Source organism: Paenibacillus sp. FSL E2-0177 (genome assembly GCF_037992975.1).
GTDB lineage: Bacteria > Bacillota > Bacilli > Paenibacillales > Paenibacillaceae > Paenibacillus_AQ > Paenibacillus_AQ odorifer.
In genome coordinates this window covers 5,478,790-5,536,460 of sequence record NZ_CP150307.1, presented here as the reverse complement: position 1 = coordinate 5,536,460, position 57,671 = coordinate 5,478,790, and the positions used below count along the sequence as shown (strand labels likewise).

Below are 57,671 nucleotides of genomic sequence, written 5' to 3'. Positions count from 1 at the left end.
TATTGGTGGGTTTGTTGAACTTTCTATTGCTATGTTTTCTAGTGCGCTCAATGGGGAATTTGGAACTTCTGAATTAGTATCAACGCTTATTTTAATTGCAATCATGTTTTTGACTCCAGCTTTTATACTGGCCAGTGTGACAGCGAAAGCTAAATATACCCTTTCTAAGCTTAACACTTCTTATATAGAGCTGATTCGAAATAAGAATATCCGGCATATTGGCAGTATATCTGAACGAATAGGCCAAAGTGAAAGTGATGTACGGAGAGATGTCCAGTATCTGAAGGATAAAGGACTGCTTGATATTGATGTCGCATTATCCGAAGGGCGCCAGACGCCAGAACCATCAGCAGCTAATCAAGGTTACCCTGAAAGTACTTCGGGCTTTGGAGGAACGGGGAGAACCCAAGCATCGGGGCAGCAGATACCTGCGCAGCCTCAGTCTCCGCCGCAACTGCCTAAGTCTATCCGTTGTCCGGGGTGCGGAGCCCAGAATACTGTGCTCCCAAGCCAATCTAAAAGCTGTGATTACTGTGGAACGAAGATCCCGTACAATTAATGCCGTCAACCAACAGATTAGCTGCATCGCATATAGGATTACATAAATAAGGGGATTAAAGACAAAATGAGTGGATTGGATATACGCAGACAGCCGCCGACATCGGGAAAACCTGTGTACAAGCATGAATATGAGCGGACGGCGTTTGATTATACGACTATTGTGTTTGCGTATGTATTTGCTCCGGTTGGCTTTATATTGGCTGCCATTCGGTTATTATCTACACATTCCAAGAGACAGCGCAAAGCAAGCAATATTAACCTGTTTTATCATGCGTGTATGGGTGCCTTTGTAGAATTGGCGATCTATTTCATTATTAGCAAGCTACTCGGTCAAATCGATTATGTCGCACTCTTGATCAGGCTGGTGATTATCTACGCATTGTTTAGGATTCCCGCCATCAAATTGTCGGTTAGGGCCGTAGGATGGAGAGAGGGATTCACCTATCTTTGCAATGACTATATCGCATTGGTTCTTGTGGACGGCATAAGGCATATCGGCAGCCTATCCGATATTCGCGGATTCAGTGAAGAGAATGTCCGCGAGGTTTTGGAATATTTAAAAGATCAGGGAGTGCTTTCTCCAGATATTGTTTATTATGAAGGACGTGTAGACAATCCATTTGTAAAATTGCCGCCGAAGCTTATTTATTCCAAACGGGCACAAGCACTGGTGCGTGCGCCTGAGAATAATCTTCGCTACCGTAACAAGCGAGACCGGACAGTGTTTGATCGAATCATCATGGCGATTGCCTATTTGTTTGCTCCGCTTGGGTTTGTACTTGCGATGCTTCGTTTTGTAAGCACTCATTATAAGAATGAGCGGAAATCATTTAACTACAAATTGCTCTATCATGTATGTATGGGAGCTTTTATGGAACTTGCTGTCCTCTTCGCCGTGGGGACCTACAAAGGGGATTTTAAGTGGTACACTTTATTGATCATTCTGGTGGTCCTCTACGTGATCTTTATAATTCCGGCGGACAGCTTTGCAGGGAGGGCTACCTTTGCAACAGAAAACTTTGATTTTCTGTGCAAGAAGTATCTCATGCTGATCGTAGTGGATGATGTTAGGCATATTGGTAATTTAGCTGATATCACGAGACAAAGTGAAGATGATGTACGTAGAGACCTACGGTATTTGGTGAGATGGGGGTTACTTGCTTCTGATCTTGTCTATTATGAAGGACGTGTTAAGCTCTTAGATAAACAACCGCCCAATCTTGTACATCCTGACCGGGCACAGCCCTCCGCGGCATCAGAGAACCAGCCATCATCTGGGCGGCAGTCATTGCCGGAGAATAGGCCTAAGCCACCTGTCCAACTGCCGAAATCCATCGTTTGTCCGAGTTGCGGTGCTAAGAGTAGAGTACTTCCAGGGCAGGATAAAATCTGTGACTATTGCGGGACGACGATTCCATACAGTTAGTGTACATACGATTGCCTTCTGCCCCCGGGAATCCGGGGGTTTTACTACACCTAACTACCCGGCCTTGGAGCATCCAGATAAAGTTATTGCATTTTACAAGCCTTTTCCGATATAATGTCCACTAAGAAAACACAAAAGTCTTTGAGGTGAGGACGTTCGTGAGAGAACGCTATTATTTGGTCCGGGAGGACATATTGCCTGATGCTGTACTTAAGACTATGCAGGTTAAACAATTGCTTGAGGCCGGGGATGCGAAGACCGTAAATGAAGGTGTAGAGCAGGTGGGATTAAGCCGAAGCGCTTTTTATAAATACAAGGATGGAATTCACTTGATCCATCAGCTCGAACGAGAGCGGATCGTTACGATTTCCATGGATTTGGAGCACGAATCTGGAATGCTTTCCAAGGTACTAGGCTCTGTAGCGGGACATGGGGCTAATGTGTTGACGATTCACCAGAGTATTCCGCTGCAAGGGCGGGCAAATGTGGTGATCTCCGTAGAAATTTCACACTTAAATGAGGAACTCGGAGAGATGCTGGATAGTCTGAAAGAGATTCCAGGAGTGAAGCGTGCTTTAATCGTTGGACAGGGATAGGAACTATATTCGTAAACTTTTAGGAGGAGACAGATGAAGCCGGTTAAAGTGGGGTTGCTGGGCCTGGGAACAGTAGGCACAGGTGTAGTTCGTATCGTGGAAGGGAATCAAGAGGATTTAAGCAGCCAGGTAGGCTCTTCAATTGTCATTGAACGTATAGCTGTGAATAATTCTAATAAACCACGCGAAATCGAGGTTGATCCTGCTAAAATAACGACAGATCCATGGGATGTGATTCGTGATCCTGAAATTGATGTCATCGTTGAAGTTATGGGGGGAATCGCGGGAACCAAAGAATATATTCTTGAAGCTTTGGAACGCGGTAAACATGTCGTAACTGCGAACAAGGATTTGATGGCGCTGCACGGCTCGGAGATTCTTGCTAAGGCGCAGGAGAAGCAATGTGATGTCTTTTATGAGGCTAGCGTAGCAGGAGGCATTCCGATTATCCGCACACTTATCGAGGGCTTTTCCTCAGATAAGATTATGAAGATTATAGGTATCGTGAATGGAACGACTAATTACATACTAACCAAAATGAGCCAAGAAGGCGCATCCTATAATGATGTGTTAAAAGAAGCGCAGGATCTGGGATACGCAGAGTCTGATCCAACCTCGGATGTGGAAGGCCTGGACGCTGCCCGCAAAATGGCGATTCTCGGAACCTTAGGTTTCCGTACTAACGTGGAGCTGCATGATGTAAGTGTGAGTGGGATTTCTCAGGTGAGTAAGGCGGATATCGCCTTTGCGAAACGTCTCGGATATGAAATTAAGCTGTTAGGCATCGCTGAACGTCAGGATGAAGAATTCAGCATCAGTGTTCAGCCAACCTTGATTCGGGCTAGTCATCCCTTGGCTTCTGTCAATGGCGTGTTCAACGCAGTTTACGTATACGGGGAAGCAGTGGGAGAGACCATGTTCTACGGTGCGGGTGCGGGCGCAATGCCAACTGCAACCTCAGTGGTAGCTGATTTGGTAGCTGTCATTAAGAACCTTAAACTAGGTGTGAATGGATTGAAGCAAAAAGTACCTTACAAGCAGAAAAAGCTTAAGAGTGATGAAGCTATTTTTTATAAAAATTTTTTGCTTCTGCATGTTGATGATAAAGCAGGGGTATTGGCTAAGATTACTCAAGTGTTTGCCGAATATGATGTAAGTTTGGATTCAGTAGTTCAGCAAGCCAATCCCAATAATCCTGATGCGGAGATCATTATTGTCACTCATAACGCTAGTAAAGCAAGCATGAACAAAGTGCTGCGCCATTTCGAGGAGCTGAAAGTCATCCGCCGGATTAAGAGCCATTATCGTGTGGAAGGTTAACCAAGCCACTGAACTAATACTTTCATATTTCAAAACATAGTAAGGAGATTGTACCTGTTATGAGTATTTACGGAAGAGCTAGGGTTAAAGTGCCTGCTAGTACTGCCAATCTTGGTCCGGGCTTCGATACTCTGGGTATGGCTTTGCCGCTATATGCCTGGATTGAGATGGAGGAAGCAGAGGAGACTGTTTTTCATCTATATGGTGATGAGATGAATGGAGTGGCTCAGGATAAGAGTAATTTACTCTATAAGGTCGCTCAAATGGTATTTGCAGAGGCAGGCGTTACGGTGCCTGAATTATCGATATCCATGTACTCGGAGATTCCGCTTACGCGTGGACTCGGCAGCAGTGCCTCAGCTATTATTGGCGGAATGGCCGCAGCGAACACAATGATTGGCTCTCCGCTGGATAATGCTAAGCTGTTTGATATGGCTACCCAGCTTGAGAAACATCCCGATAATGTGGGTGCCTCCTTGTTTGGCGGCATTATTACTGCCGTGTGGGATGGTGAACATGCGGATTATGTTCGGCTAGAACCACCACAAAATCTTGAGGTGCTGGTGGTTATTCCTGAATTCGAACTGGAAACCACAAAAGCGCGGGGATTGCTTCCAACAGAAATCTCAGTTAGTGATGCTGTGTACAACATTAGCAGAACCTCTCTATTGACGGCTTCGCTGGCATCAGGCCGGCTTGACCTGCTTAGCAGAGCGATGCAGGATCGCCTGCATCAGCCGTATCGTGCACCGCTTATACCGGGCATGGAGAAGCTGCTCGCAGAAGCTCCTGAACACGGTGCTTTAGGGATCGCACTTAGCGGTGCTGGACCGACTCTGCTATGTTTAGTGGATCGCCAAGAGACCCGTAAGAGTGAGCTTGAGGCCTTCTTGAAGAATACGATGCAGGAACATGGCATTTCCGCTCGGACCTGCTGGTTAACACCTTGTGCTTCTGGAGTTACTACAGAGCTGCTCGAAATAAACGAGATGCAAAACGTATCATTTTTGGATATGATAAAAGGAGTACGGTCATGAAACCAATAGCGGTATTGCCGCAGGGCTCGGTATCCCACGAAGCGCTGCTGCATTTGTTTAACGGTGAACCTGTAAAGCTTGTGCATCACAAGTTAATTTCCGATGTATTTCTCTCTACGGCGAATGGTACCACCGATTACAGCGTGATTCCGATTGAAAATACCATTGAAGGCTCAGTTAGTCTTCACATCGATTGGCTCATCAATGAAGTGGATCTGCCAATGCAGACGGAATGGATTTTTCCATCGATACAGAATCTTATCGGTAACCCAAGGGAATTCACAGATACAGACGGCAACAAGGATTTCACCAAGATGGTAAAAATCCTTTCGCACCCCGTAGCAATGGCGCAATGCATGCAATTTGTTCGTAAGCATGCCCCTTGGGCTGAACTGGAGTCGGTCGGAAGTACCTCTGAAGCTGTGGAAATCGTCAAAAACAATCCCGGCAAGGGCTGGGCTGCTATCGGTACCGCTCTTGGCGCCGCTACTCATGGGCTGGAGATTGTAGATCGGCAAATTACAGATCACAACAACAACTACACACGGTTTGTCCTGGTTGGTCCACAGAAGATAGATCTTCCGCGGAGCAGCACAGGAGTAAAGACGAGTGTTCTAGTAACGCTGCCAGAGGATTTTCCAGGTGCCTTGCATCAGGTGCTTGCTGCTTTTTCCTGGCGGAAACTGAATTTATCGCGTATTGAATCACGACCAACGAAGAAGAAGCTGGGTACTTATTATTTTTATATTGATGTGCTGGAACCGATAGAATCTGTTCTGCTGCCAGGGGCTATTGAAGAAATTAGTGCTTTAGGCTGTCAGGTAAGGATTCTGGGCTCGTATCCCACATACACCTATGAGGAAGAGAAAGCGGAGGTGCAGTAAATTCATGGCTGAGCAATGGATCTATTTGGATGGACAACACGTAACGAAGGAAAATGCAAAGGTATCCGTTTTTGATCACGGTTTTTTGTATGGAGACGGCATTTTTGAAGGTATCCGTATCTATAACGGCAATATATTTAAATGTAAAGAGCATTTGGACAGACTGTATGATTCGGCAAAATCGATCATGCTGGACATTCCGCTAACGTATGATGAGATGCTGGAAGCTATGGCTGAAACGATTCGTCTTAACGACATGCGGAATGGCTATATTCGACTGATCGTGTCCCGGGGACCAGGGAACTTAGGTCTTGATCCGCGTCGTTGTCCAAAAGCTAGTGTAATTATTATCGTTGAGCAACTGGCTATTTACCCAGAACAAGCGTATTTGAACGGACTTCGTGCAGTTTCTGTGTCCCAACGCCGTAATATTCCGGATGCACTCAATCCAAAGATCAAATCGCTTAATTACCTAAACAATATCCTAGTAAAAATCCAATCCAACTTGGCAGAAGCCGACGAAGCCATCATGATGAACGCTCAAGGTTATGTTACTGAGGGATCGGGCGATAACATTTTCATCATCAAAAATGGTGTAGTTTTCACTCCTCCATGTTACTTGGGAGCCCTTGAAGGAATTACCCGTCTGGCGATCATTGAGCTCTGTGAGAAATTAGGTATTAAACTGAAAGAAGAACCGTTCACAATGCATGATGTTTATATAGCGGACGAGGTGTTCTTCACTGGCACAGCTGCTGAGGTTATTGCAGCACGTGAAATTGACGGCCGGATCATTGGTGAAGGACAAGCGGGTCCAATCACTTTGAAGCTGCTCGAAGAGTTCCGTAATGTGGTTGATAAAGATGGCTATAAGGTTTGGGAATAAAGACTAATCATACAACGTAAATAGCATTGAATACGCATCAGAAGTCCTTTTATGCATACATGCAGAAGAAAACGGGAGTCTCCGGTTAATCTTTTCATGGATCATGAAAGGATTTTTTTTATTTCGGGGATGTCATTCGCCCATGGGCTGCATAAGATGTAGTAACGAAGGAGGCGGCTGTACCGCATATAACTTTGTAAGAGAGCAATGTTCCATGAAAAGGGTGTTTGCTTTCGAAGTCAGTTTTGCTGTGTAGCTGTAAAGAAAGCAATACTCCACAAAACTTTTAGGAGGTTAATGCTACGTGAAAATACACATTGTCAAACAAGGCGATAGTTTGTATGCCTTATCGCAAAAGTACGGAGTGCCGTTACAAAAAATTATTGAAGCAAACCCGCAGATCAGTAATCCGAATGTGTTAGCGGTTGGAGACAAAGTAAAAATACCTACGGCCCCTGTATCCGTACCGGAGAACAGTGAAGTTTACTACAAGCACACCGTTAAACAAGGAGATACCTTGTGGAAATTATCTAAAGCCTGGGGAATTCCTTTAAAGGATATGGTTGAGGCCAATCCCCAACTAAAGAATCCAAATGTACTTATGCTAGGGGAAGTAGTTAATATTCCTAAAAAAGTATCCAATACCTCACCGACACAGCCTGGGTATACACCGTCTAACGCGTCAGAGAAAACGCAGGTGGGTGGCAAGGAATATACAGGTCCTAAAGAACAGCCTGCTGCTGAGGTAGTGCCTGCACCTAAACCAGAAACTAAACCAGAAGTAAAACCAGAAGTAAAACCAGAGACCAAGCCAGAAGCTAAACCTGCACCTAAACCAGTGACAAATATCTCACCTGAATCCAATTCTGCACCACACCCATCGCTAAACATCGCCCCTATTAATACACAAAATATTGCACCCAATCCTGCGCCTAATATGCAAATGGAAGTTGCACCAGTGCAAGAAATTGAAATGCAGAGTTTATTTGTTCAGATTACGGTTCCAAATCAAGAACCGATTGCTCAACAAGAAGCACCTAAAGCTGAGAAGAAAGCAGACAATGATTGCTCATGGGATAATTCCAACGGATACCCGGGCCTGGGAGGAAATCCTTATCTCTATGATTCATATCAAAATAGCCCTAATATGAACATGAACTGGGCACCAAGTTATGTTCAGCCAATGGCTTATGCACCAGAATGTATTTCACCATGTTATTTTTCGGGCAATATGTATTCTAATATGAGTCCAGAACAATGGAATCCCAATGCCGCGCCAAACATAAGCCCAGAACAATGGAATCCAAATGCCGCACCAAACATAAGCCCAGAGCAATGGAATCCCAATGCAGCGCCTAACGTGAGCCCAGAACAATGGAATCCCAATGCCGCGCCAAACATAAGCCCAGAGCAATGGAATCCCAATGCTGCCCCTAATATGAGTCCAGGACAGTGGAATCCGATGGAGGCTAATGTTGCTGGCATGAATGTTGGCGGGGATTTCTCCCCGTATGCTGTTCCTCAATATGGAGGACAGACGCCGAACCTTCCTTGGCCAACTTGTGGGTGCGGAGGCGTGCATATTCAACCAGTGCAAACTTATTCATATGACATGCCTGTATATAACACCTATCCTGAATATGGGAATCCAAACGCTTTTTCCGCATATGGAGCAGGAATGCCTAATCAGGGAATGGTACCTACTTCTACGCTTGGAGCATTTGGTGGACCGGATAACTCTAATATTCCATCTAATCCGCAGTATCCAGGGATAGGTAATTATTCGCAGCATAATCGGGTGCCGGAAATTCAAGAACCTGAAGCGTTCGTGCAGGAATCTCCCGAAACGGCTAGAACAGAGACTGATGAGTCAACTTCTAACGCTTCTCTCAAGAATAAGGGGAATGTAGCAAAGGAAACAGCAACAGGCAAAAAAGCAAAGACCTCAGGTCAACCTAGTAGCAAGAAAAGCAAAACTGCTACGAAATCTCAAGGTTCAGCAGCGAGTACTAAAAAACGTAGAAATCCTTGGATTTCAAACTAATAAATTTATATATTAAGCCGTTGTTTGACTTACGTGTAGATTCTGTATCCTTAGAATCTACACGTTTTTTTATAGGTAAATAGGGATAAAAGATGTTAAATAAAGTGGGGCAAAAGCACTTATTTATAAAATATAAATTTTTAAGTGTTGTTTTTATATAGGGATATATGGTACATTATAAATCCAGTCGCAAAGAGGAACTATAAAGCTTTCGGTTGGTGAATGTTAATCTGAATTAGATTGCAAAGAACTTTGAAAAAAAAGTTGCAATAAATCATAAAGCATGATATATTATAAGAGTTGCTGCTGAGACATTAAACGGCGCCAACGAGAACTTGATCTTTGAAAACTGAACAACGAGTGAGTGGGAAATCACGTAAGTGAAATCCAAAATTAGAGAATTAATTTTCTCGTCAGATGTTTCAAAATGAGCATATCGCTCTTTTCAATACTAATTGGAGAGTTTGATCCTGGCTCAGGACGAACGCTGGCGGCGTGCCTAATACATGCAAGTCGAGCGGAGTCATTTTGAAAGCTTGCTTTCAAAATGACTTAGCGGCGGACGGGTGAGTAACACGTAGGCAACCTGCCCTTCAGACTGGGATAACTACCGGAAACGGTAGCTAATACCGGATAATTTCTTTTTTCTCCTGAGAGAAGAATGAAAGACGGAGCAATCTGTCACTGAGGGATGGGCCTGCGGCGCATTAGCTAGTTGGTGGGGTAACGGCCCACCAAGGCGACGATGCGTAGCCGACCTGAGAGGGTGAACGGCCACACTGGGACTGAGACACGGCCCAGACTCCTACGGGAGGCAGCAGTAGGGAATCTTCCGCAATGGGCGAAAGCCTGACGGAGCAACGCCGCGTGAGTGATGAAGGTTTTCGGATCGTAAAGCTCTGTTGCCAGGGAAGAACGTCCGGTAGAGTAACTGCTACCGGAGTGACGGTACCTGAGAAGAAAGCCCCGGCTAACTACGTGCCAGCAGCCGCGGTAATACGTAGGGGGCAAGCGTTGTCCGGAATTATTGGGCGTAAAGCGCGCGCAGGCGGCTATTTAAGTCTGGTGTTTAAACCTTGGGCTCAACCTGAGGTCGCACTGGAAACTGGGTGGCTTGAGTACAGAAGAGGAAAGTGGAATTCCACGTGTAGCGGTGAAATGCGTAGATATGTGGAGGAACACCAGTGGCGAAGGCGACTTTCTGGGCTGTAACTGACGCTGAGGCGCGAAAGCGTGGGGAGCAAACAGGATTAGATACCCTGGTAGTCCACGCCGTAAACGATGAGTGCTAGGTGTTAGGGGTTTCGATACCCTTGGTGCCGAAGTTAACACAGTAAGCACTCCGCCTGGGGAGTACGGTCGCAAGACTGAAACTCAAAGGAATTGACGGGGACCCGCACAAGCAGTGGAGTATGTGGTTTAATTCGAAGCAACGCGAAGAACCTTACCAGGTCTTGACATCCCTCTGAATCCACTAGAGATAGTGGCGGCCTTCGGGACAGAGGAGACAGGTGGTGCATGGTTGTCGTCAGCTCGTGTCGTGAGATGTTGGGTTAAGTCCCGCAACGAGCGCAACCCTTAACTTTAGTTGCCAGCAGGTAATGCTGGGCACTCTAGAGTGACTGCCGGTGACAAACCGGAGGAAGGTGGGGATGACGTCAAATCATCATGCCCCTTATGACCTGGGCTACACACGTACTACAATGGCCGGTACAACGGGAAGCGAAGCCGCGAGGTGGAGCCAATCCCATCAAAGCCGGTCTCAGTTCGGATTGCAGGCTGCAACTCGCCTGCATGAAGTCGGAATTGCTAGTAATCGCGGATCAGCATGCCGCGGTGAATACGTTCCCGGGTCTTGTACACACCGCCCGTCACACCACGAGAGTTTACAACACCCGAAGTCGGTGGGGTAACCCGCAAGGGAGCCAGCCGCCGAAGGTGGGGTAGATGATTGGGGTGAAGTCGTAACAAGGTAGCCGTATCGGAAGGTGCGGCTGGATCACCTCCTTTCTATGGAGAATCGTTCTCTGCAATGAGAACATTCAAATCGGAAGTTTAACTTCCACAATCTCAGGTTTAGGCCTGTTACTCACTCGTTGCTCAGTTTTGAGAGTTTAAGCTCTCAAGTAAGACTTGATCCTTGAAAACTGGATACCGAAACGAATTTGCGTTTTAGAACATCTTTTAGCAACTTGTGCAAACAAGTAAATGTTATTAGTGAGATTTTTCTTCGGAAGAATCAAGGTTAAGCTAATAAGAGCACACGGAGGATGCCTAGGCGCCAGGAGCCGACGAAGGACGTGGCGAACAACGAAACTGCCTCGGGGAGCTGTAAGCAAGCTTTGATCCGGGGGTGTCCGAATGGGGAAACCCAGCTGTGGTAATTCGCAGTTACTCATTTCTGAATACATAGGAAATGTAGAGGCAGACCAGGGGAACTGAAACATCTAAGTACCCTGAGGAAGAGAAAACAATAGTGATTCCGTCAGTAGCGGCGAGCGAACGCGGAACAGCCTAAACCTAAGAGCTTGCTCTTAGGGGTTGTGGGACGTCTCACATGGAGTTACAAAGGAATATGGTAGGTGAAGAGGTCTGGAAAGGCCCGCGATAGAGGTAAAAGCCCTGTAGCCTAAACTGTATTCTCTCCGAGACGGATCCCGAGTAGTGCGGGGCACGTGAAACCCCGTATGAATCCAGCAGGACCATCTGCTAAGGCTAAATACTACCTGGCGACCGATAGTGAAACAGTACCGTGAGGGAAAGGTGAAAAGCACCCCGGAAGGGGAGTGAAATAGAACCTGAAACCGTGTGCTTACAAAAAGTCAGAGCCCTATTAATGGGTGATGGCGTGCCTTTTGTAGAATGAACCGGCGAGTTACGTTTAACATGCAAGGTTAAGCCGAGAAGGTGGAGCCGCAGCGAAAGCGAGTCTGAATAGGGCGAATTAGTATGTGGACGTAGACCCGAAACCGTGTGATCTACCCCTGTCCAGGGTGAAGGTGCGGTAACACGCACTGGAGGCCCGAACCCACGTACGTTGAAAAGTGCGGGGATGAGGTGGGGGTAGCGGAGAAATTCCAATCGAACTCGGAGATAGCTGGTTCTCCCCGAAATAGCTTTAGGGCTAGCCTCGGTATAAGAGTAGTGGAGGTAGAGCACTGATTGGGTGCGGGGTCCGCAAGGATTACCAAGCTCAGTCAAACTCCGAATGCCATATACTTATTGCCGGGAGTCAGACAGTGAGTGCTAAGATCCATTGTCAAAAGGGAAACAGCCCAGACCATCAGCTAAGGTCCCCAAGTGTGTGTTAAGTGGGAAAGGATGTGGAGTTGCACAGACAACCAGGATGTTGGCTTAGAAGCAGCCACCATTGAAAGAGTGCGTAATAGCTCACTGGTCGAGTGACTCTGCGCCGAAAATGTAACGGGGCTAAACACACCACCGAAGCTATGGCTAGATACGTATGTATCTGGGGTAGGGGAGCGTTGTGTAGGGGTTGAAGGTGTACTGAAAAGAGCGCTGGACACTACACAAGTGAGAATGCCGGTATGAGTAACGAAAAGATCAGTGAGAATCTGATCCGCCGAAAGCCCAAGGTTTCCTGAGGAAGGCTCGTCCGCTCAGGGTAAGTCGGGACCTAAGGCGAGGCCGAAAGGCGTAGTCGAAGGACAACAGTTTGAAATTACTGTACCACCGTAATCCGCTATGAGCGATGGGGTGACGCAGGAGGGTAGTGACGCGGACTGATGGATGTCCGTCTAAGCAGTGAGGCTGATGTGTAGGCAAATCCGCACATCGATAAGGCTGGGCTGTGATGGGGAGCGAAAATTATAGTAGCGAAGGTCATGATCTCACACTGCCAAGAAAAGCCTCTAGCCAGGAGAAGGTGCCCGTACCGCAAACCGACACAGGTAGGCGAGAAGAGAATTCTAAGGCGCGCGGAAGAACTCTCGTTAAGGAACTCGGCAAAATGACCCCGTAACTTCGGGAGAAGGGGTGCCCCGGTAGTGTGAATAGCACGAGGGGGCCGCAGTGAAAAGGCCCAAGCGACTGTTTAGCAAAAACACAGGTCTGTGCGAAGCCGCAAGGCGAAGTATACGGGCTGACGCCTGCCCGGTGCTGGAAGGTTAAGGGGAGTGGTTAGGGGTAACCCGAAGCTATGAACCGAAGCCCCAGTAAACGGCGGCCGTAACTATAACGGTCCTAAGGTAGCGAAATTCCTTGTCAGGTAAATTCTGACCCGCACGAATGGCGTAACGACTTGGGCGCTGTCTCAACGAGAGATCCGGTGAAATTTTAATACCTGTGAAGATGCAGGTTACCCGCGACAAGACGGAAAGACCCCATGGAGCTTTACTGCAGCTTGATATTGAATTTGGGTACGATCTGTACAGGATAGGTGGGAGCCGTAGAAATCGGAGCGCAAGCTTCGGTGGAGGCGCCGTTGGGATACCACCCTGATCGTATCTAGGTTCTAACCTAGTACCCTTACCGGGTACGGGGACCGTGTCAGGCGGGCAGTTTGACTGGGGCGGTCGCCTCCTAAAGAGTAACGGAGGCGTTCCAAGGTTCCCTCAGAATGGTTGGAAATCATTCGCAGAGTGCAAAGGCATAAGGGAGCTTGACTGCGAGACCTACAAGTCGAGCAGGGACGAAAGTCGGACTTAGTGATCCGGTGGTACCGCATGGAAGGGCCATCGCTCAACGGATAAAAGCTACCCTGGGGATAACAGGCTTATCTCCCCCAAGAGTCCACATCGACGGGGAGGTTTGGCACCTCGATGTCGGCTCATCGCATCCTGGGGCTGAAGTAGGTCCCAAGGGTTGGGCTGTTCGCCCATTAAAGCGGTACGCGAGCTGGGTTCAGAACGTCGTGAGACAGTTCGGTCCCTATCTGTCGTGGGCGCAGGAAATTTGAGAGGAGCTGTCCTTAGTACGAGAGGACCGGGATGGACGTACCGCTGGTGCACCAGTTGTTCCGCCAGGAGCATGGCTGGGTAGCTACGTACGGACGGGATAAGCGCTGAAAGCATCTAAGCGTGAAGCCCCCCTCAAGATGAGATTTCCCAATTAGTAAGACCCCTTGAAGACGACGAGGTAGATAGGTTGGAGGTGGAAGTGCAGCAATGCATGGAGCTGACCAATACTAATCGGTCGAGGGCTTATCCTAAAAATACCCCAAAAAGTGAAGAAGAAGCTGCGAAGCTAATTCCGAATACTTTCCGGGGGCCCCGTAAGAAGGGCAAACGCAAATTCGTTTCGGATTCAGTTTTCAGGAATCAAGCTCAGATTTATATAGTCCAAGTGACTGTGTGATGATGAATTTGTTTTCAGCATTTGGCGATGCTGAGACCTGAATAATGCATTTGTACCGCAAATGCCCGTTTGGTGGCGATAGCGGAGGGGTTCCACGCGTACCCATCCCGAACACGACCGTTAAGCCCTCCAGCGCCGATGGTACTTGGACCGAAGGGTCCTGGGAGAGTAGGACGTTGCCAAGCACGCAAGACTACTGTTGAGTAATCGACAGTGGTCTTTTTGTTGTACGATGTTTAGCAGTTTATTATAAGGATAGGCAATCACTGTGAAGTGGTTTTTGAATGAAAATTAGTTCATGGAGGCAAATGATCATGATTATATGGATAAATGGTGCTTTATCATTTTAGTTTGCGTGACTCCCGAGAGACCTTGCTTAAGAGATTAAGCGTTAGAGGTGAAGGAAAAGACCCTTGGGCTGCTCAGCAGATCGACAGGTGGATCAGAGGGCTTGATCACGAGGTATTTAAGCAGCATCTAGACACGAATGATAGAACTATAGGTGAAATCGTTGAGATAATAGCTCAAAAGCTTCATATCAATCTATTACCTAGTGAAGATTAAAAAGAAAAATAATTAGTTTAGGTATTGCCATACTTAATAATACATGATATAATCTTTTTTGTTGTCAAAACAATTTGTTTTAAAAACGGCCCGTTGGTCAAGGGGTTAAGACACCTCCCTTTCACGGAGGTAACATGGGTTCGAATCCCATACGGGTCACCATTTCTTCTTGAAACAGCATTAGACTTCTAGAAAAAATGGTTGCATTACAGATTTGATTATGTTATGATAATTAAGTTGCTTCTTTACATGGAGGCTTAGCTCAGCTGGGAGAGCATCTGCCTTACAAGCAGAGGGTCGGGGGTTCGATCCCCTCAGCCTCCACCATAACACATCCCCAAAAGTGAAGTTAATGCTTCACTAAGGATTCCGGATACTTTCCGAGGAATCCAAGGGAATTAATACTTTTTTACTGACGCGGGGTGGAGCAGCCCGGTAGCTCGTCGGGCTCATAACCCGAAGGTCGCAGGTTCAAATCCTGCCCCCGCAACCAATTTTCATTAAGCAATTATTCTTCTGGAACCGTGGTGTAGTTGGCCTAACATGCCTGCCTGTCACGCAGGAGACCGCGGGTTCGAATCCCGTCGGTTCCGCCATTTTCTTGCTTTATGAGCCATTAGCTCAGTTGGTAGAGCACCTGACTTTTAATCAGGGTGTCGAAGGTTCGAGTCCTTCATGGCTCACTTCTTTAGTGAGTCGGACATCAATACATACCGTGTGCGGACGTGGCTCAGCGGTAGAGCATCGCCTTGCCAAGGCGAGGGTCGCGGGTTCGATTCCCGTCGTCCGCTCCATATAAATTTTGCGCCCTTAGCTCAGCTGGATAGAGCGTTTGACTACGAATCAAAAGGCCGGGAGTTCGAATCTCTCAGGGCGCGCCATATTTTAACTTAATACTTTGCCGGTGTGGCGGAATGGCAGACGCGCTCGACTCAAAATCGAGAGGGAAACCGTGGAGGTTCGAGTCCTCTCACCGGTACCAACTAAATCAACTCAAAGTTCATTAGATACTATATCTGATGAACTTTTTTGTTTGTTTTTTTACAATTCCGTTCATGCCTGTGCCGGAAAACTTTTGATACATCCTTCAAGTGTGAATAAGAAATTGTACTTAGTTGTACTGAGGAAGATTAATGTAAGCGGATATGTGAATGAGATAGAGGCATTCCTGAGGAAGCTCCACTTCGAAAGCTATAAGCAATCATGATACTAAACAGCGATTGACAAAATAGAGGAACTACCTAATACTAATTGATAATCATTATCATTTATTGTGAAATATAATTAATTCAAATAGATTGTGGAGCAGATCGGAGTGTATTGCAAAGATGAAGCTGGAAGATCATATTTTCGCATGGAATTATGCCGCTGTTAAAGTACTTGATATTCGACATGCTGTGATGAAGCCTGGGGACAAGCTGCAAGGCTATGTATTACCAGCATGTGGATTTATCTACTGTGTGCGGGGTACGGCCAGCTTGAATCTCAACGGCATAGATTACGACGCAGACCGTCACTTTATTGTGCATGGTGGCAAGGGCATGAGACTAAGTATAGAGACAGGGAGGTTGTTTGAATACTATTTATTATTCTATAGAGCCTCCTTGCCAGGAAGAAAGGATTTAGCAAGACTTTTAGAACGCAGCAATCCATTTCGGATGCAGTATAGCTTCGAGTCTTTGGAGCCTTTACCACTGCACTATCAACTAATGGCAATGGAACAACTTTGGGCACAAGGAAGCCAATTGGAAAGAATTCAAGTTAAAGGCTTGTTCTATCAGTTTATACATGAATTATTAAAGCAGTTTACAAAGGATGGAATTAACCTCAGGCAACCGGATGTCATTGGGCAGGTTGTCCGTTATATTGAGGAGCATTATCGTCATAATTTATCACTAGAATCTATAGCGGAGCAATTTAATTATAGCCCTCGTCATTTATCAACCCGCTTTAAAGGGGAGACAGGGTTTAGCTTGATTGAATATTTGATACGATTCCGGCTTAAACATGCAGAAGAGCTATTACGATGTACCGATGCTCCACTTCGCGATATTGCAGAAGAAGTTGGATATAACGATGTATATTACTTCAGTCGCATGTTCAGTAAATACAATGGTCAATCTCCCATCCGGTTCCGCAAGGAAAGCAGGCAGGTGAGCTCATCGGACAATCGTCCATTTACCACCGCCAAATTCTCCATTGGCGAGCACATATCCTCCCGATATAATGTTATTGAGTATGATAATCATTATCATTACTATTATCAAAATGAAATAACCGGAGGGTCTTCACTTATGAGATTAACAAAGACGTCAAGTTTTATTGTAGCAATGCTGCTTAGCTTTACCTTGCTTTTAAGTGCATGTGGATCTGCAAGTGTTGGTTCTAATGCCACAAATTCTAATGGATCCAAAGCTTCTGAAGTTACATCATCACCAGCAAATAATTCAACTGCAGCTGACAATGCCAATAAGGAGGCTCAGACAAGAACTATCTCTACAATAAAGGGAGATATTGTTGTTCCAGCTAATCCAAAGAGGGTTGTCGTGTTATACCTTCAAGGGGATCTTGTGGCCCTCGGCATTAAGCCAGTAGGGACTTCGAGTGTCTTTGAAGGAGCGGCCTTTGCAGAAGAGCTGGGGGGGATTGAAGATCTAGGTTCATGGTATGAGCCTAATCCAGAGGCTATTATGGCAGTAAAGCCGGACTTGATCATAGCTGCTTCTGAAGAAACTTATGAAATCCTTAAGGATATTGCACCGACCGTTCCAATTCCTTATGAAAAAATGGCGACGGATGAACGTGTAATGAAGATTGGCGAGGTATTTGGCAAGGAGCAGGAGGCACAAGCTCTATTAGATAATTTCCACGAGAAGTTGGAGAAGAGCAAGCAGCAGCTTGATGAACTTGGAATTTTGGATAAGACAGTAACCATTATCGAAGGCGGCAAAAAAGAGATGGCGGTGATCGATAGCAAGCTTTATGGAAGGGGCTCTCAGATCATTTATGAATATTTAGGGCTAAAAGCACCAGAGATTCTTCAGAAAAAGATTGATGGCAGAGAGAAGGCTACTGGAGGGTTTGTTTCCTTAGAGGTGTTACCTGAGTATATAGGAGACTTCGTGTTCCGCTCTGTATGGGATGGGGCTGATGATTTGTCGGACAATCCAATTTGGAACAGCATTCCAGCAATTAAAGAAGGTAGATTGATCGAAATTGGGTTTGATTTTTCATATTATTCCGATATCTACTCTCTTGATAAGCAGCTAGATTTTGTAGTTGAGAAGCTAGTGTCAGCGTATGAAAAAAAATAGAAAGCTAGATGATAGAACAACCGTTATCCCTGATTTAAGAGGGAAATCGTATTTCGGTCTGTTTCTACTCCTAGGGATACTGCTGCTGCTACTTTCAGTAGCAGCTTCTATCTCATTTGGCTCTGCTTCCATGAGCCTGAAAATGGCATGGACAGCGATTTTTAATTTTGATCCTGAACTGACCGAACATCAGATTATTCATGCCCTTCGAATTCCGCGTACAGCAGCTGATATTATTGCAGGTATGTGTCTCGCGGTAGCAGGAGCGGTTATGCAGGGCTATACGCGAAATCCCTTAGCAGATTCCGGATTAATGGGAGTAAATGCAGGAGCAGCTCTTGCAATGGCCGTTACACTGGTTTTTCTTCCAGGGCAACTGCAGACAACAACCTTGCTGGTTAGCTTTATTGGCGCAGGACTTGGAGCAGGATTAACGTATCTTGCCGCTTCATTGAATCGTTCAGGAATGACACCTCAACGACTGGTGCTAGCTGGAATATCAATTACAATGCTATTTGGAGCTGTGGGGTCATTTATCTCATTAAACTATGGAATTGGTCGTGCCCTTGCTTATTGGACTTCGGGTAGTGTGGCTGGAGCAACATGGGTGGAAATTAGGCTAGTTATACCTTGGTTCTTAGGTGGACTGGCTTTGTCACTATTCATTGCACGCTCTATCACTGTTTTAAACTTGGGGGAAGAGATTGCGAAAGGCTTCGGGCAACGGATCGTTCTCGTTAAGATGATAGCTACGCTTGCGGTCCTTTTACTAGCGGGTGTAGCTGTTGCACTTGTAGGGCCAATCGGCTTTGTAGGGTTGATTATTCCGCATATTATGCGTTTTTTTGTAGGGGTAGATTATCGTTATATTATTCCGGCATCAGCCATTTACGGCGGCGCACTTATGGTTGTAGCGGATATCGCAGGAAGGCTGATTAATCGTCCGGCAGAGACAGCACTGGGCATTATTTTTGCAATGATTGGTGTTCCTTTCTTCTTGCTAATTGCGAGCAAAGAGAGGAGAGCCTTCAAATGAATGTTGTTAAATCGCATAAGGCTACAATATGGATTCTATCTCTTTTAATACTGCTTATTGCAGGAGCTATTCTTAGTCTTAATATGGGAAAGGTGTCCCTCAATCCACTTGAAGTATTTCAAGTATTGCTTGGACAAGGTCCAGAGGAGCATAATCTCGTTGTTTATAAGTTTCGTCTTCCTCGGATCGTATTAGCGATACTTGTTGGATTTGGGATGGCACTGGCAGGTGCAGTTATGCAGGCTTTGCTGCGCAATGATCTGGCTGATCCCGGCATGCTTGGTATTAGCTCAGGTTCAGGTCTTATGGTGTTGCTGATTATCTCAACGGTAAGCATTCAAGGCGCCGCTATAACATTATTACTGCCGTCTATGGCATTCTTAGGTGGTCTGCTGGCAGCAGCTCTGATCTATGTTCTAGCCTATAGAAAACGTCGTATGATTTCTTCTACACGACTTGTCTTGACTGGTGTTGCGATCAATATGGGGTTTAGTGCGCTGTCGCTATTCCTGACCTTAAAGCTTGATGACCAGAAGTATGAGTTTGCGCAGCGTTGGCAAGCAGGATATTTATGGGGGGACAAGTGGTCTTATATCAGCTTGTTGGCACCTTGGGTATTGCTGCTATTCGTATATATTCTTTTTAATTTCAGGACATTGAACGTCTTGGTGCTAGGCAACCAAATTTCGATAGGATTAGGAGTCGCTGTAAAGAAGAAATTTTTGCGCTTGGCGATTGCGGCTGTAGGCATAGCTTCTGGCTGTGTAGCGCTCGGGGGCTCGATCTTCTTTATTGGATTGATTAGTCCGCATGTGGCTCGCAAGCTGGTAGGTCACGACTACAAAGTGCTTCTACCTACTTCAGCGCTTATTGGTGCGCTATTGCTGCTTGTAGCGGATACGATTGCTCGAACGGTCAGCTTTAAGTCAGATATTCCCGCAGGAATTATTGTAACAATGCTGAGTGTGCCTTACTTCCTATATCTATTGATGCGTTCAAAATAAATATCGATAGGTTCGAGCCTCTCACCGTATACTAAAAAGGTCTATAAGATTGCTTAATAAGCGATTTTATAGACCTTTTTCATTTTCAGAGCTTATTAAATTCCAGAAAAGTTTGATAAATATAAAAAAAATCCCCTTTCTCCTATCTTTAATAGAAAGGAAGGACTGTTCCCTATCTCGTTAATTGATCAAGATACCGGTGTGGCAGGAACTATATATCTTACCAGTAAAGATGAAGGAATCACTTGGGTTTATGATGAAGCTTATGATAAGCTTCTAAATCCTTTTTTTACAGGGGACCATAAAAAGAACAATTTCGACTTGAAATAGATTATTGTTATATGAAATATCTACTAAACCATTACTATCCTCTACGACCTTCTGGATACTTTTCAAGCCTATACCATGAACGGATTTATTAGTTTTTGTGGAGCAGATGTCGCCAAAACGATTCGTATGAATTTCATTCACATAAGGATTCTGAATCCGGATGAACAAGCTTTCATTAAGATAATGCATATGTATGGTTATATAGCACTCTTCATTTCTTTTATCGCAACAAGCTTCAATGGCATTGTCCAGTGCATTTCCTAAAATCACACTGATAACTGTGGTGTCGAGCGTCAGCTGTGCAGGGATGTTCAAGTCTAACTTGAAGGGGATCTGATGCTTCTCAGCGACCTGCTGCTTGTAGTTGATAATGGAATCAATAATCGTATTCCCGCTATTGCTGACGCCTATTGGATTGTCTATTTGCCCCAGTAAGTTGTCCAACTCATTTAGATTGGCAGCTTCACCGGATTGTACCTTTGCGCGTAAACCTATGAGAATATTTTTAATATCATGCTGGAACTTAAAAGATTCTTCCTGTACTTCTTTTGTCAAAAGATATTGATTTACATAGTAAGCATTTTGTTGCTCAAGTAAATAACTTTGGTTCAGCGCAGATTGGATAACTAACATACGGTCACATAAGATAAATATCAATAAATTTATAATGAGTAGTCCTGTGGACAGGATTGGAACAAGGGTAGGGAAGGACTGCATATAAAGGCTGGATGCGAAGATGTAGATCCCTAGTGTGCTTATAGAAGGGCAAATAAATAATAGAACCCAATACCATTTAGATAACCCGCCATTTCCAAAGGCTTTAGCTACGCGCACGGATACAAAAGCTAATATAAACATCAGCAGCTTGGAAAGAAACTGGTTCAGAATATATCCCTTTGTCGAGTAAAATAGGGGTAGTGATAACTCACTAAGCGTAATAAGCGCAACCAGAAAAAGAGCGGCAACGATCCGCCATTTGATATTTCCATTGTAAAAAAAAGATAAGAGAGCAATCAGGCCAATATTGAGTGTGAGTAGGATTGAGCCTGGCAGTGAGCTATAGTGCAGAAAGACAATACAGAGGAAATATAGGGAGTACACGATAACAAGATTGGCTTTGGTGGTAAGTCGGCTAACGAAACAATGGCTGTAGAAGTAATGAATGATGATAGGTAAAAGTGGAAGCGTTACTAGATAGAATAACTCCTCCAGAAAGATATTATCCAACAAGACTCCCCCTGAATTTCAGATATTTTTTCTTAAAATCGGCACTATATTTTGCACTAATGGGTAAGGCTTCGCCATTAAGGAGAATTACTCCCTGGTTGCTGATTTCTTTAATAAAGTAAAAGTTAACGATGTAGGATTGATGGATTCGGACAAAATCGCTCACAGGAAGCTTCTGCTCTTCCTCGTTTAGTGTACTGTAGTAGTCGAGTTGATCGTTGCAGGAATAAAGAATAATTCTCCGCCGGTTGCTTTCCAGATAGATGATATTTCGATAGGGGATTAGAATTTCTTTTCCTTTTTGCTGTAGTGATAAGAAGTTTTTTTTGCCTTGCTGCAGCTTGCGAATTACTTTTTCAATCGTAGAAATCAGTTTTTGCTTAAATATCTCTGAATCGATAGGTTTCTTTATAAATCCCGAGGGCTGAACATCGAAGAGTTGCAGATGATATTCATCATGACTAGAGACATAGATAAGCTGCACTAGATCATTTTCATCATTTCCCCGCAGTACATACCCAGCTTTTATTCCATCCATATCCGCCATTTCAATGTCCATAAAAATAATATCAAACGCGCAGGCCTCTTGAATGGCCTTAGTGAAGCTTTCTCCGGAATAAAAGATCGACACCTCTATTTTCCTTGTGAAATTCCTTTGAGTCTCCAGAATAAGTCTCTCTATTAATTCAGTAGTGGGAAAGTCATCATCACAGACAGCAATACGTATCACTTTATCATTCCTTTCGACAAGAATTGTCCAAAATATCCGGGAATTTGTCGACCATATAAGTCACATTATACAAATCCTTCTTAATAATTACATTAACTAACTTGATTGTTACAGTTTGAATGTAGTGTTCATGACAACATGTTAGGATGTGGAAAAGTGAAAAGAGGAGTGTTTGATTTGACTCAAACGATCTTTGAGGCCAGAGGTTTAAGCAAACAATACGGAGAGTCTTTTGCGCTTCAGGATGTCTATATGACGATTGGGGCAGGAGATATTTATGGGTTTGTTGGCGAAAATGGGGCAGGTAAAACTACATTAATGAAAATAATAGGCGGATTGGTACATCCGACACATGGCGAAATCTCTCTTTTTGAAAAAAAGGACAAAAAAGCTGTTCACGAGGCGAGGCGAAAGGTTGGATTTCTAATTGAAAGGCCAGCGCTTTATCCTAATCTAAATGCGAAGCAAAATCTTACGTTTTATTGCCGTGCGTTTGGGATTAAGGATAAGAGCAGAATTGCGGAAGTATTGCAGGCAGTTTCTCTGGCAGATGCCGGTTCTAAGCTAACCTCAGAATACTCCCTTGGGATGAAACAACGTTTAGGTCTGGCTATTGCTCTACTTAACGATCCCAAATTTCTGGTATTGGACGAGCCTATTAATGGTCTTGATCCGTCAGGCATTGTAGAAGTGCGAAAGATCCTGGAGAAGCTATCTAAAGAACAAGGAGTGACTATACTAATCTCCAGTCATATTTTAAGTGAGTTGCAGCTACTAGCGACCCAATACGGTTTTATTCATAAAGGAAGGTTAATCAAAGAAGCTTCTGCGGAGGAACTCTTGCATACGGCGGAAACTAAGATCTGTATTCGAACGGCTGATCCCGCAGCGACGCTTCAGATTTTGAAAAGTGAACTCCAACTAGAAACCATTACGATCAGCGAAGCTGGAGAAATTCAAATTCCTAAAGAGAGTACAAATCTGGAAGAGCTGATGTCTTTTTTTCTACAGCGGGGCATCCATATTGAAGGGATTAACCTGTCGGCTCCAAATCTTGAGAACTATTATATGGATCTAATTGCTGGAGGTAACGAATGAGTAATTTTCTTAAGGCTGAAGCTTATTATGTAACCAAGGATCCCATGTTCAAGGGGATAAGTCTTCTTTTGCTGTTTGGAAGTGCCTTATTACTGGTTTGGATGGGGGTACAAGTAGGATTTGATATAGATGGTCCTTTAGAGCCTTTAATCACTAGCATTCAGTTATCTTTTTTTCTGTATTTTATCATCCCGATTTACGTTTGTTTTTTTGCTACCGAGGGATTTGAGTATGGGTCGGTTCAAACCATTATCGCTTCGGGTCAGAGCAGGTCATTATATTTACTGGGAAAATATCTGACCGAATTAAAAGTTGTATTATGGTGGGTAATTCAATTTTTTGGTCTTTTTTATGTATTGTATATGCTGGCAGCGCTTGTTACGGGTTCCCATATCGGAAATGAAAGCTTAGAGGGGAAGTTTATCGTTGCTATGGGGGCTATTGGATTCAATATTTTGTATCTCGCAGCTTATTCCGCTGTCGTGCTGTTGTTAGGAGTATTGATGAAAAAATCGGCTACCGCTGTTATTGCCACGTTTGTTTTTGTATTTGGCGATTTTCTGCTCAGTGGTTATCTGAAAGACTCTTCGTATGTATATCTGAGAGTGATTTCTAAAAATACGCTAACGACGCAAATTTTTAAATTCTCTGCTGTAAATTCACATGAAATATATACCCTAAACGAGGGTGTTCGTATGATCCTAATCCCTGTTGTAATCATAGGAGTTTGTTTGAGCGTAGCCTTAATTTCTTTTGAAAAGAGAGATGTGCATCTATAGAGAGGAAGGATGTATTATGAAAAAGGATAACAAAAGAATCACTATGATCTTAAGTATTTCGGTAGTAGTTATTATTTTTTGTGTTCTTTTTGTGAGTATACGAATATCTTGACGCTGTCTATCTAGTTTTACTAGAACGTGAGGATTGAATCGCTCTCTGGTAAAAAAGCCACGGCGTACGTTAATAACGTACCTCGTGGCTTTAGGTGTTTATGGAAGGACATTGCCGGCAGCACGGTAGATTTCATACCATTCTTGCCGAGTGAGAGTAATATCGGAAGCTTTGGCAATATCACGCAAGCGCTGCGTATTAGTTGTGCCAACGACAGGCTGCATATTTGCCGGATGTCTGAGAATCCATGCGATGGCAATCGCTGTATTGGTTACGTCTTTTTCAGCTGCTAAGCGGTTAATGACCTCGTTCAATTCAGGGAACTTATCGTTATCTAAGAATACGCCTTCAAAGAAGCCATATTGGAAAGGCGACCAAGGCTGAATGGTCATGTCATGCAGGCGACTGTACTCCAAAATCCCGCCATCATGAACAACTGAACCGGAGTTAGTCATATTCACATTGAAACCTGTATCAATCATGCCAGTGACCATAATGCTCAATTGCAGCTGGTTGAACAGCAGCGGTTGCTTTACATTTTTCTTAAGCAGCTCGATTTGCAACGGGTTCTGGTTGCTGACACCAAAGTGTTTGACTATACCTTTGCTTTCCAGAATATCAAAAGCCTCAGCGACTTCTTCTGGCTCGAACAGCGTATCAGGCCGGTGAAGCAGTAGGACGTCGATATAGTCTGTTTTCAAGCGCTTAAGGCTGCCTTCTACGGATTGCAGGATATGTTCCTTGGAGAAATCAAAAAAACCGTTGCGGATTCCGCATTTGGTTTGGATCATCATTTTATCACGCATACCCGGATTGTTCTCCAGTACACCTGCGAATACTTCCTCGGCTTTGCCAGCTGCGTAGATGTCGGCGTGGTCAAAAAAGTCTATTCCAAGCTCGAGGGCACTATGTACATGTGTATCTGCTTCTTTTGCAGATAAATCAGCAATCCGCATACAGCCAAGCGAAATTTGTGACACCTCAAGTGCGCCGTTTGCTACACTAATTTTTTTAACCAAAAGTGACTCACTCCTTCGAATGTTAGTAGAACATGCAGTATTCAATCAAACCATATCATAAAGAGGGGAGGTAAGCCAATGTCTATCTAAAAGAGAAAGAGGTTATCTCATCAGTAGAATTCACTACTTCAGAGACAACCTCATTTGTCTATAGATCAGTTATTAATACATATTTGGAATGTCGACATTAGGATCAATGTCAGCTTCGTAGTCTACACCCTCTGTTCTAAAACCAAACAGGTTAAAGAAATCTTGGCGGTAGCCTTCAAGATCAGCAAGCTCACCTGCATTGTCGGTTGTCAGCTCGTCCCAACGTTTCATAACCTCAGTCTGAACATCCTCACGCATTTCCCAGTCATCAATTCGGATCAAGCAGCCTCCGTCAGCAGTAGCTTCGCCCCCACTGTAAAGATGCTCAGAGAATAAACGGTACATTTGTTCAATACAGTTCTCGTGCAGCCCTTTTTCCTTCATTACTTCATACAATGCAGAGATATAAAGAGGGACTACAGGAATCGCGGAGCTGGATTGGGTTACCAGAGCTTTGTTCACGGAAACAAAAGCACGTCCACCTTGAGTGGACAGGCGATCATTCAGTTGGATCGCTGTTTGTTCCAGATCATGTTTGGCTTGACCAATCGTTCCGTCGCGATAGATAGGGTGAGTGATTTCAGGCCCGATGTAGGAGTAAGCAACGGTTGTAGCTCCATCGGCAAGCACGCCAGCTGCTTGAAGCTGATCGATCCACATTCTCCAGTCTTCGCCGCCCATAACTGCGATGGTCTGACGTACTTCCTCTTCTGAGGCAGGCTCAATAGTGGTCATGGAAACTTCACCTGTATGGAAGTTCAAGGTTTTGTTCGAATAAGCGGTTCCCACTGGTTTAATGACGGAGGAGAAGGTTTCTCCTGTTACCGGATGAGTGCGGCGTGGTGAAGCGACACTATAGACAACTAAATCAACTGAGCCATATTCAGCTTTAATCAATTCAATGGTCTTCTCTTTGATAGCATCGGAGAAGGCATCGCCAACTATGCTATGAGATTTAAGTCCAAGCTGCGCTGCTTGTTGTTCAAAAGCTGCGGAGTTGTACCAGCCAGCAGAAGCTGTACGTTGACCTTCAGCAGCTTTATCAAAGAAAACACCAATGGTGTTGGCGCCCGCACCAAAAGCGGCTGAAATTCTGGAAGCTAGTCCGTATCCGGTAGAAGCGCCAATGACTAGTACATTAGCAGGTCCCTCAATTTTCTTTTGTGCTTTTACATATTCAATTTGTTGTTGTATTTGTTTGGCGCATCCCTCTGGATGGGCTGTTGTACATATAAATCCGCGAGTTTTAGGTTGAATAATCATCAAGGAATTCCCCTTTTTATAAAAATTAAAGTCCAATGTTACTTCAGAGAAAGTATAGCAAACAATATTTACTAATACAAAGAATTTAGGATATTGGAGAAGAATGACTGCTCTCCACTACGATCGACTGCCATCCGCTGCCGCTTACGGACCCAGATGACGTTATATGCAAATTTATCGCCTTTTCAGCAGGGTTTCGGACCCCAGAGACGTTATTGCTTAGAAAAAGGTTCATATTAGGTGTATTTCGTGCCAATAGCGGCTATGAGGTCCGTTGGAATTCCAAATGTGCAATAAATGCTGCGTTAAGGGTCAACTGTGTCCGATAGGGGCCTTGTGCGGGGAGCTGTGATAGGTCGACCGAACGTACGAAGGAAATAAAACGAACGAATGACGAATCTTACGAATCGTGGCAATCGAACTATCTAACCCGAATCATCCGATGAACCAAAGCACAAAAGGGGCTGCCCCAGCAGCCATTTCGTGGCCATGGGACAACCCCTTAATCTAATGAGGCTAGATTACGCCTTAAATATGGAATCTATAGTTTTGATCTCTTCTGGTGTCAGCTGCACCTTCAGCGTCTCTAAGTTGGAAACGATCTGCTCAGGACGTTTGGCGCCCGGAATAAGCGCATCGATGGAAGGTACGGTCAAATACCAGGCAAGTACGACATGTGCGACTTCGACACCTTTGGCATTGGCAATCTGACGAACCTTGTCCACCTTCTCCAGATTCTTGGCAAAGGTCTCCCCTTGAAATAGCGGGTCATTTTTTCTAATGTCGCTGAATGTATCGCCTTGCTTATATTTGCCGCCCAGCAGACCCGACGCAAGTGGGAAATAGGGCACGAAAGAAATGCCATGCTCCTGCGTATAAGGCAGCAAATCTTGTTCCGCATCACGATGCAGCAGATTGTAGTGGGATTGAAGAACATCCACATGACCGTCTTTGTTGGCTTCTTTCAGCTGATCAATGGAGAAGTTAGACACCCCGATGGCTCTAATCTTCCCTTCATCCTTCAGCTTCTTAAGTTTACCTACAGCTTCGTCCTTAGGTGTGCTTTCATCAGGGAAATGAATATAGTAAAGATCAATATAATCGGTCTGGAGGCGTTTCAAGCTGTCTTCTACAGACTGTCTTAGAAAAGCTGGAGAGTTGTCGAGTGTAATCTTGTCACCGGTAATCACGTGAGCGCCTTTAGTAGCAATGACCACATTGTCGCGGCCGCCTCTTTCCTTCAGCACTTCGCCAATCAGTTCCTCGGATCTTCCTGGTCCATAAATAAAGGCGGAATCAATAAAATTAATCCCATGATCCAGAGCGCTGCGCACAATATTTCTGCCGGTTTCATCATTTAAACCCGGAAATAAATTATGCCCGCCAACAGCATTGGCACCCAGACCCAGCGGGAGAACCTGCAGATTGGTTTTTCCTAAAGTTATTTTATTAGCCATAATCAATAGTCAGCTCCTTAAAATATAATACGTACTATATTAAGTATAGAGAATAACTCGGGTCAGGACAAATTTTGCCTTCCAGCTTTATACATGAATATTTAAACCGGATAAGTTATGATAGTAAGAAAATTTTATATTTGCGTTCGTGCAATCATGATGAGGAGAAGGAGGTCCGTCTTATGCTAGTCATTAATCAAAATGAAGTGGCCGAACTGTTAGCTATGGAATCTTGCATCTCCGTTATGGAATCTGTTTTGAAGGCTCTTTCCGCTGGACAAGCGGTACAAAGCTTAAGACAAGTGCTTCCTTTACAAAAGAGCAATCTGCTCGGCTTAATGCCGGGTTATTTGCAGCATGAAGAGGTAGCTGGTGCCAAAATCATCAGTGTATTTCCCAGCAATCATGGTTCAGGCCTGCCTTCTCATCAAGGTCTTGTTACCCTATTCGATTCATCTACGGGTGTTCTGAAGGCTATAGTGGATGGACAAAAGATTACAGCCATTCGTACGGCGGCAGTCAGTGCAGCAGCAACCCGATATCTGGCCAGAGAGGATGCTGAAATCCTTGCTCTTCTTGGAACTGGGGAACAAGCAAAAAGTCATCTGGAAGCGATGTTGCGGGTTCGACCCATCCGTGAGATAAAAGTATGGAGCAGGAAGCTGGCAAAGGCACAGGATTTCCAAATGGAGATGAGCCAAAAATATGATGTGCAGATCATTGTTGCGGAGACAGTTCAAGCGGCAGTCAGCGCAGCGGATATCATTTGTACCGTGACAGCATCCACCGAACCTGTGCTCAAGGGAGAATGGCTGAAACCGGGTGTACATATCAATGCTGTTGGCGCATGCAGACCCAATGATCGTGAGCTGGATTCGGAGACCGTCCAATTAGCTAAGTTATATGTAGATCGGCTGGAATCCGCTCAGAATGAATCTGGTGATTATTTAATCCCGCTGAACGAAGGCAAAATTACAGCAGATCATATTGTCGGGGAGATTGGTGAGCTGATCAGTGGCACTATCGAGGGCAGAAGGTCCGCAGCTGACATTACTCTTTTTAAAGGATTAGGGCTGGCCATAGAGGATTTAGCAGCAGCTAATTTTATATATAATGAAGCTGTTAGATTACATAAAGGCACTGAAATTGCATTCTAAGGAGCGACTACACGATGAGCACTTATGAAGGCCTGTATGATTTCAAGTTGACGGAGCAAGAGGAGGAGCGGGCTAAACGCTTGCATGAGCAGAACATTATTATCGATCTGCTGTTTCAAGGCCCCTTATCTCCAAGCGCGATTCCAGACTCTATCTCTGACAGAATCAAAGAATTATGTGAGCCTTATAAAGATGAGCCAATGGTATACAGCGGTATGCCTGCAAAAATCATCACAAAGCTATCTGCGAGCGGAGAGATCCCTGAGTATAAGGAAGAGTGGTACAAGTCCGGAATTACAGCAGGGAACCGCGAACTTCATTTAGAATCCTTAGACAGCATCATTACAAGCATGGCAGAGGTACAGCTGCAATTTGATTCTGCAGATTGGTTAATCAAAGCTTTAACTGCCGAAGACATACGTGCTGCCAAGCGTAATGGTTATAAAGCGGGCATTATCACAGCACAAGAAACGGATGGTCTGGGCACGAATCTCGATCAATTAGATGTACTTTATAACTTCGGATTAAGAATTATACAATTGACCTACAACAATCAGAACCAGATTGGGGCGGGCTGCGCAGAACAATCGAACGCCGGGGTCACTAATTTTGGGAAAAGATTCATTGCACGCTTGAACAAGCTGGGGATCATTGTAGATACGGGGCATTGCGGGAAACAGACTACGTTAGATGCCTGCGCTTATTCCACAACTCCGGTGATTGCTTCACATACGGGTGTAGAGGCGATCTATCCGCATATGCGCTGTAAAAGTGATGAGGAGATTATCGCGATAGCCAAGACGGGTGGAGTTATTGGTATTTTTGCTATGCCTTGGTTTGTTCATGAAGATCCTAAACATACAACTATTGACCATGTGCTGGATCATATCGAATATGTAATCCGGCTTGTAGGCGTGGATCATGTCGGAATTGGAACGGATTGGCCGATGAGCGATGTGCTCTGGTCATTGGTTTATTTTAAAGAACATATCGCACCCAAGCTTGGATTCGCCAAAGGAGACGGACCTTCTACAGAAACCGTTGCTGGACTTGAGAAATATAGTTATTTTATTAACTTTACTAGAGGTTTGGTTGCCCGCGGTTATGCGGATGCAGATATTGCTAAGATCATGGGCGGCAACTGGCTGCGCGTATTTGAAGAAATTTGCGGATAGGGGATAAACAGATGACAACCTACTTACACACATCTACATTTAACGTCTACTTTTCTGGTGTTTATACAGGCAAAATTCATTTTACAGAGCAACAGATCATGCTAGCTAAGGTCGATCCGCGTAGAAGAACGCAAATGCAGGACAATGTGCTGGATGGACAGTTCAAGACCGTACTCCCGCTTCAAAAAATCCATAAACATTTGGATGCTTATGCTAATGCAGAATGGGCAGAAGACGAGGTAGTGCTGAGTAATGGCGATATCTATCAAAAGCATATCCAGTATCAGGCGCAGATTGAAGGCCGCGAACTGACCTCACAAGTATGGGCGCTGCGCAAAGAGACGGCTCTGGACATTGTGACTTTGGACGGGGAGATTATCGCTTTTTTAACGCCGAATCGGTATGGTATTGAGCTTATGGTTAAAGCAGGTTATGAGAAGCTGACTCCGTTAGTGGCCTACGACGATCCTCTTCTATCCAAGGCAGAATATGGTGTAAACGATTTGGGTACTGATCTGATTCCGATGCGCGATGGGGTGAAGTTGGCGACAGATGTTTTTTTACCAGAGGGCATTAAGCCTGGAACTAAGCTGCCGACAATTCTCGTAAGAACATGTTATGACCGCAACGGAAAAAAAGAGATTTTTATGAGATGGGCCAATAAAGGTTATGCAGTAGTATCGCAGGATGTTAGAGGTCGGGCGGATTCGGAAGGCGAACTGATTCCTTTTTATAATGAACGGGATGACGGTTATGATACGATTGATTGGATTATTGCTCAGGAATGGTCGGATGGCAACGTCGGCATGTGGGGCGCATCCTATCTAGGTTTTGTTGTTGTGGCGGCGGCCACCAGTGGGCACCCGAATCTGAAGGCGGTTGTGGATGAAGTGAACGTGGGCTCTCCATTTGTTGATACCGTTCGCAAAGGGGGAACCCTTTGTTCTTGGCCATTGCTCTCTTGGACTCTTGCTCAATCTGTGGGTACTCGGACGGATTTTGATATCTTTGGAGGCATTACGGTGAATCCGGAAGCAGCCGTTGATGCAAGACCGATTAAAGAGATCCCTCAGCAAATGATTGGCAAAACATCAGGTCCATGGGATCTGTGGAGCCAGCATCCGGAGTATGATGATTTCTGGAAAAACTGTACTTTTACCGAGCGCGGTGATCAGGTGCAGGTGCCTATGTATGTTATCTCAGGCTGGTATGACGGCGACAGCGCCGGCGTATCGGAAACATGGAGAATGCTAACAGAACATGATGTGCCAAATCGAAAAATCCGTCTGGGCGCTTGGGAGCACGGGCCGAACAGAGCTAGAGACTACGAAGGCGTGAGCTTCGGCAATGATGCCGTAGTCTATGATTACGATGTTTCTGTGCTGCGCTGGTTCGACCGATTCCTCAAAGGCATTCCAAATGGAATAGATCAGGAGCCTAGAGCCTCTTATTATGTTGTTGGTGAAAATCAGTGGAGAACGTCCGCGGATTGGACACCTGCTGAAGCCACAACTTCTTCCTTCTACCTTTCCAGCGGCGGGCGAGCGAATTCAGGACAAGGGGATGGGCAACTGCTTGCAGCGCCTGAGGAACATTCTCCTGAAGATACTTATATCTATAATCCTCATGATCCTATGAATGATAGCGGTGAACGAGAGCCTGAGAATTTGCGAAAATACGAGCTGCGCAATGATATCCTTGTCTACACTAGTGATATTCTGACGGATGAGCTGACTGTGGCCGGAGAATTGTCTGCGGTTATCTATGCTGCCAGCACTGGCAAAGATACGGATTGGGTTGTTACGCTTAGTGACGTGAATGAACAAGGGGACTCTATCCGGTTATCCAATTATATTGTCAGAGCTAAATACCGTCATGGATTGGAAGCGCCTGAGCTGCTGATTCCCGGGCAGGTAGAGAAATATGATATTTTCATGCCGAATATTGCTCATAGATTTGCTGTGGGGCACCGAATTCGGTTCTCGATTACTTCGTCCAGTAAATTCGTTGCTTTCCCTAATACAAATACAGGCAGTAATCCGTATGAAGATTCAGAAGCGATTACTGTGCTGCAGACTGTTTACCATAATCGTGAGTATCCGAGCCATGTGAAGCTGCCGGTGGTTCCTAACGCTTAAATGTGATTTTAATACGAAGAAGGGGCTGAACAAAGGTAAAGGGAATTAACACTTGAAGCTGAAGCTGCATTTGATGACAAATGATGCTTCAAGTGACGTACCGAGAGAGTACTGAGTGAACACCGAGTGAACACCGAGTGAACACCGAGTGAACACCGAGTGAACACCGAGTGAGGCCTAGGTGAAACAAAAAGTGAAGAATGAGCTTATGCTTCAATTGAAGCGAAAAGTAAAACTCTTATAGAGCGATTAGGGAATTTCTCCCTGAAATTCTTAGGATTCTGGTCGTCAGGCATATAATTGAGGAAAAACTCCCTAATTTTATGTCTGATTCCCCGGAAATAAGGAAAACAGCCTATTTATTAGGGAGGAATTCCCTGGTTTCGTTCATTTAGAGCAAATTTCTCCTACTTTCAGGGAGTTTTTCCCTAATTAGTTTTAGATCCACTCCGCACAACGCGCAAACGCAGAACACATACTCCCAGCACCAGAACGCATTCCCCAGCACGCAAACGCAGAACGCCTACATCGCCACCATCCCAAACGCCATCGCCCAATCCAATGGCATAGCGCACTAAGAACTAATAGTCTATTGGCGAAGCAAAAGCTTTGGTGCAAGAAATGGTCGATCGTCATGAAATAGGTATCACCTAAGGCCGGTATGTGAAACCTCTCCCCAGAATCCCCCTTCCAGACTTATACCATAAATCTTGAACTATACTGCAAGGTCAACCTTGTATTTTTGGAGAAATGTCGATTATTCACAGAAAAGCGCATAAATGCTCCCTTCTTAGGTCACAATAGGGAAAAACCAGAATGAAGGGATTAACGTGAACGCGTTTCGCTTAAAAAAACAACTTTGGCGGCGATGGAGACGTTGGAAAAAGGCGCTTTGGGTAGGAGCTGCTTGTATAGCTTTTACTGTACTGGCTTGGCGCAGTATGCAGGTACCTGAGGAAATCAGTGGACTGCTGACGAATTCTAGCTGGGCGGATAGTGCCGATAGTGAGCTGGCCGCAGCTGTCTTTAAAGTAGGCGAGGACAGTGATGAGGCAAAAGAGAAGGGCACTTTAAATAATGAACAACTGCTGCAAACCATCACCCAAAGTGGGCTCAGCAGAACCGTTCATTTAAAAACAACCTATGTGTCCGGAGAAGAGATTCAGACGTTGCCGGGCGTAAAGAACCCGCTGCAGCTGAAGACTATAATCAATGAACACCCTGAATGGAGCGGTTGGATTAGTTCAGAAGGGGATTTGTGGCTGGAACAAAAAGTGAATGATTTATCGACAATGATAAAAAATGAAGCTTACATTGGTGTAGATGCGTTTGGGAATTTGACCTTGTTTAAAGGTCCGCCAGTTCAGGAGAAGGTACTGAAGACTTTTTTTCAAATGGATATGGGTTCCCTGAAATCCTCATTGCCGGAAAATATTTGGAAAGAGCTTCATGAGGGGATTCGTGTTCAGGATATTGAAGAGTACAACAGTGTGCTGTCTACCTTCAGTGATTATGCCCGCGAAGCTGCTGAGCATGTCATGCAGAACAAGCAATAGCTTTGATAAAGCTGTCCTAAAGTCATTACTAATGGCTGAGGGCAGCTTTTTTGTGTGAAATGAAACGGGGAAGAGTCTTAGCTGTAGGCCTAAAGTTGCCATTTCGCTGCAAACAGTAAACTTTTTTTCTCCCGGAAGGGCGATTTTTGCTATAATGGTTAGAAGGAATACATATGTTCGCTTCATGGCGGAGGAATGGATGAAAACGGTGGAATAATCTGCCTGTTATAGAGGAGAGATCGTGTTTGCGTATTTTGGGAATTGATCCGGGGCTGGCGATCGTCGGCTTTGGCTTTGTGGATAAGGAAGGACATAAACTGACCCCCGTCCAATATGGTTGTATTCAGACTGAGGCTCATACGCCTGAAGAAGAACGACTGCTGCATGTCTATGAAGGCATGGGTCAGCTCATTGATAAATATAAACCCGATGCTGTGGCGATAGAAAAGCTGTTTTTCGCTCGCAACGTTACTACAGCATTGCCAGTGGCGCAGGCCCGCGGTGTGACTATATTAGCTGCAGTACAACGGGGTCTCCCCGTCTCGGAATATACACCTATGATGGTAAAGCAGGCTGTTGTGGGTTATGGTAAGGCTGAGAAACGGCAGGTCCAGGAAATGGTGAAGCTGCTGCTGAAGCTATCGGCGATTCCGAAACCCGATGATGTGGCGGATGCGCTGGCGGTAGCGGTATGCCATGCCCATTCGAGCAGTCTTAATTCTAAATTAAATGAGGTATTGCGAAAATGATAGATTTCTTAAGAGGACCCGTCGTTCATTTGGAGTCGGAATATGTGGTGCTGGATGTGCAGGGAGTAGGATACCGGGTATTCTGCCCGAATCCTTATGCTTTTGCTAAAGTAGAAGGACCTGTAACGATCTATATTCATTACCAAACACGTGAGGACGCTACGCTATTATTTGGGTTCCCGACTCGTGAGGAACAAAAATTGTTCCGCAAGCTGATAGAGGTATCTGGCATCGGTCCTAGGGTTGCGCTTGGAATCCTGACAGGTGGAACACCGGATCAGTTGATTTCAGCGATTTATCAAGAGAATATAACGTTCTTAACGAAATTACCGGGCATTGGCAAAAAGACGGCACAGCGTATGATCCTTGATTTGAAGGACAAGCTGGACGGACTCAGTATGGCTTCAATGCAAACGGGATTGTTTGCAGTGCCAACGGAGGAAGCAACGGATGGATTGGCCTGGCAAGAGGCGCGGGATGCGCTTAAGGGGCTGGGTTATACCGAAAGCGAATTGGACCGCGTGTGGCTCGCGTTGAAGAAAGAGGGAGCAGAGACAGGAACTGTAGATGTGCTGATGAAGAAAGCACTAGGGCTGCTATATATAGCTAAGTAAAGCCGTACACATCCTAAAGAAAGGGAGCGATAGGAAATGGATGACCGGATTATATCCGCGAATTTGATGATGGATGAGCAGGCGGTAGAACTAAGCTTGCGCCCTCGTTATCTGGGAGAATATATCGGCCAGACTCAGGTGAAAGAAAACCTGAAAGTATATATAGAAGCGGCCAAAATGAGAAGCGAAGCGCTGGATCATGTGCTGCTGTACGGACCTCCGGGTCTCGGCAAAACAACGCTCGCTAATATTATCGCCAATGAGCTGGGTGTGAACCTGCGAACAACTTCCGGCCCTGCGATAGAGCGTCCAGGCGATCTTGCCGCTCTGCTGACGAATCTGCAGGAAGGCGACGTGCTTTTCATCGATGAGATTCACCGTTTGCACCGCACGGTCGAGGAGGTTATGTATCCTGCGATGGAGGATTTCGCGCTGGATATCATGATCGGCAAAGGGCCAAGTGCCCGTTCGGTACGATTGGATTTGCCGCCGTTCACACTGATAGGTGCCACAACCCGGGCAGGACTACTGTCTGCGCCACTGCGTGATCGTTTCGGAGTGGTCAGTCGCCTGGAATTCTATAACATAGATGAGCTGAGTTACATTGTTTCTCGAAATGCGGATCTTCTAGGCATTGAGATTGTTGGCGATGCAGCAGAAGAGATCGCGCTTCGTTCGCGGGGCACGCCGCGGATTGCTAACCGCTTATTGAAGCGGGTCCGTGATTTTGCTCAAGTGCGCGGAGATGGAATTATAACTCCTGAAATTTCTGGGGAAGCATTGAAGATGCTTCAGGTGGACCCGCGTGGGCTGGACAGTATTGACCACAAGATGTTAAGTGCTATGATTTCAAGCTTTCGCGGCGGTCCTGTAGGACTGGATACGATTGCAGCTACGATTGGTGAGGAAAGTCAGACGATTGAGGACGTATATGAGCCGTACCTGCTGCAGATAGGTTTCTTGCAGCGGAGTCCGCGTGGAAGAATTGTAACCCCGGCCGCTTATCATCATTTAGGGCTTCCGCTCCCTCCGGAGCAGCACTAGTTCGTCACTACAATTATAAAGGAGGATGCTGGATGAAGCATACGAAGAGGAAATGGAGAGGGGTCGCCCCGCTAAGCAAAGGATTGCTTGCGGCTGCGCTTGCTGTAGGAAGTTTCCTGATCCCTGCGGGTGCCAGTCATGCCGATTCTAATAGCACGATACGAGTTGCTCTTTATGCTGATATTGGAAGTAAATATAAATCCACTGTGCCAGCAGTAACACTGCTATCAACGCAAAGCTTTACTTTGCTGTCGGATCAAGCAGGAAGTGCTCCTTTGGTGTCTGTCCCAGCACAGAAGCAAATTCGTGTAAGTCTGGACGGATATAGAGTTAAGGTGATGGAGGTTTCAAGCTGGCAGACAGCAGCGGATGCAGCTAAAAAGCTCCAATCCACCTCCGATAAACCGCAGATTTTTGCAATCTCCAGAAATGGAGCGACTGTGTATCAGTTGTACACGGGCGTCTATGCTAGTGAAGCAGCTGCCAAGGATGGGCTTACCCGTGTAGTCAAAGCAGGGTTGAGCATTCCTGCTGACCAAACCCCAGCAGTGAAAGGTAATAAACATTTATCAGCTGGCCGCTATTCTTCGGAGCAGGAAGCAGATGTGGCGCTTAATAGCCTCACTGCAGCTGGTTTGGATGCTTGGAAGGTGTTTCTGGCAGGAAACGATGGCAGTGCACAAGTAGAGGTATGGGTAGGCGAAGCTGCCAACGATAGTGATTTAACAGCTGTTCAGGCCGCTGTGTCTACGGCGGCACCACAATTTACGGTTTCGGTGGCGACCTCGCCCGGATTAATACTGCGTAAGGATGCCGGACTGGATTTTAGCAGTGAAACTCAAGCCGATCATTATCTGGTTTCTGGAAGCAATGCTAAATTTCTTGCTGCAGGCAGCGAGGCTGGGATTCAGTTAGTGGAAAGATCCAAGCGTACATATCGCGGAAATTTGGAACTGAGCAATTTGAGCGAATCGCTGGCTGTAATTAATGTAGTGCCGCTGGAGCAATATTTGTATGCCGTAGTTGGAGGAGAGGTTTCCTCCAGCTGGCCAGAAGAAGCGCTAAAAGCTCAGGCTGTCGCCGCCCGCAGCTATGCGCTGTCCCAAGGCAACCGTTTTGATGTAGCGAATGTAGTAGATACCACTCTTAGTCAGGTATATAACGGAATCGGGTCTGAAGCTCCCTCCATTATCAAAGCTGTAGATACTACTGCTGGTGAAGTGCTGATGAGTGGTGGTAAAGTTGTTGAGGCTGTATTTTCTTCCAATAGTGGAGGTATGACAGCTGACCCTTCAGAGGTTTGGGCGAATGGTGGCGATGTATTTGCTAGTGTTCCAAGCGTTGAAGATGTTTCGGCTGCTGCTGCTAAGAAGTGGTATTATGTTCTGCTTGCGAATGGTACCTCTGGTTATGCACGTGAAGATAATATTAAATTGACGGGCAGCAAAACCGCTGCCGGACTCGATATAGTTACCGCTACAACCAAAGATGTGAATATACGTCCTCTGCCAGTTATTGAGAGCAGTGTTAGTGCAGTCGGAAAGCTGAATCCGGGTGAGAACGCTGTGGCTCTGGATAAAGTATATGAGTCTGGCAGCTATAGCTGGATCAAAGGGCCGTATACCTCTGCTGAACTTCTAAAAAGCCTGCAGGGTAAAACAACAAGCACGCTCCCTTCCAGCATCTCTAACCTGCAGGTCACCCAGCGCGGTCCTTCTGGAAGAGCGATTCAGGTGAAAGCTAATGGTCAGGCTCTGAATGTGAAATATCCTGATATGTTCCGCTCCGCGTTTAATGGATTACCTAGTACATTGTTTGATATTGTGGCACCCGGAAGTTATACTGTATTAGGCGCTGACGGCGCTACCGCCACAATTAGCAGCTCGCAGAGTGCTGGCGTGCTTTCCGCATCGGGGAAGGTTAATGTGAATGGCAGTGGAACTGTAGTGATGGGCGGAGATTCTGCGGCCAGAGTGATCACTAACAGCTCGGGCTTTCTGTTCATTGGACAAGGCAACGGCCATGGTCTAGGCATGTCGCAGTGGGGCGTGAAAGGCATGGCGGACAGCGGGTATGATTACAAGCAAATATTGCAACACTATTATAAGAACGTTACTATAGTTAAGGAATGAAGACAGACCATGAATGTAGATGCTTATGATTTTCATTTGCCGGAAGAATTGATTGCCCAGACACCTCTCGCTGATCGCAGTGCTTCTAGACTGCTTCTAGTGAATAAGGAGGATGGAGAGCTGGCTCACCGGCATTTTACCGATATTATTGATTATTTTAATCCCGGAGACACGCTTGTTCTAAATGATACGAGAGTCATTCCAGCGAGATTGTTTGGAGTGAAAGAAGATACTGGTGCTAAGGCGGAAGTGCTTCTCCTGAAGAATCTTGGGGATGATCGCTGGGAAGCACTTGTAAAGCCAGGGAAAAAGCTCAAGACAGGCGCGGTGATCATCTTTAGTGATGAGCTTCGTGCCGTTATCGAGGATGAAGCTGATATGGGTGGCCGTACGCTTCGTTTCATATATCAGGGTATTTTTCAGGAGATTCTGGACAGGCTGGGAACGATGCCGTTGCCACCTTATATTAAGGAAACACTGGATGATCGTGAACGATATCAGACTGTGTATGCTCGGCATGAGGGATCGGCCGCTGCGCCTACCGCAGGGCTTCATTTTACCCAAGAATTGCTGAAACAGATTGAGGCTAAGGGTGTAAATATCGCTTATATCACCCTTCATGTAGGTCTCGGTACTTTTCGTCCGATGTCTGTAGAGAAGGTTGAAGAGCATGTTATGCATTCTGAGTATTTCGTAATGTCTCAAGAAACGGCAGATACCATAAATGCTACTAAGGCACGAGGCGGCCGTATTATTGCAGTTGGTACAACGTCTTGTCGGACACTTGAAACGGTCGGAAGACAATGTGAAGGTGGTCCGCTTGTGGAATGCAGCGGCTGGACGGATATTTTTATCTATCCAGGGTATAAGTTCAGTGTAGTAAATGCGCTAATTACCAATTTCCACCTGCCAAAGTCTACTTTGGTTATGTTGGTTAGCGCTTTGGCAGGTCGGGAACATATTCTAGCTGCTTATGAAGAAGCGATAGAGCAGAAGTACCGATTCTTTAGCTTTGGAGATGCAATGTTTATTTATTAAGGTAAGAGGATGGGTTAACTTATGGCAGCAATTACTTATGAGCACATCAAAACGTGCAAACAATCCGGAGCCAGACTTGGAAGAGTCCACACTCCACATGGTGTGATTGAGACACCAGCATTTATGCCAGTCGGCACACAAGCTACAGTCAAGACTATGAGTCCTGAAGAGCTGAAAGAGATGGATGCCCATATTATTTTGAGCAATACTTACCATCTGTTTCTAAGACCAGGCCATGATATTGTTCGTGAAGCTGGTGGACTGCACAAGTTCATGAACTGGGATCGCCCGATTCTGACAGACAGCGGCGGGTTTCAAGTATTCTCGTTAAGCGACATGCGCAAGATTACGGAAGAAGGAGTTCATTTCCGTTCCCATTTAAATGGGGATAAGAAATTCCTGTCTCCGGAAGTAGCGATGGAGGTTCAGAACTCTCTGGGTTCAGATATAATGATGGCATTTGATGAATGTCCTCCATTCCCGGCCGAATATGATTATGTGAAAAAATCACTGGAGCGCACCACGCGCTGGGCAGAACGTTGCCTGAAAAGTCATGCTCGTCCTAACGATCAGGGTCTTTTTGCTATCGTGCAAGGGGGCATGTATGAAGATCTGCGCCGTCAGAGCGCGGCTGATTTGACTTCCATGGATTTCCCGGGGTATGCTATTGGGGGGCTCAGCGTCGGAGAGTCCAAGCAGCTAATGTATGAAGTGCTGGATTATACAGTTCCCCTGCTGCCACAAGGCAAACCTCGCTATTTGATGGGCGTGGGTTCACCGGATGCGCTGCTGGAAGGATCAATCCGAGGAGTAGACATGTTCGATTGTGTCTTGCCTACTCGTATTGCCCGTAATGGAACAACGATGACCAGTCAGGGAAGACTCGTTGTACGCAACGCTAAGTATGCCCGTGATTTTGGGCCGCTTGATCCGGAGTGTAATTGCTATACATGCCGGAATTATTCCCGCGCTTATTTGCGCCATCTAATCAAAGCCGATGAAACCTTCGGACTTCGATTGACGACATACCACAATTTGCACTTCTTGTTGGATTTAATGCGTAAAGTGCGTGAAGCCATCAAAGAAGATCGGCTGCTTGATTTTCGCGATGAGTTTTTTGCCAAATACGGATTATATGATAATCTTAAAGGCTTTTAGGGTTTGATTTAAGAGTCATGCTTTAATGTACTTTGAAAGGGGGGAGAAATATGATTCAATCGTTTCAATATGCAACTGGCGCAGGTGGTGGAGGTAGTATACTAGGCCTGGTAGGTCCCTTTGTCCTTATGTTTGTAGTATTCTACTTCTTGCTGATTCGTCCGCAACAAAAGAAGACCAAAACTCGTAACGCAATGTTGAAAGCTCTGAAAAAGGGCGATAAAATCGTTACTATTGGAGGACTTCACGGTACGATCATGGAGATTTCCGATGATATCGTGGTTCTGCGGGTCAACGATGTAACTAAGCTGACTTTTGATCGCGGTTCCATCAGCCACGCTGTGGCGACGGATGTCGAAGAGAAAGTATAGAATTGTTATTTAAGTACATAAAAAGCGGTGTCTTCTCATTGGAGAGGACACCGCTTTTTTGATCTTTAAGGTTATTAAGATTTAGCAGTTTAACTTTAACGTACATTTGTTACGCGGCTCGGAACGGTAAGCGACTCTTCACGTCCCCGCAAAGTTAATTTGGCGAGTTGAACGCCAACTGTAGAGGCTAGTACAGCTAGCAAGGTTCCACCAATCATATCTGTAAGCCAATGAATGCCCAGATAGAAAATTCCAAAGACGATTACAACTGCGGAAATACTAGTGATGGCCATCCAGCGGCGGTTCCCTGAACGGAAGGCCAGAAGTGCCATTGTAACAGATATGGACGTATGTAGACTCGGGAAGCAGTTATTGAGACCGGATAGCGGTCTATATTCCTGTTCGAATTTCGGAAATACATCCAGCATAGTAAATTTGACGCCCGCTGGCAGATAGGACCAAACCTCGTTTACCGGGAAGTAAAGATAGAATGGAATCGCCAAGGCATAGTTGATAATAATAGCATAGCAGGTGGCATATAACATCACCCGGTTTTTATCTAACAGATAGACCCCTAATGATGCTGCTAGAACAGACTGAAGCATGAAAATGTAGAAAAAGACGATGATCGGTGTTAACCATGGACTGTAGAATATATCCTGAACGGCTTGGACAAAATGACCCTCTAGACCAAATATAAACGGCGTATAATCAGAGGTAAGATGCATTTTTTGTTCAATTTGCAGTTCATATTTATTTATGGCTAATACGCCAAACATTCCTGCAATCAGCAACAAAAACTTATAGGATCGCAGCATCTCTTTCCCAATTTCAACCAATGCCATGAGTGGATTACGTTTAGCGCCAATCCATACTAATATCACTACTAATGCAACTGTGTACAAAACAATATGGTTCATTGATTGGTAAAACAAAGCAATCGAAGCCTCCTTGATCTCTTAATGAAGTCAGATGATCACAGTTTAACATATTTTCAAGGAATGTTTCGAATTTAATGGAATTATAATTTTAGCTTTTTTGTAAATTAACGCCAAACATTCCGCCGAGAGCGCCAATTGCAGCAGCTGCCAGAACCCATAGCAGATCCACACCAGAGGGTGCGCTGTCCAGTGCCAAAAAACCGATCAACAGAACGATAATTCCATAAAATGCGCCTGTAAGACTTCCTTGATACCAGCCTTTGCTCGTGGCTCTGCGACCGGCGGTTAGTCCTCCGAATGCTGCAGCTATGCCGTGTACAATGTATGTGTACATTGAGAGATCCTGCTCCTTCAGACTGCTGCCCCATAACAAAAGTGAGAGGACAAACGCACCCATCAGCATCCAAAGGAATGATCGACATAGGCCAGATAACACAGGATTGGCTATTCTCCACGAGAACATGCGCCGGATTAAATACATGGTACAACCTCCTAAAGTTTTTTTGAGGAAAAAGAATCAACATAGTTATTATTCATTGTATGGGATGGCTTGCCCCAATAGTACAAGAAAGGGCATTGCAGCCTTTTTACCATTAATTAATATGCCGGCTTCCGAATGTTCCCTGCACAGAGCGGTCAGAATAGGGTTACATTAATCCACCCGAGGAAACAAGTCTGCGGGTGAGAATGGAGGGGAGCGAAGCTATATGTTCCAGCATATCTCTACCCATATTTTCTTGACCGTGCTGATGTATTTCTTCATATTCCTGTGTATGCGCATCATGGGGAAGAGGGAAATAGGTAAGCTGTCTGTATTTGATCTAACGATCTCCATCATGATTGCTGAGATTGCTGTTTTTGTGCTTGAGGATATTAATCGGCCGATCTATGAAGGAGTCGTTCCGATGGCAACATTGGTGTTGATACAGGTAATTGTGGCTCAGCTCAGTCTTAAGAGCAGAAAGCTCAGACTTTTAATGGACGGCAAACCGAGCATACTCATTTCTGGCGGCAAGCTGCACCGGGGCGAAATGCGTAGGCAGAGATATAATATTGATGATCTGCTGCAGCAGTTGCGTGGACAGAACATCGCCAGTCCTGCTGACGTGGAATTTGCAATCCTGGAGCCTAGTGGACAGCTAACCGTATTCGAGAAAGAGAAGGGGAGTTCATCCTCTAACCCATCAGGCAATAGCAGTGCAGCTGCTGAGCATAAAAAGAGTGACGATAATAAAGGAAATAAGAACCGTAAGATAGAGCTGCCGAAGAATAAGATCAGATATGAAGGACTTCCAATCCCTCTGATTATGGATGGCAAGGTGCAGGATCAGAATTTAGAGATGATTGGAAAAACCAGATTTTGGTTAAGAACTCAAATTCGTCAAAAAGGAGTATCTGATTTCAAAAATGTATTTCTATGCTCCATAGATCATAAGGGCAGAATTTATGTCGACCGTTTGGACAACAGATAGCTTTTTAGAGCCTGCGTTTGATAAACGGCAGACGGTCCAAATCACGAATTGAGATAAGGCCAGCTAACAGACTGATTCCGAAATACAGGACCATTCCTATCGCAGAGGCAAATATAAATTGAATCCATTGTACATCTGCAATGGGAATGGAAGTGTATACATAATGCACGCCCGCTCCCATAATGACCATTGCACATAAGGTTTTTATGGTTTCGGTTACTCTTAAAGATAATGAAATAAGACTGACCACACTGTATCCGTGAAGCAGCGTAACCAGAATGCTGTTCACAATAATGGCTATGATGGCGCCGTAAATTCCATATTCAGGTTGCGATGCCAGTATTACGATCAGAATGATTTTGACTACTGCTCCAATTAAGGTATTGATGAGTGCCCTGCCCGGTCGATCCATAGCTTGCAGCGCAGCTTGTAAAGGAGCTTGAACATAAATGAACAAGGCGAATGGAGCCATGAGCTTCAGCATAGGAGCTGTATCCGCGTTACCATATAACAAATTGCATAGCGGAACCGCCAGGATATACATAAGAACAGCAAAAGGAGCCCCTGTTACCAGCGCAAGCCGCAACGCTTGATGCATACGCTTGTGAATGGTGGGCAAGTCCTTTCTTGCCGCAGCTTCTGATATGGAAGGAACCAGAGACACAGCAAGTGAAGAGGTTAATGCCCCGGGCAGCAGCAATAAAGGAACAACCATCCCTTGTAAAGACCCGTACTGAGCTGTAGCGGCAGCAGCGGCTATACCTGCCAAGGCGAGACTGCGCACAGTAATAATAGATTCCAGCAGATAAGAAAAAGAGCCTACAAGCCGACTTGCTGTAACGGGAATGGATATGCCTAGTAACCGCCGTAATATGGGGGAGTTGGCTTTCACACCTTGTGTATCAGATGGGATAACCTCCGGCTCGAGAGCGGGTTGCTCTGGAGTCGGATTTGTCTGCTTTTTATCTTTTTTAGTAATGACATAATATTGCCACAGAATCGCTAACATTCCGCCAATTTCTCCTACCGTCACACCTAACATCGCTCCAGCCGCCGCCATAGCAATACCCTTAGGAAGCAACAACCAGGAGAACCAGAGCATAAAGAATATTCGAACTAAAGATTCGAAGATGGAGGAGAGCGCCGATGGTATCATGTTCTGCTTGCCTTGGAAATAACCGCGGTAAATTGCAGATACGGCGACAATCCCAATCATTGGGATCATGGCAATAAACGTATAATAAACCCGATGGTCTGTTAAGATAACATTGGAGACCCATGAGGCACTTACCAAAGCAACCAATGTAAAGAAGATTGCAAGTCCAATACTAAGAGCAAGTCCAGTACGTAAAATCAGCCGTGATTTTTCAGGCCGATTCTCTCCTTCTGCTTCCGCCACCATCTTGGCTATCGCCAGTGGAATCCCGCCTGTTATGACAGTAACCAGCACAAGAAAAAAAGGATACGCGAGCTGATACAGACCCACACCTTCTGCTCCGATAATACGGGGTAAAGCAATCCGGGGAATAAATCCAAGCATCCGATTAATGATGCCGGCGGCTAGCAAGATTAAAGTTCCTTGTATAAAGCTCTGTTTTTTCAAAGGTCACGCCTTCTTCCCAAAATGAAATAAAACGCTGGCGAACTTGTCTATTCTTATGGATATGCTGTACCCCTATCTCGGCATGCCTTGTTTTAGTGGCATTAACTTTTTGTGACGGAAGAAGGAAAGCGAAGAACAAGAGTCGAATATCTATGGTGAGCATACGAACATGAGCGATCTTTGGAGGTGTCAACACGTGGAATCGGAACAGTGGAATCATGATCAACATAGTGAAGAAATCGAAGCCATGTGCCGCAGCAAAGCTGAAGAATTCCGGCTCCTCGGCTATGAGTATGTAACCAGCAAGGATATTTGGGATTGCATCAGCCGTAATTATGATAAGGAAGGCTTGCCTCCCCTACATAAGCTGGTAAACGACATTTATTCCTTGAAAGCCAATAGTTACATGAATTATTTGACTATTGCGGCCTATCGGGGGTTGAACTGAACAATAAACCACATATTTCTTTTTGCGAACTGCCTGATAAAGCAGTAAAGTAAGAGAATAATAACTCCACATCTCCTATTAAAACGGATGTCTTGCTGATTTAGGCAGGGGCGGCCGTTTCTTTGTGTGAGTATAGCTCTATCAATGCTGTGAATTGACGGTCATTTCGCGTGTAGCTATAATAGGAATATTGAGTTAATGAAAGGGGAACTAGCTAGAGCATGAAGAGACTAATGGGCTTTTTTATTACCGTGCTCGTTTTGACAGGCGTTATGGCATTTACTACTCCTGGACTGCTGGACAAGGTTAGACTTGGTCTTGACCTGAAAGGCGGATTTGAGATTTTGTATCATGCTGAGCCTATGGAAGCGGGAGCAGCATTGTCCCGAGCTTCTCTGCTGAAGACAGCGGAAAGCTTAGAAAAACGGGCGAATGCGCTCGGAACAAGTGAACCAGAGGTAACTACTGAAGGTACGGACCGTATCCGTTTGAAAATTGCGGGCGTAACGGATGAAGCCGAGGTTCGTAAAAAAATGAAGGAACCTGCAGTTCTGACTTTCCGTAGTGCTGCTGAAGGTGACGCTGAGGGAACTTACAGCAAAATCGAACTGGTAGGTAGTGATTTTGTTGAAGGTGCTGCAGAAGTTGGACGGGATAACCTGAATCAGCCAATCATCAGCATCAAGATTAAGGACAAGGACAAATTTGCAGAGATTACTAAACGTCTCTTGGGAAAGAATCTCGCAATTTACTTGGATGAGAACAAACTATCTGACCCTACGGTACAAGCAGTACTTACCGATGGCAGTGCTTCTATTTCTGGTAACTATACAATTAAGGAAGCGCGCGAACTTGCAGACACGATTAACCTAGGTGCATTGCCACTGAAGCTGACGGAGAAATATTCCCAAAGTGTGGGTGCTACCCTGGGTAAGCAATCGCTTGATCAAACGATTCGAGCAGGTCTGCTGGCTTCTGTGATTATCCTTATTTTCATGATCGGAATGTATCGTTTGCCAGGTCTTTTGGCTAGTTTTGCCTTGCTCTTGCATACATGGGCGCTAATTGCGGTCTTCGTCTTCGCGGACTTCACCTTGACGCTGCCTGGTATAGCCGCATTTATTCTGGGTATAGGTATGGCGGTCGATGCTAATATCATTACCAACGAACGGATAAGGGAAGAAATGCGCAGTGGAAAAAGTATACTGTCCTCCGTTAAGGCAGGGAATAAATCCTCTTTCCGGACAGTAATGGACTCCAATGTGACTACTATTATTGTGGCAGCAGTTATGTTTGCCTTCGGTACAGGTGCGGTCAAAGGCTTTGCATTGGTGCTGATTGTAGAAATCGTGCTGAGTATCGCCACGAATCTTTATTTCTCCCACTGGTTGCTTAGCCAGCTTGTCAAAGCGGGTAAGCTGAACAAACCGAAGAGCTTCGGTGTTAAGGAGAGTGAAATCCGTGCGCTTTAAGAAAGAGCTTGATTTCGTACATTTGAGTAAATATTTCTATATTTTCTCTATCGCATTGACAGTAGCAGGATTGATTTTCCTGGCGACATTTGGCCTGAATTACAGCGTTGACTTTAAAGCTGGATCTAATGTGGACATCTCCCTATCCAAGAATTTGAACTTGGATCAGGTTAAGACTGCAACTAGTGCAATCGATGTCGATCATGAACCGACGATTTCGTTTGGTGATCAGCGTGTGAATATTCGTTATGACGAAGTTCTTGATGAGGCTCAAGATGAAGCCCTAAAAGCTGAAATCCTTAAGCTGGATGACAAAGCATCATTTGAAATTAACACCGTGGACACTGAAATGGCTAAAGAATTGGCACGTAATGCTATTTATGCAGTTCTGATTTCTTGTCTGGGGATTATTATTTATGTAAGTATTCGTTTTGAATGGCGTTTCGCCGTGGCATCGATTGTGGCCTTGCTCCATGATGCCTTTATCGTAGTCGCGCTCTTCTCTATCTTCCGCTTGGAAGTGGATTTGACGTTCATTGTAGCGGTGCTTACGATCATCGGTTATTCCATCAATGATACGATCGTTATCTTTGACCGTATCCGTGAGAATTTACGTTTTGGTAAACAGAAAACTTATGAAGACTTGAAACACCTTGTGAACAAAAGTGTGGCTCAAACGCTCATGCGTTCTCTCTATACTGCATTTACCGTATTTATTGCGGCGTTCTTCCTGTTATTGTTCGGAGGCGAGTCGATTAAGATGTTCTCGCTTGCGATGGTAATCGGTTTGCTCTTCGGAGCTTACTCTTCCATCTTTATTGCAAGTCCACTCTGGTTAGTGCTTAAAAAGCGTGAGAAGGTTAAAGTGAAGAGCAGCCCGAATAAAGGTTAGAAGAAATTAGCATCGAAGTTCTACTTTTCTTATACGTTTAAGAAAGCCGCGTCAAATGCGACGCGGCTTTCGAAATCTTTAGGGTCATGTCATGTGTATTGAATCATCATGAGATTACTTGCTATTGGTAAGGAGGGCCTCGTATGAATAAAGAACGATCACCGCAAAGCGAGACGGTTGCTTGGACAGGGATCATTAGCGATGTTACTTTGGCAGTAGCTAAGGGGAGTTTTGGCTATATTTCAGGGAGCAAGGCATTAATGGGGGATGCTTTGTATTCCGGAGCAGATGCAGCAGCTAAACTGGCGGATATTCTTCCGTGGCGCTCTGAGCAAGGGAGAAAGAGTAAGCAACGGATCGAAGAACGGCGGGGCACTAAGGAGCCGCTGCTGGCTATACTTTTTTCGGTATTTATTCTTATGGGGGGACTGCAGATCGCATTCTCTGCAATCCGCGACTTAACAGATGGAAAATCATCTACACACGGACAGCTGGCGTTTGTAACCGTCTTAGTATCTATTGTGTTTAAAGAAGCTGTTTTTCAATATCAATATCGCTACTTTAAAAAAATAGGTGATGGCAGTCATGCTGCATATGTTAACAGTCATCGTTTCAGCTTATATACATCTATCACAGTATTAGTCGGAATTTCGTTATCCATGGGTGGTACCTATTGGCATCCTCTATCTTATATGGATCCTATTGCTGCACTCTTAACCGGAGTTTTAATTCTTCGTAAAGGCTATTCACTCATTGCTAGCTCTATTAACACTAAAAATGCGCAGGAGCTTCCTTCGGAGGAAGCCGCTAATTTTATTGAAACAGTGCAACGCGTTCATGGCGTCATTCGCGTAGAACATTTGAAGGCACTTGAGCAAGGGAATTATGTGAATCTTCAAGTGAAAATCAGTGTAAATCCGCGGATTACGGTGATGGAAGCACAGGATATTTCGGAATGCGCTAGGAAGCTGCTGCAGCACCGGTTTGTTCATGTCGGTGAGGTGCATATGGACGTTGTTCCTTATGATCCCGGCTATCCGTACAAAAGCAATTATGAATTGCCGGATAATGATATTCCTACGTTGCTTCAGTAGTTTGCAAGGTGAGAGAAAGGTGAGTTCTATTGCTTTATTCAAAAACAAGATGGCAATCTCCGGCAGCCAATCCCGACACAGTTAGGGATATGGCCCGGAGCCTTTCTATTTCTCCACTCTTATCCTCACTATTAGTAAATAGAGGAATGAACACGCCTCATGAAGCTCTAAGCTTTATGGATGGCAGTGAGGAAGAACAGCATGATCCGTTCCTACTCAAAGGAATGGCTGAAGCGGTTCCTAGAATTAGAAAGGCTTTAAAAGATGAAGAACATATTCTTATTTATGGCGATTATGATGCCGACGGGGTGTCCAGCACAGCACTTATGATTCATCTGCTGCGCTATTTAGGCGCTTCCTTTGATATTTATATCCCACACCGCTCTAATGAGGGCTATGGGCTGCATAATCATGCCCTGGATTGGGCTTTACAGCAAGGTGTCTCCTTAATCATTACAGTAGATACTGGCATTAGCGCTTATCATCAGGTTGCTTACGCTAATGAACTGGGGATCGATGTGATCGTTACGGATCACCATGAACCTCCTGAGCTTTTGCCAGAGGCCTATACGCTTATTAATCCCAAGCTGCCAGACTGCCCTTATCCGTTCAAAGGATTAGCAGGTGTAGGTGTGGCTTATAAGCTTGCTCAGGCTATTCTAGGGGAAGAGACTCCCACAGAATGGGCCGAGATTGCAGCGATAGGAACGGTTGCGGATTTAATGCCGCTGCTTGGCGAGAACCGTGAGATTGTTAGAAATGGCTTGGAAAGTATGCGGCATTCAAGTTTCCCGGGGATTCGTGCCTTACTCGCTGTCAGTGGTGTGAATATGAGCACTGTGAGTGCGGTCAATATCGCTTTTGGCATGGCGCCGCGCATCAATGCCAGTGGTCGCCTGGACCATGCTGGACGGGCTGTATCCCTCCTCACTACCGAGCATGCGGCTGAGGCAGAGCAGCTAGCTGGAGAGCTTGACCTGCTTAACAAAGAACGCCAATTGGTGGTAGAAAGAATTGTTGTTGAGGCCACTGCCAAGCTGGAGCAGATGACACAGGGTGGCGAAATCCCAGACATCATTGTTCTTGCTGATCATGGCTGGAATGTAGGTGTAGTAGGTATAGTGGCTTCCAAACTGCTGGAGCGTTATTATCGGCCTGTGATCATTCTGGATATACATCCAGAGACCGGAATGTGCAAAGGTTCTGCTCGCTCCATACCTGGACTTGATATCTACGCTGCACTTTCTTCTTGTTCTGATTTAATGGATCATTTTGGAGGTCATCCAGCCGCTGCGGGAATGAGCCTGCATCGGGATGGATTAGAAGCCTTTGCTGCAGCATTAAATGAATATGCGTCCGGGGTGTTAACGCCAGAGCATTTCGTTCCTGTTGCTTCCGCTGATGCAGAGGTGTCAATCTCAGATTTATCACTGCAGACCGCGCTAGAATTGGAAAGGCTTGCACCTTTCGGAATGTCTAATCCGTTGCCGAAGTTTATTATTCGTGGGGCTACCGTGAAAGAGACACGTACAATGGGTCAAGATGGAAAACACCTGAAGATTGTATTGCAGCAGGGGAAAAACAGCATTGAAGCCTTGGCTTTTGGCAAAGGCGCTTTATCCAGGCTGCTACCGGCGGGTACTACGATCAACGTGTTAGCTGAGCTGTCGATCAATGAATGGAATGGCTCACGCAAATCACAGCTGATGCTGCAGGATTTATCTGTGCAGGATGCTCAGATATTCGATCTTCGTGGTGCTGCTGACGCCGTACGGCAAGCCGCACATATTAGAGAACTACTTCTTCCTTATAGCGGTGCGGGTCCGTATCGAGCTGCTGCAGTGTTTCAGAACGGACGTAGTAAGCCTGCAAGTGAATTGATAGGAATGTCTTTATGGGTATATGATAAAGAAGCTGGCATTAGCGCTGCTGTTAAGGATGAGCCCCTTCAGGAAGCAGGGCATGTCTCTCTGTTATGCTTACTGGATATGCCGGAGACTCCTGAACAACTGGATGCGCTGCTCCAAACCTTCCCTAATGCTGATAATATTGCGTTATTGCATTCTATCAAGGATGGCCGAGAACGACTTATTACTCCGACACGGGATCATTTCAAAATACTATATAAACTGTTGGCTTCGATCACCTCAGTTGCAACGCCTGAGAACGAAGTTTTGCTGCGGTTAAGCCGCCAGTCCTCGTTAAGTATCCGCATGCTTAACAACATGCTTGATGTGTTTGAGGAGCTTGATTTTATTAAAAGAAGTCAGGGAAGTGTGGCGTTTATTACTCAGCCAGTAGCTAAAAGTCTGACAGCATCGAGTCATTTTGTCCGACTGGGACAGATGGCGGAGATGGAGCAATACTTCATGGAGGGCAGCCTGTCAGAGTTACAGGACTGGATGTTATCGCGTCGTTTAGGCGTATCATAATCCATGCGAATATGAGATGCTGAGCGTACCCAATGGTGTATAAAAATGCAACGCTCATATAACAAAGCGAATGCTTACGAAGCAAGTTTTGCCGATCTGAAATCAAAGCAGCTTATGCTTACAAAACAAAGCGAATGCTTACGAAGCAAGTTTTGTCGATCTGAAATCAAAGCAGCTATGCTAACAAAACTTATAGGAGATGATAAATTTGGATTTTAAAGATAGTATTCGTGTGATTCCTGATTTCCCTAAAGAAGGTATTAGTTTTAAAGATATCACCACATTGCTTAAAGACGGTGAGGCTTACCGCCAAGCGATTGACGCGTTGAAAGCTCTCGTAGCGCACTTGGAAATCGACGTTATCGCTGGACCAGAAGCACGTGGCTTCGTAGTTGGAGCACCTCTTGCTTATGCGATGGGGGTAGGTTTTGTGCCGATTCGTAAAAGCGGTAAGCTTCCATATGAAACTATAGAGGTAGGTTATGATCTTGAGTATGGCAAGGACACCCTTGCTGTTCACACAGATGCTATCAAGCCTGGTCAAAAAGTATTGATCGCTGATGATTTATTGGCTACTGGTGGAACCATTGCTACTTCGGTTAACCTTGTAGAACAGCTTGGCGGTAAAGTGGTAGGTGCTGCTTTTCTGATTGAGCTGGTTGAGCTTGCTGGGCGTAATAAGCTTTCTGGAGTTGAAGTTCTTTCCTTGGTGAATTACGAGGATTAATCTTGTAAAGTTTGTCTTTTCCCGGGAAATAAACGGGGATTCGGCTCTCGAATTATGCTGAAAAGTGCAAAGATTAGCGCGTGACGCAAAGGGTGGAAGTTAAACATTAATTGGAAAATGTAAGATAATAACAGCAGCTGTCTGCCTTGTGGCGGAGAGTTGCTGTTTTGTATCTGAGTTAATAAAAAAAGCTGCCCAAGTCCATAAATGGATGTTGGAGCAGCTTTTTTAAAATTCTATTTTTTATAACCGATTAATGGGCAGTTTTATCACTTTCTCCGCCATCATTAGACAGTCCAAGCACTTCAATGAGTTTGAAGAACAATGCCAATACGATACCAACAATTGTAGCCAGCGCCATACCACTTAGTTTAACGTTGCCCATAGTAAGGGTTGTACCACTGATTCCGACAACGAGTACCAACGTAGCCATGATCATGTTCGTAGCCTTGGAAAAATCAACTTTTTGCTCAACGAAAATACGTAATCCGGAAGCCGCAATTACACCAAACAGCAACAGGGATACACCACCCATTACAGGGGTTGGAATATTAGCGATGACGGAGGAGAAAGTACCAGAGAATGAAAGCAGAATAGCAATCACCGCTGCGCCGCCGATTACATATACCGAATATACTTTAGTCAACGCCATAACCCCGATATTTTCACCGTAGGTTGTATTTGGAGTAGAACCGATAAAACCGGAGATAATTGTAGATATCCCGTTCCCCATCAGAGAGCGGTCAAGTCCAGGATCTTTTGCCAAGTCTCTGCCGACAATATTGCTTGTAACAAGTAAATGTCCAATATGCTCAACAATAACAACTAATGATACCGGGATAATAGTGAATATTACATTCCAATCAAATGAAGGAGTAACAATGGAAGGATGCGCTAAAAATTTTGCATTAGAGATAGCAGCGGTATCCACCATTTTCAAAATATATGCTAAACCATAACCAGTGACGATACCAATAAGGATGTGAATGATTTTTGGAAAACCGCGGAAGAGTACAGCTCCAATTACAGTTACACCAAGTGTCACCATAGAAAGTGCGATTGTTTTGCCATCTGGAGTCCAGTCTGCAACTGCAACGCCTTCAGGAGCAATAAGTCCTGCCATTCGTGCGGCAACAGGTACAAGTTCAAGTCCGATCGTAGCTACGATCGCTCCCATTACTGCTGGAGGGAAAACAACATCAATCCATTTGGTTCCTGCATAACGAATGATCAATGCCACGAGCACGAATATAATACCAGTGACGATAAAAGCACCCAAAGCAAGCGAGTATCCTTTCATGTGATCATTTGGGTAACGACTGAGTACTGACAATACCGGTGCAATAAAGGCAAAGCTGGAACCAAGGTACGCAGGGATTTTACCACGACAGATCCAAATGTACAGCAATGTACCGATACCATTCATAAGCAAAATCATTCCAGGGTCGACCCCGAACAAGTTAGGCACTAGCACTGTACTGCCAAACATGGCAAACAAATGCTGGAGACTTAATAGAAAGCCTGGGCCCCATGGAAGTTTTTCGTTAACTTGAATTTCGCGTTGCAATGGAGTTCACTCCTCTTTCTTATCTGATATTAGGTTGTCCGGCGAAAATCCGCCTTTACTAGATTAAATAGAACTTGGCTTTTTTACAACAACATTTTCACAAGTGTTATTAATTTGTCCGAATTTAATTACTTTTACTTCTGGAATACCATGAGATGGCAAGTGTTGACGTAATCCTCCTTAAGCCTCATAATTATAGACAACTTTGAATAAGGGCGTAAGTAAGCTTGGACAAATGAAATGATTGGAACCTGCAGATTTTTGAACAGTTGCGGGTTCATTTTATTATAGAAAGGAATCGGATACGACGAGAATGGGCATTGAGCGATTAATTGATAAGGCTGGCGCCTATATAAAAGATAAAGATCTTCTCCGCATCCGGGAAGCTTATGAATTTGCCGATCAGGCTCATCACGGGCAGATCCGCAAGTCGGGGGAGCCATACATTCTGCATCCGCTGGCGGTGGCAGATATTGTCGTCAATATGCAAATGGATGTTATATCTATTGTTGCAGCGCTTTTGCATGATGTGGTGGAAGATACGACGGTCTCACTGGAACAAATCCGCGCTAAATTTGGCGATACCTGCGCAATGCTTGTTGACGGCTTAACGAAGCTGGAACGCATTCGCTTTCGCTCAAAGGAAGAGCAGCAGAACGAGAATTACCGCAAAATGTTTATTGCTATGGCCCAGGATATCCGGGTCATTGTCATTAAACTGGCGGACCGTCTGCATAATATGCGAACGTTAAAATACCAATCTGAAGAGAGCCAGCGCCGTATTTCTTATGAGACGTTGGAGATCTTCTGTCCTGTAGCTGACCGGCTGGGGATTTCCGCGATTAAGTGGGAGATGGAGGATATTGCGCTTCGTTACTTGAACCCGCAGCAGTATTACCGTATTGCTAATCTGGTGCATAAGAAGCGGGCTGAACGTGAGCAATTTATCGACAGCGTAATTGGCCGTATTCGTGCCAAGCTGGATGAAATGGGCATTGAAGGTGATCTTTCCGGTCGCCCGAAGCATATTTACAGTGTTTATAACAAAATGAGCACAAAAAACAAGCAGTTTAATGAAATTTATGACCTGCTGGCCATTCGTATCATTGTGGATAATATTAAGGACTGTTATGCAACCCTTGGAATTATTCATACCTTATGGAAGCCAATGCCGGGGCGTTTTAAAGATTATATAGCTATGCCAAAAGCCAATATGTATCAATCTCTGCATACTACTGTGGTAGGACCAGGCGGAGAGCCTACTGAGGTGCAAATTCGCACCTGGGAAATGCACCGCACGGCAGAATACGGGATAGCCGCACACTGGGCATACAAAGAAGGCAGCAGTAATAATGCTAATCCGGAGAATCGGATGCCTTTCTTTCGCGAAATATTGGAGCTGCAGCATGAAGCTAAGGATGCCGAAGAGTTCGTAAAATCACTAAAAATGGATTTTTTCTCAGACCTCGTGTTTGTATTTACTCCTAAAGGTGAGGTTATCGAGCTTCCTGCCGGTTCTGTGCCTCTTGACTTCGCGTTCCGCATTCATACAGAAGTGGGCAATCGTACGATTGGTTCCAAGGTGAACGGGCGGATCGTGCCGCTTGATCACAAGCTGAAGACGGGTGATATTGTTGAGATTTTGACGTCTAAGCATTCTTACGGACCTAGCCGTGACTGGCTCAAAATTGCACAATCCTCTCACGCAAGAAGCAAAATTAAACAATGGTTCAAAAAAGAAAAACGTGAGGAAAATGTCGAAAAAGGTCGCGAAGCGATTGAACGTGAGCTGAAGCGCCTGAATGTTGAAGTTTCCGAGTGGATTTCTGATGAAAAACTGTTGGAAGCTGCGAAAAAATTTGCTTTTAATGATGTAGAGGATATGTTGTCTGCCGTTGGTTTTGGTGGGATTACCGCTTCGCAGATTGCCTCCCGTTTGACGGAGAAGCTGCGCAAGGAGCAGGAAGAAGCTGCTAACCACTTGGAGCTTACTTCAGAGATGAAGGAGATCAAGTCTTCCGGCGAGAGACGAAATCAACCCACCAATGGCGTTAGTGTAAAAGGAATTGAAAACTTACTTGTTCGTTTTGCACGATGTTGCAACCCGGTTCCGGGTGACGACATTGTAGGTTATGTTACACGGGGCCGGGGCGTATCTGTACACCGCCAGGATTGTCCTAACATTCCGGGTGAAGGTGACGGAGAAGAAGCAGCTAGAGTGATTGAAGTGGAATGGGAAGGCACGATGGAAGCAAACTATAGTGTGGATATTGAGATTACAGGCCATGACCGCAATGGACTGCTCAATGAAGTACTGCAGGCTGTGTCCGAGAGCAAAACGAACATTTCAGCGGTCACTGGGCGCTCTGACAAGAATAAGATGGCAATGATTCATATGACCATCCTTATTCGTAATACGGAGCATCTACAATCCGTTGTAGATAAAGTGAAACGAGTCAAGGATGTATATACAGTGAATCGGATCATGCAATAAGGCAAGGAGCGAAGTAGTGCGATGAGAGTTGTAGTACAGCGTTGTAAGGACGCCAAAGTAACCGTGGATGAGACAGTGACCGGAGCGATTGGCAATGGCCTGATGCTGCTTGTCGGCGTTACCCATGAAGATACAGAGAAGGATGCCAAATATTTAGCGGATAAAATAGCTGGACTGCGTATTTTTGAAGATGATGCTGGCAAAATGAACTATAGTGTCACGGATACTAACGGGGCTATTCTTTCAGTGTCCCAGTTTACTTTATACGGAGATTGCCGTAAGGGAAGACGGCCGAATTTCATGGGAGCTGCAGCTCCTGCGGAGGCCGAGCGTCTTTATGATTATTTTAATCAAGAGCTTAGAGCTGGAGGTCTTCAGGTGGAGACGGGCATATTTGGAGCGATGATGGATGTGTCGCTGACCAATTGGGGCCCAGTTACTCTCATTCTGGATAGCCGCAGCTAACGAAATAGAGGATGTCGAAGATTGCTTCTGGCCGGAGCTAACTTTCGACATCTTTTTTTTATGCGGATAGAGCTTCTTGGGGCTGGATAAACTAAATGCAGGCAGATATCACGCATAAGGCAGGGAGTTTAAGAATGAGACAATCACAGAAGGCATGGGTATGGAGAAGTATCCCGGCATTACCGACTGGGAGTCCTATGGAAGCCTGTGCATTAGCCAAAAAGCTAGACGGCGAGACCGAACCACTAGTGATGAAAGGAAGAAGCCGCAATCTCTTGCCGCGTACCTGAAGCGGGTGGAAAATGCGGCTTTTTCGGTGTTGTGAAGGAAGCCTTTTTTCCGATTAAAGGTTAGAAAGCATCCTCATAAGGGTAATAGACCACAAGAAAGAATAATTAGAACATCATTAATTGCTAAAGACAGAGAGGAGAAACTATTACATGAGTAACGTTGCTTTCTTACTGGCTAATGATTTTGAAGATTCTGAAATGAAGGTTCCTTATGATGAAATTATAAAGGCAGGACATCAAGCTGACATTATTGGTTTGAAAAAAGGGGAGACCTTGCTAGGTAAAAAGAAAGAAGTCTCCTACGCAGCAGACAAGGCGATCGCCGATGTTCAAGCAAGTGATTATGACGCGATTGTCATCCCGGGAGGTTCTTCCCCCGAGAATTTACGGCAAAATGCTGATATTTTGAAGTTTGTAAAAGAAGCAAATGAAGCAGGCAAGCCTATCGCCTCTATTTGCCACGGACCGCAAATTCTGATCAGTGCAGACTTGCTTAAGGGACGCACCATTACCTCTTATCCTCCGCTGAAGGATGATGTTGTGAATGCC

The 57,671-nt window shown here is 45.2% G+C and carries 45 protein-coding genes, 8 tRNA genes and 3 rRNA genes (2 of these 56 only partly in view); 47 read left to right on the top strand and 9 right to left on the bottom strand.

Features of this window, described 5'->3' with window-relative positions; all coding sequences use genetic code 11:
- The 23 genes from MHI25_RS24745 to MHI25_RS24635 all read left to right on the top strand — a co-directional run.
- On the top strand, positions 1-559 hold the 3' portion of the coding sequence (locus tag MHI25_RS24745; protein WP_248549646.1) for a hypothetical protein. 218 nt of this gene lie to the left of the window's left edge; 559 of the gene's 777 nt are visible here — the last part of the coding sequence; its start codon lies off the left edge, out of view; it ends in the stop codon at positions 557-559.
- Between the two features lie 66 nt (positions 560-625).
- Entirely contained in the window at positions 626-1,987 is a 1,362-nt protein-coding gene (locus MHI25_RS24740; RefSeq protein ID WP_076129385.1) for a hypothetical protein, read from the top strand.
- 158 nt (positions 1,988-2,145) lie between these two features.
- Complete coding sequence (locus tag MHI25_RS24735) at positions 2,146-2,583, top strand: ACT domain-containing protein (RefSeq protein WP_038573029.1); 438 nt, start codon at positions 2,146-2,148, stop codon at positions 2,581-2,583.
- Positions 2,584-2,616: 33 nt separating this feature from the next.
- Positions 2,617-3,903 (top strand): homoserine dehydrogenase, encoded by a 1,287-nt coding sequence (locus MHI25_RS24730; RefSeq protein WP_036685184.1) that lies wholly within the window; start codon positions 2,617-2,619, stop codon positions 3,901-3,903.
- A gap of 59 nt (positions 3,904-3,962) precedes the next feature.
- Positions 3,963-4,940, top strand: a complete 978-nt coding sequence (gene thrB, locus MHI25_RS24725; RefSeq protein ID WP_038573028.1) for a homoserine kinase — start codon at positions 3,963-3,965, stop codon at positions 4,938-4,940.
- Complete coding sequence (gene pheA, locus MHI25_RS24720) at positions 4,937-5,824, top strand: prephenate dehydratase (RefSeq protein WP_340394526.1); 888 nt, start codon at positions 4,937-4,939, stop codon at positions 5,822-5,824. Before thrB ends, pheA begins: the two co-directional genes overlap by 4 nt.
- 4 nt (positions 5,825-5,828) lie before the next feature.
- Positions 5,829-6,710 (top strand): branched-chain-amino-acid transaminase, encoded by an 882-nt coding sequence (gene ilvE, locus MHI25_RS24715; RefSeq protein ID WP_036685189.1) that lies wholly within the window; start codon positions 5,829-5,831, stop codon positions 6,708-6,710.
- 304 nt (positions 6,711-7,014) lie between these two features.
- On the top strand, positions 7,015-8,754 hold the full coding sequence (locus tag MHI25_RS24710; protein ID WP_340394525.1) for a LysM peptidoglycan-binding domain-containing protein: 1,740 nt from the start codon (positions 7,015-7,017) through the stop codon (positions 8,752-8,754).
- A 452-nt stretch (positions 8,755-9,206) separates the two neighbouring features.
- A 16S ribosomal RNA gene (locus MHI25_RS24705) occupies positions 9,207-10,764 on the top strand.
- A 233-nt stretch (positions 10,765-10,997) separates the two neighbouring features.
- A 23S ribosomal RNA gene (locus MHI25_RS24700) occupies positions 10,998-13,924 on the top strand.
- Positions 13,925-14,138: 214 nt separating this feature from the next.
- Positions 14,139-14,255, top strand: a 5S ribosomal RNA gene (gene rrf / locus MHI25_RS24695).
- The 16S, 23S and 5S rRNA genes sit together here, the layout of an rRNA operon.
- Positions 14,256-14,442: 187 nt before the next feature.
- Entirely contained in the window at positions 14,443-14,634 is a 192-nt protein-coding gene (locus MHI25_RS24690; RefSeq protein WP_340394524.1) for a hypothetical protein, read from the top strand.
- Between the two features lie 87 nt (positions 14,635-14,721).
- Positions 14,722-14,796 (top strand) — tRNA-Glu (locus MHI25_RS24685).
- 89 nt (positions 14,797-14,885) lie between these two features.
- Positions 14,886-14,961, top strand: a tRNA-Val gene (locus MHI25_RS24680).
- A gap of 89 nt (positions 14,962-15,050) precedes the next feature.
- A tRNA-Met gene (locus MHI25_RS24675) sits at positions 15,051-15,127 on the top strand.
- Positions 15,128-15,152: 25 nt separating this feature from the next.
- Positions 15,153-15,230, top strand: a tRNA-Asp gene (locus MHI25_RS24670).
- A gap of 14 nt (positions 15,231-15,244) precedes the next feature.
- Positions 15,245-15,317 (top strand) — tRNA-Lys (locus MHI25_RS24665).
- Between the two features lie 36 nt (positions 15,318-15,353).
- Positions 15,354-15,428 (top strand) — tRNA-Gly (locus MHI25_RS24660).
- A gap of 10 nt (positions 15,429-15,438) precedes the next feature.
- Positions 15,439-15,515: transfer RNA gene (locus MHI25_RS24655), tRNA-Arg, on the top strand.
- A 19-nt stretch (positions 15,516-15,534) separates the two neighbouring features.
- Positions 15,535-15,616, top strand: a tRNA-Leu gene (locus MHI25_RS24650).
- A gap of 346 nt (positions 15,617-15,962) precedes the next feature.
- Positions 15,963-17,948 (top strand): AraC family transcriptional regulator, encoded by a 1,986-nt coding sequence (locus MHI25_RS24645; protein ID WP_340394523.1) that lies wholly within the window; start codon positions 15,963-15,965, stop codon positions 17,946-17,948.
- The gene (locus MHI25_RS24640; RefSeq protein ID WP_080742574.1) at positions 17,935-18,984 is read left to right on the top strand and encodes an iron ABC transporter permease; all 1,050 of its coding nucleotides are present in this window, start codon (positions 17,935-17,937) and stop codon (positions 18,982-18,984) included. Before MHI25_RS24645 ends, MHI25_RS24640 begins: the two co-directional genes overlap by 14 nt.
- Positions 18,981-19,988 carry an iron ABC transporter permease gene (locus tag MHI25_RS24635; RefSeq protein WP_076130413.1) on the top strand — a complete coding sequence of 336 codons (1,008 nt, stop codon included), beginning with the start codon at positions 18,981-18,983 and terminating at the stop codon, positions 19,986-19,988. Before MHI25_RS24640 ends, MHI25_RS24635 begins: the two co-directional genes overlap by 4 nt.
- A 276-nt stretch (positions 19,989-20,264) precedes the next feature.
- On the opposite strand, the gene MHI25_RS24630 is transcribed toward MHI25_RS24635, so the two are convergent.
- Positions 20,265-21,545 (bottom strand): GHKL domain-containing protein, encoded by a 1,281-nt coding sequence (locus MHI25_RS24630; protein WP_340394522.1) that lies wholly within the window; start codon positions 21,543-21,545, stop codon positions 20,265-20,267.
- A complete protein-coding gene (locus MHI25_RS24625) occupies positions 21,538-22,275 on the bottom strand; it encodes a LytTR family DNA-binding domain-containing protein (protein WP_076193193.1) in 738 nt (245 codons plus the stop codon). The genes MHI25_RS24630 and MHI25_RS24625 overlap by 8 nt, the downstream gene beginning before the upstream one ends.
- Before the next feature lie 156 nt (positions 22,276-22,431).
- On the opposite strand from MHI25_RS24625, the gene MHI25_RS24620 reads away from it, so the two are divergent.
- Both MHI25_RS24620 and MHI25_RS24615 read left to right on the top strand, forming a co-directional pair.
- A complete protein-coding gene (locus MHI25_RS24620; protein WP_312148451.1) occupies positions 22,432-23,373 on the top strand; it encodes an ABC transporter ATP-binding protein in 942 nt (313 codons plus the stop codon).
- Positions 23,370-24,152 (top strand): hypothetical protein, encoded by a 783-nt coding sequence (locus MHI25_RS24615; RefSeq protein WP_340394521.1) that lies wholly within the window; start codon positions 23,370-23,372, stop codon positions 24,150-24,152. Before MHI25_RS24620 ends, MHI25_RS24615 begins: the two co-directional genes overlap by 4 nt.
- A gap of 210 nt (positions 24,153-24,362) precedes the next feature.
- Here MHI25_RS24615 and MHI25_RS24610 read toward each other — a convergent pair whose 3' ends face one another.
- From MHI25_RS24610 to MHI25_RS24600, 3 genes are all read right to left on the bottom strand, one after another.
- The gene (locus MHI25_RS24610) at positions 24,363-25,283 is read right to left on the bottom strand and encodes an aldo/keto reductase (protein WP_036687494.1); all 921 of its coding nucleotides are present in this window, start codon (positions 25,281-25,283) and stop codon (positions 24,363-24,365) included.
- 162 nt (positions 25,284-25,445) lie between these two features.
- The gene (gene fabV, locus MHI25_RS24605) at positions 25,446-26,636 is read right to left on the bottom strand and encodes an enoyl-ACP reductase FabV (protein WP_340394520.1); all 1,191 of its coding nucleotides are present in this window, start codon (positions 26,634-26,636) and stop codon (positions 25,446-25,448) included.
- Between the two features lie 521 nt (positions 26,637-27,157).
- Positions 27,158-28,093 (bottom strand): aldo/keto reductase, encoded by a 936-nt coding sequence (locus tag MHI25_RS24600; protein WP_340394519.1) that lies wholly within the window; start codon positions 28,091-28,093, stop codon positions 27,158-27,160.
- Positions 28,094-28,275: 182 nt separating this feature from the next.
- Here MHI25_RS24600 and MHI25_RS24595 point away from each other — a divergent pair, with 182 nt between their 5' ends.
- From MHI25_RS24595 to yajC, 11 genes are all read left to right on the top strand, one after another.
- Positions 28,276-29,250 carry an ornithine cyclodeaminase family protein gene (locus tag MHI25_RS24595; RefSeq protein ID WP_340394518.1) on the top strand — a complete coding sequence of 325 codons (975 nt, stop codon included), beginning with the start codon at positions 28,276-28,278 and terminating at the stop codon, positions 29,248-29,250.
- A 14-nt stretch (positions 29,251-29,264) separates the two neighbouring features.
- A complete protein-coding gene (locus MHI25_RS24590) occupies positions 29,265-30,425 on the top strand; it encodes a membrane dipeptidase (protein WP_340394517.1) in 1,161 nt (386 codons plus the stop codon).
- Between the two features lie 11 nt (positions 30,426-30,436).
- On the top strand, positions 30,437-32,563 hold the full coding sequence (locus MHI25_RS24585) for a CocE/NonD family hydrolase (RefSeq protein ID WP_340394516.1): 2,127 nt from the start codon (positions 30,437-30,439) through the stop codon (positions 32,561-32,563).
- 830 nt (positions 32,564-33,393) lie between these two features.
- The gene (locus tag MHI25_RS24580) at positions 33,394-34,119 is read left to right on the top strand and encodes a BofC C-terminal domain-containing protein (protein ID WP_076130403.1); all 726 of its coding nucleotides are present in this window, start codon (positions 33,394-33,396) and stop codon (positions 34,117-34,119) included.
- A gap of 245 nt (positions 34,120-34,364) precedes the next feature.
- Positions 34,365-34,868 (top strand): crossover junction endodeoxyribonuclease RuvC, encoded by a 504-nt coding sequence (ruvC, locus tag MHI25_RS24575; RefSeq protein ID WP_036677679.1) that lies wholly within the window; start codon positions 34,365-34,367, stop codon positions 34,866-34,868.
- Positions 34,865-35,482: a Holliday junction branch migration protein RuvA gene (ruvA, locus tag MHI25_RS24570; protein ID WP_036677675.1), complete on the top strand. Its 618-nt coding sequence runs from the start codon at positions 34,865-34,867 to the stop codon at positions 35,480-35,482. Before ruvC ends, ruvA begins: the two co-directional genes overlap by 4 nt.
- A gap of 36 nt (positions 35,483-35,518) precedes the next feature.
- Complete coding sequence (ruvB, locus tag MHI25_RS24565; RefSeq protein ID WP_036677672.1) at positions 35,519-36,526, top strand: Holliday junction branch migration DNA helicase RuvB; 1,008 nt, start codon at positions 35,519-35,521, stop codon at positions 36,524-36,526.
- Between the two features lie 32 nt (positions 36,527-36,558).
- Positions 36,559-38,658, top strand: coding sequence for a SpoIID/LytB domain-containing protein (locus MHI25_RS24560; RefSeq protein ID WP_340394515.1), 2,100 nt, complete (start codon positions 36,559-36,561; stop codon positions 38,656-38,658).
- Positions 38,659-38,667: 9 nt separating this feature from the next.
- Positions 38,668-39,696 carry a tRNA preQ1(34) S-adenosylmethionine ribosyltransferase-isomerase QueA gene (queA, locus tag MHI25_RS24555; protein WP_076130401.1) on the top strand — a complete coding sequence of 343 codons (1,029 nt, stop codon included), beginning with the start codon at positions 38,668-38,670 and terminating at the stop codon, positions 39,694-39,696.
- Positions 39,697-39,717: 21 nt separating this feature from the next.
- A complete protein-coding gene (gene tgt, locus MHI25_RS24550) occupies positions 39,718-40,854 on the top strand; it encodes a tRNA guanosine(34) transglycosylase Tgt (protein WP_036677666.1) in 1,137 nt (378 codons plus the stop codon).
- 50 nt (positions 40,855-40,904) lie between these two features.
- On the top strand, positions 40,905-41,225 hold the full coding sequence (yajC, locus tag MHI25_RS24545) for a preprotein translocase subunit YajC (RefSeq protein ID WP_036677664.1): 321 nt from the start codon (positions 40,905-40,907) through the stop codon (positions 41,223-41,225).
- A 95-nt stretch (positions 41,226-41,320) separates the two neighbouring features.
- On the opposite strand, the gene MHI25_RS24540 is transcribed toward yajC, so the two are convergent.
- A complete protein-coding gene (locus tag MHI25_RS24540; RefSeq protein ID WP_248549480.1) occupies positions 41,321-42,160 on the bottom strand; it encodes a phosphatase PAP2 family protein in 840 nt (279 codons plus the stop codon).
- Between the two features lie 94 nt (positions 42,161-42,254).
- Entirely contained in the window at positions 42,255-42,647 is a 393-nt protein-coding gene (locus MHI25_RS24535) for a TIGR04086 family membrane protein (protein ID WP_036677660.1), read from the bottom strand.
- 226 nt (positions 42,648-42,873) lie between these two features.
- Between MHI25_RS24535 and MHI25_RS24530 the strand changes: the two genes are divergently transcribed.
- On the top strand, positions 42,874-43,638 hold the full coding sequence (locus MHI25_RS24530; protein WP_076130399.1) for a DUF421 domain-containing protein: 765 nt from the start codon (positions 42,874-42,876) through the stop codon (positions 43,636-43,638).
- A 4-nt stretch (positions 43,639-43,642) separates the two neighbouring features.
- On the opposite strand, the gene spoVB is transcribed toward MHI25_RS24530, so the two are convergent.
- The gene (gene spoVB / locus MHI25_RS24525) at positions 43,643-45,241 is read right to left on the bottom strand and encodes a stage V sporulation protein B (RefSeq protein WP_076130398.1); all 1,599 of its coding nucleotides are present in this window, start codon (positions 45,239-45,241) and stop codon (positions 43,643-43,645) included.
- 196 nt (positions 45,242-45,437) lie between these two features.
- Here spoVB and MHI25_RS24520 point away from each other — a divergent pair, with 196 nt between their 5' ends.
- The 6 genes from MHI25_RS24520 to MHI25_RS24495 all read left to right on the top strand — a co-directional run bounded on the left by MHI25_RS24520 (position 45,438) and on the right by MHI25_RS24495 (position 52,306).
- A complete protein-coding gene (locus tag MHI25_RS24520) occupies positions 45,438-45,689 on the top strand; it encodes a post-transcriptional regulator (protein ID WP_036677655.1) in 252 nt (83 codons plus the stop codon).
- A gap of 221 nt (positions 45,690-45,910) precedes the next feature.
- Positions 45,911-47,161, top strand: coding sequence for a protein translocase subunit SecD (gene secD, locus MHI25_RS24515; protein WP_036677653.1), 1,251 nt, complete (start codon positions 45,911-45,913; stop codon positions 47,159-47,161).
- Positions 47,151-48,053, top strand: coding sequence for a protein translocase subunit SecF (secF, locus tag MHI25_RS24510; RefSeq protein WP_052097271.1), 903 nt, complete (start codon positions 47,151-47,153; stop codon positions 48,051-48,053). Before secD ends, secF begins: the two co-directional genes overlap by 11 nt.
- 143 nt (positions 48,054-48,196) lie before the next feature.
- Positions 48,197-49,147, top strand: a complete 951-nt coding sequence (locus tag MHI25_RS24505) for a cation diffusion facilitator family transporter (RefSeq protein WP_036677651.1) — start codon at positions 48,197-48,199, stop codon at positions 49,145-49,147.
- Positions 49,148-49,176: 29 nt separating this feature from the next.
- Complete coding sequence (gene recJ / locus MHI25_RS24500; protein WP_076304245.1) at positions 49,177-51,579, top strand: single-stranded-DNA-specific exonuclease RecJ; 2,403 nt, start codon at positions 49,177-49,179, stop codon at positions 51,577-51,579.
- A 208-nt stretch (positions 51,580-51,787) separates the two neighbouring features.
- Entirely contained in the window at positions 51,788-52,306 is a 519-nt protein-coding gene (locus MHI25_RS24495; RefSeq protein WP_036677647.1) for an adenine phosphoribosyltransferase, read from the top strand.
- 253 nt (positions 52,307-52,559) lie between these two features.
- Here MHI25_RS24495 and uraA read toward each other — a convergent pair whose 3' ends face one another.
- Positions 52,560-53,873: a uracil permease gene (uraA, locus tag MHI25_RS24490; RefSeq protein ID WP_038572987.1), complete on the bottom strand. Its 1,314-nt coding sequence runs from the start codon at positions 53,871-53,873 to the stop codon at positions 52,560-52,562.
- A gap of 313 nt (positions 53,874-54,186) precedes the next feature.
- Here uraA and MHI25_RS24485 point away from each other — a divergent pair, with 313 nt between their 5' ends.
- The 4 genes from MHI25_RS24485 to MHI25_RS24470 all read left to right on the top strand — a co-directional run.
- On the top strand, positions 54,187-56,367 hold the full coding sequence (locus tag MHI25_RS24485; RefSeq protein ID WP_036677643.1) for a bifunctional (p)ppGpp synthetase/guanosine-3',5'-bis(diphosphate) 3'-pyrophosphohydrolase: 2,181 nt from the start codon (positions 54,187-54,189) through the stop codon (positions 56,365-56,367).
- Positions 56,368-56,388: 21 nt separating this feature from the next.
- Positions 56,389-56,832 (top strand): D-aminoacyl-tRNA deacylase, encoded by a 444-nt coding sequence (gene dtd, locus MHI25_RS24480; RefSeq protein WP_036677641.1) that lies wholly within the window; start codon positions 56,389-56,391, stop codon positions 56,830-56,832.
- 134 nt (positions 56,833-56,966) lie between these two features.
- Entirely contained in the window at positions 56,967-57,122 is a 156-nt protein-coding gene (locus tag MHI25_RS24475) for a hypothetical protein (RefSeq protein ID WP_175617366.1), read from the top strand.
- Positions 57,123-57,272: 150 nt separating this feature from the next.
- Positions 57,273-57,671 carry the 5' portion of a type 1 glutamine amidotransferase domain-containing protein gene (locus tag MHI25_RS24470; protein ID WP_076105448.1) on the top strand. 111 nt of this gene lie beyond the right edge of the window, so only the first 399 of its 510 coding nucleotides appear in the window; it begins with the start codon at positions 57,273-57,275; its stop codon lies beyond the right edge, outside the window.

Bases quoted from the DNA above. Each gene is read 5' to 3' on its own strand.
- ruvA (WP_036677675.1), top strand. From the start codon at position 34,865: ATGATAGATTTCTTAAGAGGACCCGTCGTTCATTTGGAGTCGGAATAT.
- dtd (WP_036677641.1), top strand. From the start codon at position 56,389: ATGAGAGTTGTAGTACAGCGTTGTAAGGACGCCAAAGTAACCGTGGAT.
- MHI25_RS24530 (WP_076130399.1), top strand. From the start codon at position 42,874: ATGTTCCAGCATATCTCTACCCATATTTTCTTGACCGTGCTGATGTAT.
- secD (WP_036677653.1), top strand. From the start codon at position 45,911: ATGAAGAGACTAATGGGCTTTTTTATTACCGTGCTCGTTTTGACAGGC.
- yajC (WP_036677664.1), top strand. From the start codon at position 40,905: ATGATTCAATCGTTTCAATATGCAACTGGCGCAGGTGGTGGAGGTAGT.
- pheA (WP_340394526.1), top strand. From the start codon at position 4,937: ATGAAACCAATAGCGGTATTGCCGCAGGGCTCGGTATCCCACGAAGCG.
- MHI25_RS24600 (WP_340394519.1), bottom strand. From the start codon at position 28,093: ATGGCTAATAAAATAACTTTAGGAAAAACCAATCTGCAGGTTCTCCCG.
- thrB (WP_038573028.1), top strand. From the start codon at position 3,963: ATGAGTATTTACGGAAGAGCTAGGGTTAAAGTGCCTGCTAGTACTGCC.
- MHI25_RS24645 (WP_340394523.1), top strand. From the start codon at position 15,963: ATGAAGCTGGAAGATCATATTTTCGCATGGAATTATGCCGCTGTTAAA.
- fabV (WP_340394520.1), bottom strand. From the start codon at position 26,636: ATGATTATTCAACCTAAAACTCGCGGATTTATATGTACAACAGCCCAT.
- MHI25_RS24640 (WP_080742574.1), top strand. From the start codon at position 17,935: ATGAAAAAAAATAGAAAGCTAGATGATAGAACAACCGTTATCCCTGAT.
- MHI25_RS24505 (WP_036677651.1), top strand. From the start codon at position 48,197: ATGAATAAAGAACGATCACCGCAAAGCGAGACGGTTGCTTGGACAGGG.
- MHI25_RS24485 (WP_036677643.1), top strand. From the start codon at position 54,187: ATGGGCATTGAGCGATTAATTGATAAGGCTGGCGCCTATATAAAAGAT.
- MHI25_RS24595 (WP_340394518.1), top strand. From the start codon at position 28,276: ATGCTAGTCATTAATCAAAATGAAGTGGCCGAACTGTTAGCTATGGAA.
- ilvE (WP_036685189.1), top strand. From the start codon at position 5,829: ATGGCTGAGCAATGGATCTATTTGGATGGACAACACGTAACGAAGGAA.
- MHI25_RS24740 (WP_076129385.1), top strand. From the start codon at position 626: ATGAGTGGATTGGATATACGCAGACAGCCGCCGACATCGGGAAAACCT.
- ruvB (WP_036677672.1), top strand. From the start codon at position 35,519: ATGGATGACCGGATTATATCCGCGAATTTGATGATGGATGAGCAGGCG.
- MHI25_RS24635 (WP_076130413.1), top strand. From the start codon at position 18,981: ATGAATGTTGTTAAATCGCATAAGGCTACAATATGGATTCTATCTCTT.
- queA (WP_076130401.1), top strand. From the start codon at position 38,668: ATGAATGTAGATGCTTATGATTTTCATTTGCCGGAAGAATTGATTGCC.
- MHI25_RS24730 (WP_036685184.1), top strand. From the start codon at position 2,617: ATGAAGCCGGTTAAAGTGGGGTTGCTGGGCCTGGGAACAGTAGGCACA.
- MHI25_RS24590 (WP_340394517.1), top strand. From the start codon at position 29,265: ATGAGCACTTATGAAGGCCTGTATGATTTCAAGTTGACGGAGCAAGAG.
- MHI25_RS24585 (WP_340394516.1), top strand. From the start codon at position 30,437: ATGACAACCTACTTACACACATCTACATTTAACGTCTACTTTTCTGGT.
- MHI25_RS24535 (WP_036677660.1), bottom strand. From the start codon at position 42,647: ATGTATTTAATCCGGCGCATGTTCTCGTGGAGAATAGCCAATCCTGTG.
- tgt (WP_036677666.1), top strand. From the start codon at position 39,718: ATGGCAGCAATTACTTATGAGCACATCAAAACGTGCAAACAATCCGGA.
- MHI25_RS24475 (WP_175617366.1), top strand. From the start codon at position 56,967: ATGAGACAATCACAGAAGGCATGGGTATGGAGAAGTATCCCGGCATTA.
- MHI25_RS24615 (WP_340394521.1), top strand. From the start codon at position 23,370: ATGAGTAATTTTCTTAAGGCTGAAGCTTATTATGTAACCAAGGATCCC.
- MHI25_RS24560 (WP_340394515.1), top strand. From the start codon at position 36,559: ATGAAGCATACGAAGAGGAAATGGAGAGGGGTCGCCCCGCTAAGCAAA.